General features: G+C 61.9%; 49 protein-coding genes and 3 pseudogenes (2 of these 52 only partly in view). 35 read left to right on the top strand and 17 right to left on the bottom strand.

The annotated features are described in order from the left end of the window. The 4 genes from C8K66_RS19675 to C8K66_RS19660 form a co-directional block, all read left to right on the top strand. Positions 1-860, top strand: partial view of a methyl-accepting chemotaxis protein gene (locus C8K66_RS19675; RefSeq protein WP_108525713.1) — the 3' portion only. Its footprint begins 814 nt before the window's first position; the window shows 860 of its 1,674 coding nt (coding positions 815-1,674); its start codon lies beyond the left edge, outside the window; its stop codon occupies positions 858-860. Positions 861-1,255: 395 nt separating this feature from the next. Continuing rightward, positions 1,256-6,106 (top strand): hemagglutinin repeat-containing protein, encoded by a 4,851-nt coding sequence (locus C8K66_RS19670; RefSeq protein WP_256590981.1) that lies wholly within the window; start codon positions 1,256-1,258, stop codon positions 6,104-6,106. Continuing rightward, positions 6,107-6,421, top strand: a complete 315-nt coding sequence (locus C8K66_RS19665) for a DUF3630 family protein (protein WP_256590976.1) — start codon at positions 6,107-6,109, stop codon at positions 6,419-6,421. It begins immediately after the preceding gene. A gap of 394 nt (positions 6,422-6,815) precedes the next feature. Beyond that, entirely contained in the window at positions 6,816-7,067 is a 252-nt protein-coding gene (locus C8K66_RS19660) for a hypothetical protein (RefSeq protein WP_096480655.1), read from the top strand. 56 nt (positions 7,068-7,123) lie between these two features. On the opposite strand, the gene C8K66_RS19655 is transcribed toward C8K66_RS19660, so the two are convergent. Continuing rightward, positions 7,124-7,522 (bottom strand): helix-turn-helix domain-containing protein, encoded by a 399-nt coding sequence (locus C8K66_RS19655; RefSeq protein ID WP_046384107.1) that lies wholly within the window; start codon positions 7,520-7,522, stop codon positions 7,124-7,126. 63 nt (positions 7,523-7,585) lie between these two features. On the opposite strand from C8K66_RS19655, the pseudogene C8K66_RS19650 reads away from it, so the two are divergent. Together C8K66_RS19650 and C8K66_RS19645 are read left to right on the top strand one after the other, a co-directional pair. Next, positions 7,586-8,187, top strand: a pseudogene (locus C8K66_RS19650) (transposase); the annotation flags it as partial. Between the two features lie 48 nt (positions 8,188-8,235). Beyond that, positions 8,236-8,436, top strand: a pseudogene (locus C8K66_RS19645) (chemotaxis protein); the annotation flags it as partial. A gap of 27 nt (positions 8,437-8,463) precedes the next feature. Here C8K66_RS19645 and C8K66_RS19640 read toward each other — a convergent pair. The 6 genes from C8K66_RS19640 to C8K66_RS19615 form a co-directional block, all read right to left on the bottom strand. Beyond that, positions 8,464-9,759, bottom strand: a complete 1,296-nt coding sequence (locus C8K66_RS19640; protein WP_108525711.1) for an MFS transporter — start codon at positions 9,757-9,759, stop codon at positions 8,464-8,466. A gap of 50 nt (positions 9,760-9,809) precedes the next feature. Next, positions 9,810-10,967 (bottom strand): tricarballylate utilization 4Fe-4S protein TcuB, encoded by a 1,158-nt coding sequence (tcuB, locus tag C8K66_RS19635; protein WP_017846941.1) that lies wholly within the window; start codon positions 10,965-10,967, stop codon positions 9,810-9,812. Continuing rightward, complete coding sequence (gene tcuA, locus C8K66_RS19630; RefSeq protein ID WP_017846942.1) at positions 10,954-12,405, bottom strand: FAD-dependent tricarballylate dehydrogenase TcuA; 1,452 nt, start codon at positions 12,403-12,405, stop codon at positions 10,954-10,956. The genes tcuB and tcuA overlap by 14 nt, the downstream gene beginning before the upstream one ends. Before the next feature lie 171 nt (positions 12,406-12,576). Next, a complete protein-coding gene (locus tag C8K66_RS19625) occupies positions 12,577-13,512 on the bottom strand; it encodes a LysR family transcriptional regulator (protein WP_017846943.1) in 936 nt (311 codons plus the stop codon). Between the two features lie 175 nt (positions 13,513-13,687). Then, positions 13,688-14,251: a cytochrome b gene (locus tag C8K66_RS19620; protein ID WP_046384104.1), complete on the bottom strand. Its 564-nt coding sequence runs from the start codon at positions 14,249-14,251 to the stop codon at positions 13,688-13,690. A 62-nt stretch (positions 14,252-14,313) separates the two neighbouring features. Then, the gene (locus C8K66_RS19615) at positions 14,314-15,768 is read right to left on the bottom strand and encodes an aldehyde dehydrogenase (RefSeq protein ID WP_108525709.1); all 1,455 of its coding nucleotides are present in this window, start codon (positions 15,766-15,768) and stop codon (positions 14,314-14,316) included. A 283-nt stretch (positions 15,769-16,051) separates the two neighbouring features. On the opposite strand from C8K66_RS19615, the gene C8K66_RS19610 reads away from it, so the two are divergent. The 6 genes from C8K66_RS19610 (at position 16,052) to C8K66_RS19585 (ending at position 21,998) form a co-directional block, all read left to right on the top strand. Next, complete coding sequence (locus C8K66_RS19610) at positions 16,052-17,026, top strand: helix-turn-helix domain-containing protein (protein ID WP_046384102.1); 975 nt, start codon at positions 16,052-16,054, stop codon at positions 17,024-17,026. 218 nt (positions 17,027-17,244) lie between these two features. Continuing rightward, complete coding sequence (locus C8K66_RS19605) at positions 17,245-17,913, top strand: GntR family transcriptional regulator (protein ID WP_046384101.1); 669 nt, start codon at positions 17,245-17,247, stop codon at positions 17,911-17,913. A gap of 74 nt (positions 17,914-17,987) precedes the next feature. After that, complete coding sequence (locus C8K66_RS19600; protein ID WP_108525707.1) at positions 17,988-18,794, top strand: ABC transporter substrate-binding protein; 807 nt, start codon at positions 17,988-17,990, stop codon at positions 18,792-18,794. A 12-nt stretch (positions 18,795-18,806) separates the two neighbouring features. Continuing rightward, a complete protein-coding gene (locus tag C8K66_RS19595; protein ID WP_046384099.1) occupies positions 18,807-19,583 on the top strand; it encodes an amino acid ABC transporter permease in 777 nt (258 codons plus the stop codon). Positions 19,584-19,585: 2 nt separating this feature from the next. Then, positions 19,586-20,365: an amino acid ABC transporter ATP-binding protein gene (locus C8K66_RS19590; RefSeq protein ID WP_046384098.1), complete on the top strand. Its 780-nt coding sequence runs from the start codon at positions 19,586-19,588 to the stop codon at positions 20,363-20,365. Between the two features lie 22 nt (positions 20,366-20,387). Then, on the top strand, positions 20,388-21,998 hold the full coding sequence (locus tag C8K66_RS19585) for a gamma-glutamyltransferase family protein (RefSeq protein ID WP_108525705.1): 1,611 nt from the start codon (positions 20,388-20,390) through the stop codon (positions 21,996-21,998). Positions 21,999-22,026: 28 nt separating this feature from the next. On the opposite strand, the gene C8K66_RS19580 is transcribed toward C8K66_RS19585, so the two are convergent. The 3 genes and pseudogenes from C8K66_RS19580 to C8K66_RS31700 form a co-directional block, all read right to left on the bottom strand. Further along, positions 22,027-23,508 (bottom strand): MFS transporter, encoded by a 1,482-nt coding sequence (locus C8K66_RS19580; protein WP_108525703.1) that lies wholly within the window; start codon positions 23,506-23,508, stop codon positions 22,027-22,029. A 66-nt stretch (positions 23,509-23,574) separates the two neighbouring features. Continuing rightward, positions 23,575-24,330 (bottom strand): methyl-accepting chemotaxis protein, encoded by a 756-nt coding sequence (locus tag C8K66_RS31705; protein WP_371928148.1) that lies wholly within the window; start codon positions 24,328-24,330, stop codon positions 23,575-23,577. 102 nt (positions 24,331-24,432) lie between these two features. Beyond that, positions 24,433-25,626, bottom strand: a pseudogene (locus C8K66_RS31700) (HAMP domain-containing protein); the annotation flags it as partial. 344 nt (positions 25,627-25,970) lie between these two features. On the opposite strand from C8K66_RS31700, the gene C8K66_RS19570 reads away from it, so the two are divergent. The 4 genes from C8K66_RS19570 to C8K66_RS19555 all read left to right on the top strand — a co-directional run bounded on the left by C8K66_RS19570 (position 25,971) and on the right by C8K66_RS19555 (position 31,698). Next, positions 25,971-27,419 (top strand): APC family permease, encoded by a 1,449-nt coding sequence (locus tag C8K66_RS19570; protein WP_046384094.1) that lies wholly within the window; start codon positions 25,971-25,973, stop codon positions 27,417-27,419. A gap of 84 nt (positions 27,420-27,503) precedes the next feature. Further along, positions 27,504-28,925: an aldehyde dehydrogenase family protein gene (locus C8K66_RS19565; RefSeq protein ID WP_046384093.1), complete on the top strand. Its 1,422-nt coding sequence runs from the start codon at positions 27,504-27,506 to the stop codon at positions 28,923-28,925. A gap of 11 nt (positions 28,926-28,936) precedes the next feature. Continuing rightward, positions 28,937-30,286, top strand: a complete 1,350-nt coding sequence (locus tag C8K66_RS19560) for an aminotransferase class III-fold pyridoxal phosphate-dependent enzyme (RefSeq protein WP_046384092.1) — start codon at positions 28,937-28,939, stop codon at positions 30,284-30,286. An 89-nt stretch (positions 30,287-30,375) separates the two neighbouring features. Then, positions 30,376-31,698, top strand: coding sequence for a hypothetical protein (locus C8K66_RS19555; protein ID WP_169864809.1), 1,323 nt, complete (start codon positions 30,376-30,378; stop codon positions 31,696-31,698). 27 nt (positions 31,699-31,725) lie between these two features. On the opposite strand, the gene C8K66_RS19550 is transcribed toward C8K66_RS19555, so the two are convergent. Continuing rightward, on the bottom strand, positions 31,726-32,484 hold the full coding sequence (locus C8K66_RS19550; protein WP_046384091.1) for an IclR family transcriptional regulator: 759 nt from the start codon (positions 32,482-32,484) through the stop codon (positions 31,726-31,728). A 262-nt stretch (positions 32,485-32,746) separates the two neighbouring features. Here C8K66_RS19550 and C8K66_RS19545 point away from each other — a divergent pair, with 262 nt between their 5' ends. The 9 genes from C8K66_RS19545 to C8K66_RS19505 all read left to right on the top strand — a co-directional run bounded on the left by C8K66_RS19545 (position 32,747) and on the right by C8K66_RS19505 (position 42,208). Then, positions 32,747-34,288: an acetolactate synthase large subunit gene (locus tag C8K66_RS19545; protein ID WP_057004878.1), complete on the top strand. Its 1,542-nt coding sequence runs from the start codon at positions 32,747-32,749 to the stop codon at positions 34,286-34,288. Between the two features lie 11 nt (positions 34,289-34,299). Further along, positions 34,300-35,790: an aldehyde dehydrogenase family protein gene (locus C8K66_RS19540; protein ID WP_108525701.1), complete on the top strand. Its 1,491-nt coding sequence runs from the start codon at positions 34,300-34,302 to the stop codon at positions 35,788-35,790. Positions 35,791-35,816: 26 nt separating this feature from the next. After that, a complete protein-coding gene (locus C8K66_RS19535) occupies positions 35,817-36,611 on the top strand; it encodes an SDR family NAD(P)-dependent oxidoreductase (protein WP_017846967.1) in 795 nt (264 codons plus the stop codon). Between the two features lie 12 nt (positions 36,612-36,623). Next, positions 36,624-37,664: a YCF48-related protein gene (locus tag C8K66_RS19530; protein ID WP_046384088.1), complete on the top strand. Its 1,041-nt coding sequence runs from the start codon at positions 36,624-36,626 to the stop codon at positions 37,662-37,664. A gap of 11 nt (positions 37,665-37,675) precedes the next feature. Continuing rightward, positions 37,676-38,125: a VOC family protein gene (locus C8K66_RS19525; protein WP_046384087.1), complete on the top strand. Its 450-nt coding sequence runs from the start codon at positions 37,676-37,678 to the stop codon at positions 38,123-38,125. Between the two features lie 15 nt (positions 38,126-38,140). Beyond that, complete coding sequence (locus C8K66_RS19520; RefSeq protein ID WP_108525699.1) at positions 38,141-38,743, top strand: amino acid synthesis family protein; 603 nt, start codon at positions 38,141-38,143, stop codon at positions 38,741-38,743. A gap of 63 nt (positions 38,744-38,806) precedes the next feature. Further along, on the top strand, positions 38,807-40,414 hold the full coding sequence (locus C8K66_RS19515) for a bifunctional 3-(3-hydroxy-phenyl)propionate/3-hydroxycinnamic acid hydroxylase (RefSeq protein WP_046384085.1): 1,608 nt from the start codon (positions 38,807-38,809) through the stop codon (positions 40,412-40,414). Next, on the top strand, positions 40,411-41,190 hold the full coding sequence (locus C8K66_RS19510; RefSeq protein ID WP_108525697.1) for a 2-keto-4-pentenoate hydratase: 780 nt from the start codon (positions 40,411-40,413) through the stop codon (positions 41,188-41,190). Before C8K66_RS19515 ends, C8K66_RS19510 begins: the two co-directional genes overlap by 4 nt. A gap of 76 nt (positions 41,191-41,266) precedes the next feature. Further along, positions 41,267-42,208 carry a helix-turn-helix domain-containing protein gene (locus tag C8K66_RS19505; RefSeq protein ID WP_046384083.1) on the top strand — a complete coding sequence of 314 codons (942 nt, stop codon included), beginning with the start codon at positions 41,267-41,269 and terminating at the stop codon, positions 42,206-42,208. A gap of 7 nt (positions 42,209-42,215) precedes the next feature. Here C8K66_RS19505 and C8K66_RS19500 read toward each other — a convergent pair whose 3' ends face one another. The 5 genes from C8K66_RS19500 to C8K66_RS19475 all read right to left on the bottom strand — a co-directional run bounded on the left by C8K66_RS19500 (position 42,216) and on the right by C8K66_RS19475 (position 46,625). Beyond that, on the bottom strand, positions 42,216-43,136 hold the full coding sequence (locus tag C8K66_RS19500) for an ABC transporter six-transmembrane domain-containing protein (protein ID WP_046384082.1): 921 nt from the start codon (positions 43,134-43,136) through the stop codon (positions 42,216-42,218). Further along, complete coding sequence (locus C8K66_RS19495; protein ID WP_046384081.1) at positions 43,124-43,486, bottom strand: hypothetical protein; 363 nt, start codon at positions 43,484-43,486, stop codon at positions 43,124-43,126. Before C8K66_RS19495 ends, C8K66_RS19500 begins: the two co-directional genes overlap by 13 nt. Before the next feature lie 293 nt (positions 43,487-43,779). Beyond that, positions 43,780-44,883, bottom strand: a complete 1,104-nt coding sequence (locus C8K66_RS19485; protein WP_046384080.1) for an ATP-binding protein — start codon at positions 44,881-44,883, stop codon at positions 43,780-43,782. Then, on the bottom strand, positions 44,880-45,608 hold the full coding sequence (locus C8K66_RS19480) for a response regulator (RefSeq protein ID WP_046384079.1): 729 nt from the start codon (positions 45,606-45,608) through the stop codon (positions 44,880-44,882). The genes C8K66_RS19485 and C8K66_RS19480 overlap by 4 nt, the downstream gene beginning before the upstream one ends. Before the next feature lie 189 nt (positions 45,609-45,797). Further along, positions 45,798-46,625 carry a helix-turn-helix domain-containing protein gene (locus C8K66_RS19475; RefSeq protein WP_026140022.1) on the bottom strand — a complete coding sequence of 276 codons (828 nt, stop codon included), beginning with the start codon at positions 46,623-46,625 and terminating at the stop codon, positions 45,798-45,800. A gap of 185 nt (positions 46,626-46,810) precedes the next feature. Here C8K66_RS19475 and C8K66_RS19470 point away from each other — a divergent pair, with 185 nt between their 5' ends. The 4 genes from C8K66_RS19470 to C8K66_RS19455 are packed head-to-tail and all read left to right on the top strand — an operon-like array spanning position 46,811 to position 50,637. Continuing rightward, entirely contained in the window at positions 46,811-47,950 is a 1,140-nt protein-coding gene (locus C8K66_RS19470) for a tyramine oxidase subunit B (RefSeq protein WP_108525695.1), read from the top strand. Between the two features lie 31 nt (positions 47,951-47,981). Further along, positions 47,982-48,404 carry a RidA family protein gene (locus C8K66_RS19465; RefSeq protein ID WP_017846980.1) on the top strand — a complete coding sequence of 141 codons (423 nt, stop codon included), beginning with the start codon at positions 47,982-47,984 and terminating at the stop codon, positions 48,402-48,404. A gap of 57 nt (positions 48,405-48,461) precedes the next feature. Continuing rightward, positions 48,462-49,754: an FAD-binding oxidoreductase gene (locus tag C8K66_RS19460; protein ID WP_079443277.1), complete on the top strand. Its 1,293-nt coding sequence runs from the start codon at positions 48,462-48,464 to the stop codon at positions 49,752-49,754. Between the two features lie 34 nt (positions 49,755-49,788). Next, on the top strand, positions 49,789-50,637 hold the full coding sequence (locus C8K66_RS19455) for an alpha/beta fold hydrolase (protein ID WP_046384077.1): 849 nt from the start codon (positions 49,789-49,791) through the stop codon (positions 50,635-50,637). Positions 50,638-50,663: 26 nt separating this feature from the next. Here the strand turns inward: C8K66_RS19455 and C8K66_RS19450 are convergent, their stop codons facing one another. After that, on the bottom strand, positions 50,664-51,455 hold the full coding sequence (locus C8K66_RS19450) for an IclR family transcriptional regulator (RefSeq protein WP_046384076.1): 792 nt from the start codon (positions 51,453-51,455) through the stop codon (positions 50,664-50,666). Between the two features lie 119 nt (positions 51,456-51,574). Between C8K66_RS19450 and C8K66_RS19445 the strand changes: the two genes are divergently transcribed. The 6 genes from C8K66_RS19445 to C8K66_RS19420 form a co-directional block, all read left to right on the top strand. Further along, positions 51,575-52,384, top strand: coding sequence for an enoyl-CoA hydratase/isomerase family protein (locus tag C8K66_RS19445; protein WP_108525693.1), 810 nt, complete (start codon positions 51,575-51,577; stop codon positions 52,382-52,384). Between the two features lie 2 nt (positions 52,385-52,386). Then, positions 52,387-54,474, top strand: coding sequence for an acetate--CoA ligase family protein (locus C8K66_RS19440; protein ID WP_108525691.1), 2,088 nt, complete (start codon positions 52,387-52,389; stop codon positions 54,472-54,474). A gap of 179 nt (positions 54,475-54,653) precedes the next feature. Beyond that, entirely contained in the window at positions 54,654-55,502 is an 849-nt protein-coding gene (locus C8K66_RS19435; RefSeq protein WP_108525689.1) for an ABC transporter ATP-binding protein, read from the top strand. Next, positions 55,499-56,266 (top strand): ABC transporter permease, encoded by a 768-nt coding sequence (locus C8K66_RS19430; protein WP_046384073.1) that lies wholly within the window; start codon positions 55,499-55,501, stop codon positions 56,264-56,266. Before C8K66_RS19435 ends, C8K66_RS19430 begins: the two co-directional genes overlap by 4 nt. A 36-nt stretch (positions 56,267-56,302) precedes the next feature. Continuing rightward, a complete protein-coding gene (locus C8K66_RS19425; RefSeq protein ID WP_046384072.1) occupies positions 56,303-57,298 on the top strand; it encodes an ABC transporter substrate-binding protein in 996 nt (331 codons plus the stop codon). 81 nt (positions 57,299-57,379) lie between these two features. After that, on the top strand, positions 57,380-57,671 hold the 5' portion of the coding sequence (locus tag C8K66_RS19420; RefSeq protein ID WP_165933333.1) for an OprD family porin. 956 nt of this gene lie beyond the right edge of the window; 292 of the gene's 1,248 nt are visible here — the first part of the coding sequence; its start codon is at positions 57,380-57,382; its stop codon lies off the right edge, out of view.

Below are 57,671 nucleotides of genomic sequence, written 5' to 3'. Positions count from 1 at the left end.
TCGAAAAGATTCACAGCCTGGTCAGCCAGATCGTCGCGATGAGCGAACAGTTGACCGGGTCTGTCAGTCATGTGGCCGAGCAGAGCCGGCAGATTGACCGGGCCATGGATCGGCAGCGCCTGGAAACCGACCAAGTGGCCGCGGCGATAAACCAGATGTCATCGGCGGCGCAGGAAGTCTCGGCCAGCGCGCACAATGCGGCAAACGCAGCGGTCGAGACCGACAGGCAGTCCCGTCACGCCAGGCAGATCGTCAACGGCAGTATTGCGCGCATTCAGGCACTGACGGTCGAGCTGGATGAGAGTGGCCTGTCGATGCAGAATCTGCAAAACGACGTGACGTCTATCGTCACCGTGCTGGACGTCATTCGCTCGATTGCCGAACAGACCAACCTTTTAGCCCTCAATGCAGCCATCGAAGCCGCGCGTGCCGGTGCGGCCGGGCGCGGGTTTGCCGTGGTTGCCGATGAAGTGAGGGCGTTAGCCAGTCGCACTCAGCGCAGTACCCAGGAAATCCAAGCGATGGTCGAGCGTCTGGAGAGCGCTACCGGCGGGGTGGTCACGGCCATGCACCAATCCACCGAAGCCGCCCAGGGCGCTAACGCCGAAGCCGACCAGGCGGGTGAGTTTCTGGGCAACACGGTCGAGCTGATCGCCACGATCAATGCAATGAACGCGCAAATCGCAAGTGCCGCGGAGGAGCAAACCGCGGTGGCTGAAGAGATCAACCGCGGAGTGCATCAGATCGCACGCGCCATCGACGCGGTTGCCAACCAGACGCAGCAGGGCGTCCAGACCGTCGATGAGTTGTATGCGATCGGCAGCCGCCTGCAAGGCTTGCTGGGGCAATTCAAAATCTGAGGCTGCCCGGCAGGGGGCGATAGGGTGGCCTGCATCGACATCATGCAGGTTGAGGGGCAGCGCGAGACTCACCCGCTCTTTCCACATCACAAGTAGTCGCAATCGGCACACAGAACGCCGGCGGTGGCGCGGCATCGTCTGCGGTCGTTGCATCCCACCCGAACCTGGACCTGCCGGCGCAAGCCACTGACCACGGCAGCACCGTGGTCGTGAACGCTCCGTCGATTCCCGGTGTGACCCCAGTGGCCCCGGCCGCAACCACCGGCGACAAACCGTCCCCGGTGGCCAGCCAGAGCATTGCTCGTGTGCAGGGCCTGCCGGGCACGCAGCCCGTGTCGCAGCCGCAGAAATACCTGATCGAAACCAACCCGGTGCTCACCGACCTCAAGCAGTTCATGAGCTCGGACTATCTACTCTCCGGCCTCGGCTACAACCCTGACGACAGCGCCAAGCGCCTCGGCGACGGCCTCTATGAGCAACGTCTGGTCGAACAAGCCGTGGTGGCCCGCACCGGCCAACGCTTCATCGACGGCCAGAACACCGACTCGGGCATGCTCAAGTACCTGATGGACAACGCCATCAGGAGCAAACAGCAACTCGGCCTGAGCGTGGGTGTGAGCCTCACCTCAGCCCAAGTCGCGGCGCTGACCCACGACATCGTCTGGCTTGAAGAAGAGCAAGTAAACGGCGAAAACGTCCTGGTACCCGTGGTGTACCTGGCCCAGGCGAATAACCGCCTGGCCCCGGACGGCGCGTTGATCGCCGGTAACGACGTCAACCTGATCGCCGGCCAGAACCTGGACAACGTCGGCACCTTGCGGGCTAGCAATAACCTGTCGGCCCAGGCCGGCAACGACCTGACCAACAGCGGCCTGATCCAGGCCGGTAACCGCCTCAATCTGCTGGCCGGTAACACCATCGTCAACACCGCCGGCGGCATCATCGCCGGTCGCGACGTGAACCTGACCGTCACCCAAGGCGACATCCTCAACGAGCGCAGCGTCACCAGCCACGACAGCAGCAGCGGCTACCGCACCGAGCACACCGACTCCGTGGACAGTGCAGCGCGCATCGAAGCTGCGAACAACCTGAGCCTGCAAGCCGGCCGCGACGTAAACAGCGTGGGCGGCGTGATGAGCAGCGGCGCCGACACCACGCTCAAGGCCGGGCGCGACGTCAACCTGATCTCTGCCGAAGGGACCAACAGCAATACGGTGAGCGGGCTGTTCAAGAACAGCAGCGTGACCCAGTACGGCAGCCGCGTGGATGCCGGCGGTGATTTAAAGGTACAGGCGGGCCGGGACATCAGCGCGGTGGCGAGTGAGATCGATGCCAAGCGTGATGTGACGATGTCGGCGGTGGGCGATTTGTCACTGTCGTCGGCAGCAGACGAGTCCCATGCCTCGTTTACGTCGAAGAAGGTCAAGAGCAAAGAGGACCATGTGAGCCAGGTCTCCACCACGGTTAAAGCCGGTGGTGACGTGGCGCTGAGCGCCGGACAGGACCTGGCGTTGACGGCGAGCCGGGTGACGGCGGGGGATGAGGCGTATTTGTATGCCGGTAAAGACCTGAACCTGGCGGCGGCTGAAGACAGCGATTACTCGTATTACTCGAAAACGAAGAAGGGGTCGTGGGGTAAGAAAAGCTCGAAGATGAGCGAGAGCGAAAATGATGTGGCTGTTGGCTCTTCAATTCAGGCGCAGGGTAAAACAACGGTTGTCGCCGCCAACGACATCAACCTCACTGGATCAACCATCAACAGCGACAAAGGCGCATTGGCGGTTTTGGCGGGTCACGACGTCAATCTGACTGGCGCAGAGAACCGTGAATCCAGTGCTTCCGCCAAATCAAAATCCGGCGGGTTTGGACTTTCCAGTACCAGCAAGATGAGCAGTGATTCACAAAGCAGCACGTCGTTGACCGGTTCGACACTGAGTGGGGATACGACGTTGGTACAGGCCGGTCATGATATTGCGGTTTCCGCCAGCAACGTAGTCTCGACTGAAGAAACGAACATTCAGGCTCGCAACAGCGTTCGCATAGAGAGTGATGCGGAGTCGTTCAGTGCACAACACAGCCAGTCGACTAAAAAGTCTGGCTTGTTAAGCACAGGGGGGATCGGCGTCACCTTGGGCTCCTCCCAGAATACCTACAAGCAGGGCACGGAGAGCGCCAGCCAGAAAGGCAGCACCGTCGGCAGCGTCATGGGCGATGTGAATATCACCGCCGGTAAAGACCTGACCGTCAAGGCGTCGGACGTGGTTGCAGGGAAGGACATCAAGCTGGTTGGACAAAACGTCAATATTCTCGACGCGGCCAACGACAGTACGACGCGTACCTCTCAGGAGAGCAAGAAGAGCGGTCTGACGTTGGCGTTGTCCGGTGTGGTGGGGGAAGCGGTCAACACGGCAGTGCAAACCGCTCAAGATGCCATTCATGAAAACGACACGCGTTTGTCGGCATTACAGGGGGTCAAAGCCGGGCTTTCCGGCTATCAGGCTTATCAGGGCGCCCAGGCACTTGAGTCCGGTGCGCAGGCAGGCGAGTTCGTCGGTATCTCGATTTCGCTGGGAGGACAGAAGTCCAGCTCCAAGCAAATACAGGAACAAAGCGTCAGCCAAGGCAGCAATCTGACGGCAGGCGGTAACCTTAGCCTGGTTGCTACCGGGAATGGACAGCCGGGTGCTACGGGTGGCGACATCACGGTACAGGGCAGCAAACTTCAGGCCGGCACCGACTTGCTGTTGTCTGCCGCACAGGACATCAATCTGCGCTCCGGCACCAATACGCAAAGCCTCGACGGCTCTAACAAGAGTGCAGGCGGTGCAATCGGCGTAAGCCTGGGAGTCAGTGACAGCGGTGCGGGTCTTAGTATCTTCGCCAACGGCAACGCCGGGGCGGGCAAGGAAAAGGGTAATGGCACCACATGGACTGAAACCACCGTCAATGCCGGTAACAAGCTCACGCTCGACAGTGGTCGGGATGCAACCTTGGTGGGAGCGCAGGCGAATGCCCAGCAGATCGTCGCGGACATAGGGCGCAACCTGACGCTGAGCAGTCAGCAAGACACTGATCGTTACGACTCCAAGCAAACCAACGTCAGCGGAGGCGCCAGCTTCACATTTGGCTCTATGAGCGGGAGTGCGTCGCTTAGCGTCAGCCAAGACAAGCTCAAGTCTAACTTTGACAGCGTGAAAGAGCAGACCGGGTTGTTCGCTGGGAAGGACGGCTACCAAATAAGCGTTGGCGAACATACCCAACTGGATGCCAGCGTAATCGGCAGCACCGCGAGCGCCGACAAAAACAAACTCACGACCGGGAGCCTGGGCTGGACCGGACTGGACAACAAAGCCGATTTCAGCAGCCAGCACCAGAGCGTGAGTGGAGGGACGGGCGGGGATGCCAGTACTCAGTTCCTCGGCAATATGGGCAGTATGTTGCTGGTGGGTGCGAACCACGACGGGCATGAAAGCAGTACGACTTACGCAGCCATATCTGATGGCCAGCTGACTATTCGCGACAAGGATAAGCAGCAACAAGACGTCAACACGCTGAGTCATGACGTTGAGCATGCCAATAACGCACTGAGCCCTATCTTCGACAAGGAGAAGGAGCAGCAACGGCTTCGCCAGGCGCAGTTGATTGGTGATATCGCTAACCAGTCCATGGACATTATTCGTACCCAGGGAACGATTGAAGCTGCGAAGGCCGCGCAAGCACACCTGACAGATGAACAGAAGAACATGCCGGGGGCTAATCCAGACGCCTCTTACAAAGATCGCAAGGCCTATGTGGACATGTTGCAGGGCACCGATGCCTATAAAAGCACCATGGCTGCCTACGGTACGGGAAGTGACCTTCAGCGTGCTGCGCAAGCCGTAACGGCAGCGGTTCAAGGGCTGGCTGGAGGCAACCTTGCCCAGGCGGTCGTGGGGGCTTCGGCGCCGTATCTGGCGGGTATCATCAAGGACAACACAGGCGATAACCTTGAAGCCAGAATAATGGCTCATGCTGTATTGGGCGCGGTGCTTGCAAAATCCCAGCAAAACTCTGCGCTTGCTGGAGCCACGGGGGCGAGTATCGGTGAACTGGTCGCTTACGAGCTGTACCCGAACAAGCCCATCGATCAACTGAGCGAAGCTGAAAAACAAAAGGTCTCCGCACTATCGACACTTGCTGGAGGCCTCGCTGCAGGCATTGTGGCAGGGAACTCGTCAGATGCAGTGGCGGGAGGCATCGCAGCGAAAAATGCGGTCGAAAATAACCAGCTCAGGGGCAGTGAGGGCATAACACTTGCGCAAGAGCAGGCCGAGTATAAGAAAAGGAACTGCGGGGGAACGTCCTCATCCCGTTGTGACGAACTATCGAAAAATATAAAGGAACTGTTGGCAAGAGACAGCTCCGTACTCAAAGATATGCCAGCCGTAGAAGGGGACATAGGAACCGATCCGGGCTCCAGACCTCAGCCAGGGCAACTGGTCAGCTGTGCGCTCTCGGGTAACGGTGTATGTGTCGTATCTGACAGAACGGTCAAAACCGATTTGGGAGATGAGTGGGCCCTGGAACCAGCCAGCGACGCACAGTCGATTACTCATAAAGCAGAGGTTGCAACAACGGTAGCTGCACAGAAAGCGTATCTGGACGAGTTTTCGAAGGAAACGTTTGCTGCCGGATGCGGTGGTATGGGGCTCGCGGGGATTGCGTGCCAGACCTACATGGCTTCAGGTGGGAAAAATCCCATCACCGGTGAAGTAGCGACGACAACCGAAAGGTTCGGGTTCGGGCTCCAAGCTGTCCTGAACAGTGCGGGATTGTTTGGGGCAGTTTATGATGGTGCAGCTGCTAGTATTGATTTAGCGCCAGTTAAGGGTGCAAAAGGGACATCTACGGCACCAGCTTGGGATAATGCTGTGTCCAAAGCCGATGGAGATTTTGGCTATCTGCCACCCCTCCGGCAAAATTACGTTCGAGAAGTTTACGATCTACAAACGTCCGTAGATAATTTGCGCGCTGGAGGCGCTAGCGCTGAAGACATAGCAAAATATGCATACAGTGCTAGGAATGATCTGAAGTTGAAATATAGAGAGTATACGCCGCCAGATATGCTAGAGACTATTGATGCGAGAAACATGGAGCGATACGGAAATAAGATTGGTCCTGCGTTTGACGATCTCGTTAAGAAAGGGAAGACTTTTGAGCAAATTATAGAAAGCTCTACGCGAGCTGGTGGTGGGGATATTTTCTAAATGCCAATGCTTATTGATGAAAAAACATTCTCTATTGGGAGTATGCGTTCTGGAAGATTGTATGCGGACTTAACGTCGGAGGTGGGCTGGGAAGGGTTTCCTAGTTATGCTGAAGCATTTGTAAATATGTTTTTTGGAGAGATTGTTAGTAGAAGCGACTCCGTTGATACTAGGGTTTGGGGCGTGTCTTTAAATAACGAGAGCCTAAGGCTTGTGTATGAAGATTTTCCTGTAATGATTACCTTGGAGTCGCAAAGTGATGGTGGTGATAAGTTTATTGAGGAGCTGAAGGCTCGTCTAAAAGCAAATAGTTGATTCTTTGGTGCAAAAGGAGTAGGAGCCTCAGGCCAAAAGCTGCCATCTGCTTTACCAGATAACTTGACTGGTTATGCGAACCCGAAAGATATCCGGTTCACGCAAGATAGTGTTTCGAATACCTTCAAAGATGGCCAAACTCTCCAGTCAACAATTGACGGGCTGAAGTCAGGGGAAATTTCTCCAGATGACCTGCCTCCTATCCGGGTATTTGAGAAGGATGGAGCGGTTTACAGCTCGGATAATAGACGATTGCTTGCTGCGTCTGAGGCGGGCATTCCAATCAAAGTTGTTCCGGCTACGCCAGCAGAGGTTGCCAAGGAAGGATAGAAAATGACTACGCCCAATAATGGTTCGATTATCTGTGTTCGAGGCGTTTGTAAGTGAGGGCCGTATGAGTTTTGAACGAGTTAGAGATATACAGACAAAAGAAGATCTTGCGGATTTTGTTGGAGAGTTCAGAGAGGGATTGGTGCTTAATCCCGATGACTGGGAAAACCCGGACTTAGAGAGGTTTTTAGCTGCAATGGAAGCCTGGATTAGGTCAATAGATATGTATGCAAAAAACTCTGGCGATAGTGATGTTACTAGTCCTAGCTGGAGTACTTTTGCAAAGATATTGTGTGCATCGAAAGTTTATGAATAGTTGTTCTGCATAGACTTCACTCAACACCGGCCTCGTGCCGGTGTTGTTTTATCTGCTTACTGCAAAACCTCCCTTCCTTCGCTGCTCGCTTTAGTCGTGGCCTGAGCGATCAGGGCATCGAGCATCTGCGCCACAAATTTCTGCTGGCTCTTAGGTAGCTGGTCGATGGCTTCCAGTTGCTGTTGCCATTTCGGAGCAGGGCCACGCTTACGCACAGTGGTTTCCTGCTGCTGACCAAACAGTTCTTCGAGTGTGGTCGAAAGCAGCCGGGCCAGCTCTGGCAACGCCGCTACCTGGATACGCCGCTTGCCGGACTCATAGGCTTGGATAGTCTGCGGAGACACGCCCAGCCGTTCAGCCAGTTGGGTTTGGGTGATGCCGTGTTCTTTGCGCAGGCGGGCAATGCGTTCGCCCAGGGTAATGAAAAAATCACGTTCTTCGCTGGTGATGCTCATAGCTGTCGTCGACGAGATCTGTAATAGGACAGCTATTAAGGTACTCCCGTGGAAAAGGGGACAGATTTATTTATAGAATTGAAAAAGTCCAAGCAGCGGCCTTCCTGGATGAGTCAGCGCTGTTACGACGATGCGCCAGAGACACTGACAGTACCTGAACTGAAAACCGGCGGAAAAAACCTGGTGACGCCCTTGAGCTGTCCGCAGCAAGTACCGAAAGCAGCTCTCGAATCGCTGTATAAGGGCCGATGGCATGTTGAGCTGGATCTACGCAATCTCAAGACAACGTTGAGACTTGAAATGCTGAGCTGCAAGACACCTGGCATGGCCGTCAAAGAGCTATGGATTTATCTGCTGGCGCACAATCTGATTCGGATGATCATGGCCCAATCCGCTCTGTTAGCGGATTGTTTACCGCGAGAACTGAGCTTCAAGCATGTCTTCAGCTGTGCCTTGCGTTGAGGCGGTATGGGGCTGGCGAATACGGCGATGAGTTGTTGAGTCTGCTCGAGTTGATTGCTTGCAAACGTGTTGGAAACCGGCCTGGCAGGATGGAGCCTCGTGCTTTAAAACGAAGATCCAAGCCTTACCCCATGCTGATGCAAGCACGTCGATCGGCAAGGGCTGAGGTGCGGAGAAATGGGCACCCGAAGACGGTTAAGTAAGTGCCATTCGAAGCTGAGCCCTATTTTACGGTCGAACTGACCGCCACGATCAATGCAATGAACGCGCAAATCGCAAGTGCCGCGGAGGAGCAAACCGCGGTGGCTGAAGAGATCAACCGCGGAGTGCATCAGATCGCACGCGCCATCGACGCGGTTACCAACCAGACGCAGCAGGGCGTCCAGACCGTCGACGAGTTGTATGCGATCGGCAGTCGCCCGCAAGGCTTGCTGGGGCAATTCAAAATCTGAGGCTGCCCTGCAGGGATACCGCGCTTATCAGGCGTTGACCGTCACCGCGTTTTGCTTGCGATACAAGATCGTCGTCGCCGTGAACCCGCACAACGCCGCAAACATCAGCCAGTAGGCCGGTGATGCCTTATCGCCGGTTACTTGCACCAAAAGGGTGGATACGGCGGGTGTAAAGCCGCCAAACACTGCAGTCGCCAAGCTGAACGCCAGGGAGAACCCGACGACCCTGACGTTCTGTGGCATCACCTCAGTCAGCGCGGCAACCATTGCGCCGTTGTAAATGCCAAAGAAGAACGAGAAGTACAGCAGCACGCTGAGGAGTCGTTCGAAGCTGGCCGCGGCGGCCAGCCAATGCATGGCGGGGTAAGCGGTGCATAGGCACAACAAAGAGATCGCCAGCAATAACGGGCGCCGGCCGATACGGTCGGAGAGTGTGCCGCCGATGGGCAACCAAATGAAGTTGCTCAGGCCGACGAAGAGCGTGACCACCAGGCTGTCGGTGGTGCTCAGGTTCAGTACCGAACGGCCGAAAGTCGGGGTGTAGACGGTGATCAGGTAGAACGTGGTGGTGGTCATCGACGCCAACAGACCGCCAGCCAGTACCGTGCGCCAGTTGTCGCGCATTGAGCGGAACACTTCATTGGCCGTTGGGTGATGCTTGCGTGCTTTGAACGCCTCGGTTTCCTGCAACGAACGGCGAATGATGAAGATGAACGGGATGATCACGCAGCCGATAAAGAACGGGATGCGCCAGCCCCAGGCGGCTACCTCGGCGGCTGCCATGGACGCGTTGATCGTGTAACCCAGCGCTGCCGCAAGAATGATCGCCACTTGTTGGCTGGCCGATTGCCAACTGGTGTAGAACCCGCAGCGGCCCGGCGTGGCGATTTCAGCCAGGTACACCGAAACGCCCCCCATCTCCGCCCCGGCGGAGAAGCCCTGCAACAGTCGTCCCATCAACACCAATACCGGTGCTGCCACCCCGATGCTGGCGTAGCCGGGCACGAGTGCAATCAATACCGTCCCGGCCGCCATGATCGACAGCGTTACGATCAGGCCCTTGCGCCGTCCCACCTTGTCGATGTACGCCCCCAGCACGATAGCGCCCAGCGGACGCATCAGGAACCCGGAGCCGAATACGGCGAAGGTCATCATCAGCGAAGCGAAGTCGCTGGTGGCAGGAAAGAACGTCTGGGAGATGTAGGTCGCGTAGAACCCGAACAGAAAGAAGTCGAACTGTTCGAGAAAGTTGCCGCTGGTGACCCGCAGGATGGCGCCCAGTTTTGAACCCTTGGACGGGGTGTTTTGTGTTGTTGTTTTCATTATGGCTACCGTGGTGATCAATCTTGTTTTTGGAATGACGGTCTTGACGATCAGTCGCTTGCGGCGTTGATGGGGTTGGGTTGACGTTTTTCGATGGAGTATTTGAGCAGCGCGGCGCTGCGGAAGATGCCGTGGGCGAATTTGCTGTAGGGCATGGTCAGGAAAAAAGCCATGACCAGGCCGAGATGGATCGCCAGCAACAGGCCCAGGGCCATGCTTTCGCGAAACGCCAGGAGTGCCAGGCCGCTGGCGCTGACGAGAAACAGCAGCGCGATGAAGCCGCGATCCATGGGTTTCTGCTGTTCATCGCCGTGTTCGGCGTTGCGCCGCAGGTTCAACCACAAGAGCCCCGCCGGGCCGACCAGCAACCCGAACCCGCCGACGATGCCGAGCATCACCGGCACGCTCAAGACGGGGTAGGGCGCCGACCAGCCCAGCAGGAAATGGTAGAGCGTGGCCACGCCGGTGGCGGCGAAGCACAGCATGAAGCCGTAGAAGGTGAAGTGATGGAAGCGCCGCCGCCACAAGGTGAATCGATCATCGGCGTTATTGCAGCCCTCGCCGTGGCCACCATCCAGGTACTTGAGCGTGGCCACATTGGCGCTCGCTTCCAGGGCCGCCGATGTTGTTTGCTCGCGGGAGGCCTCGACCGGCGAGACATTGCGCCAAAAGCGCCGCACGCCGATCGCCAATGCAAGCACCGCGAAACCAAACACTGCGCCGAACATCAGCGCCAGGGTGTTATGCGGGAAGATCCCGTAGAAATTCCCCCCGGGCATTGCCGTGAACAGATTGCCCATCATCATCAACGTCAGGCAGAGGAACAGCGCCAGCCCCGCGCCGGATGCCAGCGCCAGGGTCAGCCCGTTGCGCCGGTATAACGTGCCCATCGCCTGCGGCCAGGCGTACTCGGCATATGTGTCGAGGCGGACTTTGGCCATGGCCTTGGGCACATTGATCGCAAATTCATGCGGTGCGGCGTACTGGCAGGCGTGCAGGCACGCACCGCAGTTATGGCAAAGGTTCGCCAGGTAATGGATGTCCGCCTGAGAAAATTCCAGGCGTCGGGTCATGGCCGGGAATACCGCGCAGAAGCCCTCGCAATAACGGCAGGCATTGCAGACCGTCATTTGTCGCTGGACTTCGCTTTCATCAAGGTTGAGGACGGGAATCAGCGTGCCCGGCGCCTTGGGATCAAACAGCTGCATGTTGCGGTTCCTGGGATGAACGGGTGATGAAGCCGGCCGCGGCGGCGGCTTGCACGCCGGCAATGCGACCGAATGCGGTGCCGATGGCCATGCCGATGCCGGCGGTGTAGCCCTTGCCCAATACGTTGCCAGCCATCATTTCTCCGGCGACGAACAGGTTCGGGCTCGCCTGGCCATTGAAGCGAACGGCGGCGGTAGCGTCGGTGGCGAGGCCTAAATAGGTGAAGGTCACGCCCGGCTTGAGCGGGTAGGCGCAGAAGGGGGGCTTGACCAATGGGCGGGCCCAATGGGTTTTGGCGGGCGTCAAACCTTCGGTGCGGCAATCGTCCAGGGCGGTGTGGTCGAACGTACCGACGCGGCAGGCCGCGTTGTAGGCCTGGATGGTGCTGACAAATGGCGCCACCGGGAGCTTCAGCTGGCGCGCCAGGTCTTCCAGCGAGTTGGCTTTGGTGCCCGGAAACACCGGCGGCATGAACCGACCGATGGCTTGTTGGTCGATGATCGAATAAGCCTGTTGACCGGGCTGCCCCGCGACCAGGCGCCCCCAGATCGCATAGCGCTTGGGCCAGAAATCCTCGCCCTCGTCATAGAAGCGCTCGCCGTCGCGATTGACCACCACGCCCAGCGATACACAATCGATACGCGTGCAGATGCCGCCGTCATACAACGGTGCGCGGGCGTCGATGGCCACCATGTGCGCCTGGGTCGGGTCGCCGATAAAATCGGCGCCCAGTTGCTGCATGCGCCGCAGCAGTACGCCGGTATTGAAGCGCGTGCCGCGAATCAGAAAGTTGTCCGAAGGCCACTCGCCGCGCTCGTTTTGCCCCCACGCTTCACGCAGCCATTCGCGGTTGGATTCGAACCCGCCCGCCGCCAGCACGCACGTCCTGGCCTGGATACGTTCGGCGGGCAGACGTTGCCCTTCGGCATCGCGCGCGCTCAGGTGGGCCGCGACAAATGTTCCCCCGTTCAATTCGATGTCGGTCACTTGCGCGTTGTAGCGGATGTTCACGCCCAACCGCTCGGCGCTGCGGTAATACGCATTCACCAACGCCTTGCCGCCGCCCATGAAAAACGCGTTGGTGCGCGCGACATGCAGCGCGCCGGATAACGACGGCTGAAAATGCACGCCATGGGCGCGCATCCAGTCACGGCAGTTCGATGAGGCGCGGATGACCAGACGAGCGAGCTTCTCGTTGGTCATCCCGCCGGTGACTTTCAGCAGATCCTGCCAATACTCCTCTTCGGGGTAGGCCTCGACCAATACATCCTGGGGCGCGTCGTGCATGCAGCGCAGGTTGCGGGTGTGTTGCGAGTTGCCGCCGCGCCAGGCTTTGGGCGCGCCTTCAAGCAACATCACGCTGGCGCCGGCCTCTCGGGCCATTAACGCCGCGCACAAGGCGGCATTGCCGCCGCCAATGACTAATACGTCGATCATCATCACTCCTCGATCGCGAGGAGGCGTGAACGAAGGGCTCCTCGCGAGTGGCGAGACCTTAGGGCAGCGAGCGTTGGGTCGAAAGGCGCGTTAGTGGTTGGGGTGTTTAGTTTTCGTAAAGGCTTTGCGGGTTGCCGCTGGCCCTGAAGCGCGGGCGAGGGCGGCTGGAGATCAGGGCGTGATGTCTTCGATCCACGAGGCGCCCGGCCATTGATGATCGATCACCAGCTGCCGCGCCACATCGGTGATGACCAGCCGCGCCGCGAGTGCCGCGGGCGCCAGCTCATCATCCGGCAGTGTCGCCAACAGGTTTCGCCGGCCGACATGAGCATCGGCGATTTCCACCACCGAAAGCCCCGACTCGCCTTTAAGCGCCACCGCCGCGCCGGGCTGGATGGTGGCCGCGTGGCCGGCGCGTACAGCGTTCATCAACACGGCCAGGCCATCCACCTCCATGATGATGTTGGGCGTCAACCCCGACCGCTCGAACGCCGCCATCAGCGTTGAGCGCAAACCGTGTTGCGCACTCGGCATCACCAGCGGCAGTTGCCCCAGGTCCGCCATTTGCACAGAGCTTCCTTGCGGGGCATCCGGCAAGTGCGGCGAGCAGATGACAAACAGTTTCTCGTCAAGCAGCGGCGTCACGCTCCAGCGCTTGCCCCCTTCAAGTTGAAACAAAATGGCCAGATCGATCTGGCGGGCATTGAGTTGCGTGGCCAGATGCCCGGACAGCATCTCGATCAGGTGCAACTGAATATCCGGATACCGCGCGCGCATCGCATTGATCAAGGGCAGGGCAAGCACCGTGGCCGTGGTGGGCGGCAAGCCCACGGTGACATACCCGCTCATCCGCCCACGGTGTGCCGCCAGGATCGCATTCTCGGCTTGCCTCAAGCACAACTGCGCATGGTGCAGGAACGCCATGCCGGCCGGGGTCGGTGTGACGCCGGTGGTCGTGCGGTTCAGCAGGCGGGTCGAGAGTTCGCTTTCGAGTTTGGCGATCTGCTGGCTCAGCGCCGACACGCCCACGTCCAGCTCAAGGGCTGCGCGGCCCAGGCTGCCGTGTTCGACAATGTTGACGAAATAGCGCAGTTGTCTTAATTCCAAGCGTTACTGCTCCACTTCAAATGAGTACCTGCCTGTGTAACGGTGGGTCGGGGAACGTCAGCCACCACGCACCGAGCGGGCGAGGCGGCGCGTGGTCAGCCTGAGAGGTAACGCGTCGGCCGTCAACTTCCAGCGTTGGGTTCGCTGCTGGCCGGCGTTGTTGGCGTGCGCCAATTCATAACATGCGGCGCAGCACGTCGCTACGAGGGTCTTTGTCGTAGAAGCGGTGCTTGAGCGCACCGGCGATGTGCAACAGGATCAGCCCGAGCAAGGTATACGCAAGTACCTTGTGCAGCCACTGGAAGACGACGAACCAGTCGTCATTTTTCGCCAGCAGCTCCGGCAGGTTGATCCCGAAAAAGAACACCCCGTCGCTCATCGTGTAGGTGCTCGACATCGAGTAACCCATCAGCGGCACGATCACGAGCAGCGCATACATCACGCGTTGCGCCAGTCTCGACACAAACCGCTCATGCTTCGCCAGCGTTCCCGGCGGCTGTGGCAGCCTGGGGCTGTGCAACCGCAGGGCGATCTGAACCAGCACCACCAGGAACGTCAGCACCCCGAAGGACTTGTGCCAGGGGTAATAGAGCTCGAACTTGCTTGCCACTTCGTCAGGCATGCCGGTCATATGCCAGCCGGCCCAGAGCAGGCCGGCGACGAGTGCGGCGCGCAGCCAATGCAACATGCGCAGGGACGTCGGATACCGATCGGTGCTCTGTTCGTCAGTCGGGTTCATCGTGGTCTCTCCATGGGTATCAAAGGCCTCAACGGCGGCGGGGCGGTCAGGCCCGGTTTTTTTCAGGTGGGCAGCAGCACGGTGATGACCTTCTCCTCGGTGTAGGCCATCGCGCCGCCGAAACCGCCCTCGCGTCCGATGCCACTGGTCTTGACACCGCCCCAGGGCAGGTTGGCATCCAGCGGGCTCCAGCAGTTGACACCCACGGCGCCGACCTTCACCGCCGCGGCCACGCGATGCGCGCGCGCCAGGTCGGTGGTCCACACCGTGGCCGCCAGGCCGTAGGTGGAATCGTTGGCCAGTGCGACAGCCTCTTCTTCGCTGTCGAACGTGATCACGGTGCCGACGGGGCCGAAGATTTCGTCGCGGGCGATCGCCATCTCGTTGTTGGCGTTGGCGAAGATCGTCGGCCGCACAAACCAGCCGCGCTCAGGCGTCGATACACCGCCGGCGAGCAGAGTAGCGCCTTGGTCGATGCCCAGTTGGATGTAACGGTTAACGCGATCGAATTGCGCTTTCTTGGCCACCGGGCCCATCTGTATGCCGGGTTCGCGCGGATCGCCGACCTTGACCGCTCGCGCCGCCTCGGCCAGCGCTGCGGCGAAACGCTCGGCAATGCCGCGCTGCACCAAAATGCGCGAGCCGGCGGCACAGACCTGGCCCTGGTTGGCGAACAACCCGAGGGCACAACCGCGCAGCGCGTCGTCAAAGGGTGCGTCGTCGAAGACGATCTGCGGGCTCTTGCCGCCCAGCTCCAATGCCACGTGCTTGAACAACACGCCCGCGGTACGCTGGATCTCGCGTCCCGCCTCGGGGCTGCCGGTGAAACTGATCTTGGCGACGTGCGGGTGTTCGCACAGCGCACGGCCCACCTCGGCGCCGTAGCCGGTGACCACGTTGATCACGCCATCGGGGAAACCCGCTTCCTGAGCCAGCGCGGCCAGGTGCAGGGCGGACTGCGGCGTTTCTTCCGAAGGCTTGATGACCACGGTGCAGCCGGCGGCGAGCAACGCCGCGAGTTTCCAGACGGTGATCATCAGCGGCGAGTTCCAGGGCACGATCGCACCGACTACGCCCACCGGCTCGCGGACTGTGTACGAGAGCGTCTTGGTGCCGAAGTAGCCGCCAGTGGGAATGGTGCGCCCCTCCAACTGGTTGGCCCAGCCGGCGGCGGCACGCAGGTTGGCGACCGCGTTGGGGACGTCCAGCCGGCGCGGTTCGAGCGGCGAACGGCCGATGGCGTCGGCGTCCAGGTCGGCCAGCACGTCGGTGTCGCGCTCTACCAGGTCTGCCAGTTTCACCAGCAGCCGCCCACGCTGGGCGCCATCGAGCTGGCGCCAGGCGCCATGTTCGAGTTGGCGCTGCGCGGCGGCTACGGCGCGATCCACGTCTTCGGCCGTGCCGCGTGCGCAACTGCCGTACACCTGTTCTGTCACGGGGTTGACCAGGGCAATGCGCCGGCCGTCGGAGGCTTCGACGCCAGTGCCGGCGATGAAGTGATTCAAATGTTCAGTCATGTTTGAGGCCTAAGTGATGGAGGACCGGTGTGAACCGCTCAAGCCTTGAAGGAGGCCAGTGCCTCGCGGGGCATCCGCGCAGTGCAAGGATTCAGGTATGCCGATCATCCCTATGGCGCGCCGCTTGCCGTTAGCCCGAATTGGCACTTGAGACGGCTGCCGTGAGCGCGCCGCCCCGCGAATTGAGGCGTGCACAAAGGAATGTGCAGGTTTTGCGCTATGTGCGAATATCGCCGGGAAGAATGCTCAAAAAAAAAGAATATTGGCAGAGGCTTTCGGCACCATGAAAAACCCGCTCATCAGCCACTTTCAAGATATCCATGTGCATGCGGCCACCATCGAGGAATGGAGCCAGGACTACAGTCAATTAACCGCGGGTTCGGCTGAGAGTTCGCTCATGCAACTGTCGACTGCCGGTTGCCATGTGTTTCGCGAGCAGATCAACCAGCGCGTCGTGCAACACGGCGCGGCGCCGCGAGGCAAGATGTGTTTTGCGGTGCCGATCACCGTGCCGGGTTCGGTTCGGATGCAGGGGCGGGAGGTGGACGACAGCAGCCTGTTCTTCCTTCACGGTGGCGAGGAGTTCATGTTCCATATGCCGATGGGCATGGAGTTGTTGTCCATCACGTTCGAGCGTGAATTGTTCGAGCAGGCACTGGCGCAAACGGCGTCGGCGAAGGAGGTCGGCCAGTTGCTGCGTCAGCCGGTGATCAGGGTGTCCACGCAGCGCGTTGCCGGCGCTCGTCGGCGCTTGCTGGCGATGTTCTCCCAGGCCCTGATGCACGAAGCGCTCGACAGCACGCGAGACCGCGAGCGGGAGCAGGCGTTGGAACAGGCCATGCTTGGCGAGCTGCTGCAACTCTTGACCGACCCGGCCTGTGACAAGCAGCAACGCAGCCCAAGTTCCACGGGCAGTTTCATCGTCGAGAAATGCCACCGTCTGGCGACGGCGCAGTTGAACAGCGTGCCCAGCGTGAACGACTTGTGCCAGCGCCTGCAAGTCAGTCGGCGCACCGTGCAGAACAGCTTTCGCGCGGTCGCCGAGACCACGCCCCTGAACTACCTGCGCTCCGTGAGGCTCAACGGTGTGCGCCGGACCTTGATGTCCACCCGCGCGTCGGAGCTCTCGATCGGCGATATCGCTGCCCAATGGGGCTTCTATCACCTCAGCCATTTCGCCGCGGAGTACCACGCGCTGTTCGCCGAGTTACCGTCGCACACCGCACGTGCCGCCATCGCCGTCTGCGCGCGGGCCTGACGATCCAGTTGTTACGGTGCTGCCGATCTGCTCACGGATAGTGCATGGACTGTCCTCTTTAGTAGCACATCGTCTGGACAGAATCGGATGGGCGACTGCGAAGTATCCGACGACTACATCTAAATCAATCACTTAAGTCGACAGGCCAGAACCTGGCACGCCTCGTGCATTTTTGAATTTATGGATAATTGGATACAAAAATGCAAAGGTACCGCCGAATGCAATTTGCCCCCGCTTACGTTGACCGTCAGCCCCTGACTGCCGAGGAAGAGGCCTACAACTTCCTGCTCAATGCCATTTGCGGCGGCCGCTACCGCAAGGGCGACCGCCTGATTGCCGAAGACATCGCCAGTGAAATCGGTATGAGCCGCATGCCGGTGCGCGAAGCGTTCCGCCGCCTGGATGCCCAGGGCCTGGTGACCTTGCGCCCCAACCGCGGCGCCATCGTCGGCGGCCTGGATATCGATGAGCTGCACGAAGTCTTCGAGATGCGCAGCGCCCTCGAAGGCCTGGCGGTGCGTGTTGCGGTCGGTCGTATCGGCGAGCGCCAACTGGCGGCCCTGGAGCGCTTGCTGGACGAAATGGACGACTACCGCGACGAAAGCGCCGTGTGGGTCAGCCGGCACCGCGCGTTCCATGAATACCTGTGCAGCCTCAGCGGCCGGCCGCGGCTGATGAAGCAGATTTCGGCGTTGTACTCACTGGTCGAGGCGCCCATGCGCTTGTGGTTGCAACACGGTGAGAAACCCCTCAGCGCGCGCCAGGAACACGCGGTGATCCTCGACGCCATCCGTGCCGGTGACGCGGCGCGCGCCGAAGCCGTGGTGCGCGAGCACATCGAAGGCACCGTGCCGGCGCTGATTCAATTCCTGCAATCGGAACAATAGAAGCGGGCCCAAGCCCGCCTGTGTGTTGACGTTGAGTCCTGCCCCCGTTATTCAACGAACTGGAGTGTCTGGTCATGCATAAACGCCGCGCCTTGCTGGTGGCTCTCTCTCTCGGCCTCTGTACCCCATGGGCCTTCGCTGCGCCCCAGGTGCCGGAGCGTCTGCAGAAAGTCGATAAGCTCATCTACTGCTCGGGGATGGATTCACCGCCCCTGGTGTCCTTCGACGAAATCCAGAAACCGCGCGGGCTCACCGTCGACCTCGGCGTGGAAATCGCCAAGCGCCTGGGCGACAAACAGGTGCAATGGCGGGTGATTCCGTTCTCCGGGCTGGTGCCGGCGTTGCTCGCCCAGCAGTGCGACATGATTGTCGATCAACTGTTCGACAAGCCCGAACGGCGACAGGTGATCGACATCGTCAACTACATGTATTCCAGCCAGTCGGTGGTGGTGCCCAAGGGCAACCCCAAGGGCATCAAGACCCTGGATGACCTGTCCGCGCACAAAGTGGCAGTGCTCAACGGTTCCACCATCAAGACCCTGTTGGACACCCAGAACGACAGCCTGACCAAGGCCGGCAAGCCACCGATGAAGCTGGTGGTCTACAACACCGACACCGACGCGTTCCAGGCCCTGCGCATCAGCCAGGTCGACGCCTACGGCACCACCGTGGAAACCGCCGGTTACTACGCGGCCATGGCCCCGGACCTGTTCCAGGAAGGCGTGCCGGCGTTCAGTCGCATCCTCACCGGCCTGGGCATGCGCAAGGACGACCCGCAACTGACCGCCGCCGTGCAGCAGATCATCAGCGACATGCGCAGCGATGGCAGCTACGTGCGGTTGCTGGACAAATGGCATGTCAGCAGCGACACACTCGACTGAGGCAAACCTGCGATGAATTTCAATTGGGATGTGTTCTGGCAGTACCTGCTACAGCCCAGCGGGGTGTACCTCACCGGGCTCTGGTTGACCTGCCTGATCAGCGTGCTGGCGATGCTGCTCGGCTGCGTGTTGGGGCTGGCGGCGGCGCTGCTGCGCTTGTCGAAGAACCCGCTGTTGCACCTGCCGGTACGCTTTTATGTGTGGTTGATGCGCGGTACGCCGTTGCTGGTGCAGATCGTGTTTCTGTACACCGCATTGGCGGCGGGCGGGATTTTCCGCTTCGAGGACATCGAGCTGTTCGGCCTGATCGTGCCCGGCAATATCCAGGCGGCCATCATCGCCCTGGGCCTCAACGAAGGCGCGTATATGGCCGAGATCATCCGTGCCGGTATCGGCGCGGTGGACAAGGGCCAATACGAAGCCGGGCGTTCCCTGGGCATGGGCTTCGCCAAGCTGATGCGGCGCATCGTGCTGCCCCAGGCCTTCCGGGTGATCGTGCCGCCGCTGGGCAACGAGTTCAACGTGATGCTCAAGAACACCACCCTGGTCAGCGTGATCGGTGTGCAGGAGCTGCTGCTCAGTACGCAGATGATCACCTCGGCGACCTTCCGCGTATTTGAGCTGTACCTGGTGGTCGCCCTCTACTTCTTGACGCTGACGACACTGTGGGGCTTTTTCCAACGCTGGCTGGAGACGCGCTTCAGCCAGTCCGACCGGCCCACCGCGCCGCCGACGGCGTCCAGCCGCCTGTTCGGGCGCAGCACCCTGAAACTGCTGAGGGGACGTTAACCATGGCGCACCAAAGTGAAGAACTGATCATCGAAGCGCTGGATATCCACAAGTCGTTCGGTACATTGCCGATTCTCAAGGGCATCTCGCTGCAAGTACGCCGTGGTGAGGTAGTGGTGCTGATCGGCGCCTCCGGCTCCGGCAAGACCACCTTTATCCGCTGCATCAACCTGCTGGAAGACATCCAGGGCGGACGCATCCGCGTCAACGGTCGCGCCATGGGTTATCGCGAGCGCAGCGACGGCAGCCTGGTGCGCGATTCAGAGCGCAACATCGCCCGTCAGCGCCGCGACATCGGCATGGTGTTCCAGCGTTTCAACCTGTTCCCGCACATGACCGCGCTGGAAAACATCATCGAAGCGCCGATCCAGGTGCTCGGCACGCCGCGTGCGCAAGCGCTGGAACAGGCCCGTGGCCTGCTGGCGCGGGTCGGCCTGGCGGACAAGGCCAGCCATTACCCGTCGATGCTCTCCGGCGGCCAGCAGCAACGGGTGGCGATCGCCCGCGCGCTGGCGATGAAGCCCCAGGCGATGCTGTTCGACGAACCCACCAGCGCCCTCGACCCGGAAACCGTCGGCGAAGTGCTGCAGGTGATGAAGGAACTGGCCGAGGAGGGCATGACCATGGTGGTGGTCACCCATGAGATGGGCTTCGCCCGTGAAGTGGCCGACCGCGTGGTGGTGCTCGACCAGGGCGAACTGATCGAGCAGGGCCCGCCGGAACAGATCTTCAGCCACCCCAGCCATCCGCGTACCCGAGCCTTTCTCAGCCGCGTGTTATGACTTTTTTTGAAGAGCCTTTGCCATGTTGAAATTTTCTGCTCACGAGTACCCTTATCCGTCGCAACGCCAAAGCGTCTTCGCCCGTCGCGGCATGGTCGCGGCGTCCCAACCGCTGGCCGCCCAGGCCGGGATCGAGATCATGCAAAAGGGCGGTAATGCCATCGATGCCGCCATCGCCACGGCGGCGGCGCTCACCGTGGTGGAACCCACCGGCTGCGGCCTGGGCGGCGATGCCTTTGCCCTGGTGTGGTGCAAGGGCCAGTTGCACGGCCTGAACGGCAACGGCCACGCGCCGGCCGCCTTGAACATCGAGGCGGTCAAGGCGGCGGGCCATGAGCGGATGCCGCTGTACGGCTGGACACCGGTCACCGTGCCCGGTTGTCCATCGGCCTGGGCGGAGCTGTCGCAACGCTTCGGCAAGTTGCCCTTTGCCGAACTGCTGCAACCGGCGATCAGCCTGGCGCGCGACGGTTTCCCCGTGTCGCCGGTGGTCGCCCATCAATGGCAGATCGCCCTGAATGAATTCAGCCCCCATCGCGACGCGGTGCTGGACGCCTGGTTCGACACGTTCCTGATCGACGGGCGCGCACCACAGGCCGGGCAGATCTTCCGCAACCCGGCCCAGGCCCGCACACTGGAAGAACTCGCCGCGACCCGCTGCGAAAGCCTCTATCGCGGCGCCTTGGCCGAGCGCCTTGACGCGCACTCCCGCGCCAGCGGCGGTTACCTGCGCGCCAGCGACCTCAAGGATTACCGCGCGCAGTGGGTGGCGCCGATCCATATCAATTATCGCGGCGTGGACGTCTGGGAAATTCCGCCGAGCGGGCAGGGGCTGGTGGCGTTGATGACGCTGAAAATCCTTGAAGGCTTCAGCTTCGATCACCGCGACAGCCAACAGACCTGGCACCGTCAGTTGGAAGCGATGAAGCTCGCCTACAGCGACGGCCTGCACTACATCACCGACCCCCAACATATGCGTGTGGCGGTGGCCGATCTGCTGAGCGACGCCTACAGCACGCGCCGCCGCAGCCAGATCGGTGAACAGGCGCAGCCGCCCGCGCCCGGCGACCCCCACGCCAGCGGCACGGTATACCTGGCCACGGCGGACGCCGAAGGCAATATGGTTTCGTTCATCCAGAGTAACTACCACGGCTTCGGCTCCGGCGTGGTGCTGCCCGACAGCGGCATCGCCCTGCAGAATCGCGGGCAGGAATTCAGCCTCGATCCGGCCCACGCCAACTGCCTGGCCGCGGGCAAGAAAACCTTCCACACCATCATCCCGGGCTTTCTCACCAAGGACGGCCAGGCTCTCGGACCGTTCGGCGTGATGGGCGGCTACATGCAGCCCCAGGGCCATGTGCAGATGGTGATGAACCTGGTGGACTTCGGCCTCAACCCCCAGGCGGCCCTGGACGCACCGCGCTGGCAATGGCTGGGCGACATGAAGGTCGGCATCGAACACGGCGCTTCGCGGGACTTGGTCAATGCATTGGCGCGGCGCGGGCATAAGGTGCAGACCGACAGCGACCTGACCGACTACGGGCGTGGGCAGATCATTCTGCGCGACCCGGTCAGCGGCGTGCTGTGCGGGGGGACCGAGCCGCGGACGGATTCGCATATCGCCGTGTGGTGAGCCGCTGATCGAGCCCAAGGGCGCGGTTTCACTGCGCCTGCCGGCTCAGCTTGACCAGCAGTGCGGCCATCAACAGCAGTACCGCCATCGTCACCAGCACGACCACGAAGCCTGCATCAAACGCCGAACGGGCGAACGCCGTCAGCATGGCGGCGCCCTCGGGTGACAAGGTCTCTGCGACTTTCAGCGCGTCGTCGAGGCTCTCGAATGTCATGGGGTTTCGGCTCAGCCATGACGGGATCATCAAGCCTGTCGAGTACGCGTAGATCGCTGACAAGAGGCTGCCTGCCAGTGTCACGCCCACCGCACCGCCCAGTTCGAACGAGACTTCCTCAAGGGAGGCGGCCATGCCGGCCTTGTCGGCGGGTACGCTGAGCATGATAGTGCTCGACGCCGCAGTCAGTGCCGCCCCCATGGTCAGGCCCAGCAGCGCCAGGCTGACGATTTGCAGCGGCACTGCGGCGTTGTACAGCGACACATAGGCCAGCATCGCGGCGGCTGACAGCAGCAATGTCCAGAACAGCATGCGTTGGTTGCCCAGGCGCGGCAGGTAGTAGCCGGCAAGCGGGCCGGCGACGAAGGAGCCCAGTGGCAACGGCAGGATGAACAGCGCCGCGTCCAGTGGCGACAGGCCCAGCACCAGCTGCAGGCGCTGGCTGAACACCAGTTCCATGCCAATCAAGGCGGCGGCGGACACGAGCGCTGCAATCACGGCATTTCTGAATCCGGGCGTGCTGAACAACGACAGATCGAGCATCGGTTGCGTCGCTCGGCGTTGGCGCCGAATGAACAGCGTGAGGCAGAGCGCACCGAGCACGACCGCCACCAGCATGGCGTCGAAGGAGGGCACCCGTTTGCCGAGCTCCTTGACGGCATACGCCATGCTGATCAAGCCGATCATCACCTGCAGCGAACCCAGCCAATCCCAACGTCGTTCGGGGTTTCCCGGGTGGTCGGGGATCAACAGCACGCCGACGAGCAACGCCAGCAGCACAATCGGCACGTTGATCAGAAACACCGAGCCCCACCAGAAATGCTCCAGCAACAGGCCACCCACCACCGGCCCGAACGCCGCGCCCCCCGAGGCCACCGAGGCCCAGATCCCGAACGCCATGGCCTGTTCGCGCTCGTCGGTGAACGTCAACCGGACCAGGGCCAATGTGGCGGGCATCATCATCGCTGCGCCGACCGCCAGGAACCCCCGCGCGCCGATCAATACGCCGGCCGAAGGCGAGAAGGCTGCGATCAGCGAGCACAGCCCAAATACACTCAAGCCCCCGATAAATAGCCGTTTATGCCCCAGGCGGTCGCCGAGCGTGCCCATGCCCAGCAACAGCCCGGCGGCGATCAGCGCATAGATATTGATGATCCACAGTTTCTGCGACGCCGTCGCACCAAGCTCGCGCGTCAGTGTCGGCAACGCGGTGTACAGCACGGTCATGTCAATCACGATGAGCAGCAATGCGCTGGAAATAATGGCCAGGATCAACCAGCGTCGCGAAGCGGTCATGGGCAGGGCTCGATGGGTAAGGTGTCGAAGGCCGGCCACTGTAGCTCAGTTGCGCTGCATTGCCCCTCACACACGGAAATGGCCCACCAGGTTCTGCTGATGGTTGGCCATTTCATGCAGTGAGTCACTGGCCCTGGAGGCCTCGTTCATGCGCGTGCTGAGTGTTTCGCTGATGCCACGGATGTCACTGACACGCTGGCTGATATCGTCCACGACGGTGCTTTGTTCCAGGGCGGCGCTGGCGATCTGCTGGTTCATCTGCTCGATCACGTCCACGGCCTGGGAGATGTTCTGCAGCGCCGCACGCGTCTGTTGCACTTGAATCACGCTGCTGCCGGCTTGTTCGCGACTCAGTTGAGTGCTGTGTACCACCTCCTGGCTCAGCTGTTGCAACCTCTCGATCACGTTGCGCACCTGTTCGACCGAACTCTGGGTGTTGCTGGCCAGGTGCCTGACTTCATCGGCCACCACCGCAAAACCGCGCCCTTGTTCGCCCGCTCTGGCCGCTTCGATGGCCGCATTCAAGGCCAGCAGGTTGGTCTGTTGAGCGAGGGTGCAGATCACGTCCAGCACCTGGCTGATCTGGCTGCTGCTGTCGGCGAGGGCGTGTACCTGCTTGAGTGTGGCGTCCAGGCGCTGGTCGAGGTGTTCGATGTTGTGTACGGCGCTGGCGAAGACGGCCTGACCGGAGCGGCTCGCGCTTTCCGCGGCGCTCGCGGCGTCGGCGGCAGAGTGCGAGTGGCGCGCCACTTCCTGGGCACTGGCGCTCATTTCATGCAGCGCGGTCGCCGCCAGTTCCACTTCACGGTACTGGCGCTGCATGCCTGCGCTGACCTCCCGGGCAATGCCCGAGGACGTGTCGGCACTGGTGCGCGTGTCCCGCGAGGCGGATTGGATGTCGCGGATGATCGGCTGCAATTTGTCCAGGAAACGGTTGAAACCGTTGCTCAGTGCGCCCAGCTCATCGTGGCGAGCCACCGGCAGGCGCTGGGTGAGATCACCGTCGCCGTCGACAATCGCATCGAGCAGGCTGGCCACCTTCAGCAGCGGGCGCGTCACGCCGTAGGCCGCCAGCCAGATCAGCAGCATGCCCAGGCAACTGGCGAGCAAACCGAGGCCCAGGTTGAGCCAATTGGCCTGGCGGCGTTGGGCATCCAGTTCGCTCTGCATCTGCCGAACGGGGGCCTGCGCCACGGCTTGCGGCACCTTCAGCTGCAACGTCCACGGTGGGCTGCCCGCCACGGTCTGGACGGCCTGACTGATGTCGATGCTGGCGCCCGAGACCTCGCCACTGCGCCCGGCCACCTGGCCCGAGTTTGCGACTATGCTGACCGCGCTGGCGCCCTGGTACAGATCCTGGCGCAGGTTGGCCGCGAGTTTCTGCAGGGTGTCGAGGCCGATGTCCATGCCGACCACGCCGATCGTCGTGCCGTTGGCGATCAGTGGAATCGAAATGCTGCTCATCAGGACTTTGCGGCCCTCCACCTCGCTTTCATAGGGCGCCACCACACAGGTGCGGCCCTGGGCCTGCGGGCAGACGTACCAGGCGTTTTCCGGCTCACTGCCCGTCGGCGCATGGTTGGCGGTGATTTGCGGCTCGGTGAGTACTTCCTGGACCAACTGCCCCGGTTGGCTCTGCGACCAATACAGCGCGAACCGGCCTGTTTCGTTGCCTGCCAACGCACGTTGCGCGGTGAACTGCGCGTCGGCACCCGCCAGCGCATCGGGCAGCAACACCACGTACAGGCCGAGCACTTTGTCGCGCTTGAGCAGTGTCTGGCGAGTAATGTTCACCAGTGTTTCGCGCAGTTGTGTCGCCGAGAGGTGGCCATTGAGGGTTTGTTCGCGCAGTTGCAGGACCTGTTGCGCGAAGCCTTCGCCATACAGCGCCGTCTCATTGAAAAACCGCGCGACCTGCTGACCGTGGGCAACCGCCTGGGCCTGCAAGTGCTCCGTGGCCGCTTGCGCCAGCAACTGAGTGCTGCGTGCCTTGAGCAGTTCTGCACTTTGTTGATTCTGGTACAGCGAGGCGCCGGTCAATGCGGCGACAACGGCCAGCAGGCACAGCCCGCTCAGGAGTGTGATGCGCCATTGAATAGTCAGGTGAGCAAAAGGCATGGCTGGGGGTTCCTGCGCGTGAGGGCTCTATGGGCTGTAATAGCCTGGTGGGCGCCGTCGTTTCTTATTGTTGCTAGCCGACATCCGGGCATAGCACGGCGACCCTAGAGTGCAGGGATGAACATCCGGGGGGTTATCCCAAATCGGCGGGGAACGGTGCTGGACGCTGAACTGTTTTGGGGCGGTGCAGGCGATGCTACCGATTTGGGATAGCGAGGGGTTTGTAGGGGGGCATAGGATCGAATACAGCGTGCAAGCCAAAAAATAAAAGCGCTACCCGGTGCCGATAGAGCCTTGATCGGAGCCACCCCACAGCGACTGCCTCATACAATAAGGTCAATAACATGAGTGTATCTATTCAGGTCAACAGCTCCACGGAGTTGAAGCGAGGCGCCCTGGGTGTCGGCTTCATCATCTTTTTCGTGGTTTCGGCGGCGAGTCCGCTCAGTGTCATCGCCGGCGGTTTTCCGATTGGCATCATGCTGGGTAACGGTGCCGGCACCCCGGCGTTGCTGCTTCTCGCCTTGCTGGTGCTATTGGCGTTCTCGGTGGGTTACACCACCATGTCCCGGCACCTCACCAACGCTGGCGGTTTCTATGCCTTCACCTCGCGTGGCCTGGGCGGTTTGGCCGGGGGCTCGGCGGCGGTGTTGGCGATGTTTGCCTATAACATTCTCCAGATCGCCCTGTATGGCATGTTCGGCGGCGTGGTCAGCGGCACCATGGAGAGCGTGGTTGGCCTGGTGTTGCCGTGGTGGTCGTATTCGCTGATGGCGATGGCCAGTATTGCGGTCCTCGGTTATCGCAAGATTGATCTGTCGGCCCGGGTATTGTCGGTCGTGGTGATCGCCGAGTACCTGGCGATCCTCACCCTCGACTTCGCCATTCTCAAGAGCGGCGGTGACAGCGGGGTCAATCTCGACGCATTCAGCAGCCAGCATGTGTTCAGCGGTACGCCGTCGATCGGCCTGCTGTTCTGCTTCGCCGCCTTCATCGGCTTCGAGGCCACGACGATCTACGGCGAGGAAGCGAAAAACCCGCAGCGCACCATTCCGATTGCCACCTACTGTTCGGTGCTGTTGATCGGTGGGTTCTATGCGCTGTCGGTCTGGGCGATGGTGGTGGGCGTGGGCGCGGACAAGATCGTGCCGATGCTGCAGGCATTGCAGGACCCCACGACCTTTATCTACGGCATGTCCGATCACTTCGTCGGGCCTTACCTGACCCAGATCATCCGCGTGCTGTTCATGGTCAGTATCTACGCCGGGCTGTTGGCATTCCATAACGCCGCCGCGCGCTACTTCTACGCGATCGGCCGCGACGGCCTGCTGCACAGTCTGCTGGGCACCACGCACCGCGTGCATCAGAGCCCGCATATGGGCTCGGCCTTGCAGAGCCTGATCGCGGCAGTGGTAGTGCTGATCTTCGCCGCCTTGGATGCGGACCCGATCCTGCAACTGTTCGCCTGGTTCTCCAACCTCGCCACCCTGTGCGTGATTTTGTTGATGGCGATGACCTCGGTCGCGGTGTGTGTGTATTTTCACCGGCATCCCGAGCTCAACGTCAGCGTTTTGCGCGGGCGCATTCTGCCGGGGATCTCCTGCCTGGCATTACTGATGGTGCTGGTACTGGCGGTGGCGCATTTCGATGTGCTCACGGGCGCCAGCAAGCTGTTGTCGTACAGCCTGTGCGCCGTCATCCCCCTGGCCCTGCTCGGCGGCATCTTTCTCGCCGCGCGCTTGCGCAAGGTATCGCCCCAGCGGTTCCTGGCGTTGGGCAGCCACAAGCTCTAAGGCATCAACCCGGTACAACTCTACTGCGAACTGTGCGCTTGTCGGTGTCCGACAAGGCGTGCCTGCGTTAAAGGAAAATTGCACATGCACCATTACACGATGCTGATCAACGGGGTTCAGGTTGCCGGTGAAAACGGGCAGTTTGACGTGATCAACCCAGCCACCGGCACCGCATTCGCACAGTGCCCGGCCGGTTCCCTGGCGCAACTGGACCAGGCGGTGGCGGCTGCCCAGGCGGCCTTCAAGACGTGGCGGCACAGCACTCACGCGCTGCGTTGCGAGCGCCTGCTGGCGATTGCCGAGGCGATCGAACAGGATGCCGACGCCCTGGCCCGGTTGATCGTTCTCGAACAGGGCAAACCGCTGGAGCTGGCGTTGTCCGAAGTCATGGGCGCCGCCGCGTGGACCCGCTATGCCGCCGCGCAACAGATCCCCGTGGAACTGGTGGAAGAAACCCCCACCCAGCGTGTCGAGTTGCACCGCAAGCCGCTGGGCGTGGTGGCTTCCATCACACCGTGGAACTGGCCGGTGATGATTGCCGTGTGGCACATCATGCCTGCGTTGCGTGCCGGCAATTGCGTGATCAGCAAACCCTCGAGCCTGACGCCATTGAGCACCTTGCGCCTGGTGGACATCATCGCTCGGCATCTGCCCCACGGGGTGATCAATTGCGTGACCGGTGAGCAAGGTTTCGGCAGCGCGATCACCTCCCACCCCGGTATCCAGAAGATCGTCTTCACCGGCTCGACCGCCACCGGGCAAAGCGTGATGCGCGGCGCTGCCGGCAACCTCAAGCGATTGACCCTCGAACTGGGCGGTAACGATGCCGCCATCGTACTGCCGGGCACGCCGGTGGAAGAGGTCGCCGAAGCGATTTTCCAGGCAGCGTTCCTCAACATGGGCCAGACCTGTGCGGCCCTCAAGCGTTTGTACGTTCATGAGTCCCAGTACTCGGCGTTTGCCGATGCATTGACGCGCATCGCCGCACGCCAGGTCGTCGGTGACGGCCTGGCGCCGGGGGTCACGTTTGGTCCGGTGCAGAACCTGGAGCAACTGCAACTGGTCGAGGCACTGGTCGCCGATGCGCGCGAACACGGCGCGCGGGTTTTGTGCGGCGGCGCGCGCCTGGAGCGTCCGGGGTTCTTTTATCCACCCACGCTGGTCGCCGATGTCACGGACGGCCAGCGGCTGGTCGACGAGGAGCAGTTTGGCCCGGTGTTGCCGTTGATCGCCTATCAGGATGTGGAAGATGTGCTGCGTCGCGCGAATGCGGGCGACATGGGCTTGGGCGGCTCGGTCTGGGGGCCGGACGTCGAACAGGCGACGGCGTTGGCCAGTCGTCTGGAAAGCGGCGTGGCATGGGTCAACTGCCATGCCCGCATCCAGCCGAACACGCCGTTCGGCGGCAGCAAGATGTCCGGGTTCGGTGTCGAGTTCGGCCTTGAAGGGCTGCTGGAATTCACCGGGCAACAGCTGTTGTTTGTCCACAACCGTGACGCTGAGTAAGGGCCTGAGCCATGTACGAAAAATACAAAACTGCGCAGAAGAAATTCTGGCATCCGATGAGTTCCAGCGCCCCGGCGCAGCGTGCCAAGACCTTGATCATTGCCCGTGGCGACGGCAACTACATCACCGACATCGACGGCCAGCGCATGCTCGACGGCGTGGGCGGCCTGTGGAACGTCAACATCGGGCACAACCGTGCGTCGGTCAAGGCCGCGATTGCCGCGCAACTCGACGAACTGGCGTATTACCAGACCTTCGACGGCATTGCCCATCCGCGGGTGTTCGACCTGGCCGAGCGGCTGACGTCGATGTTCGCCCAGGAGCAGATGACGCGTGTGCTGTTCAGTTCCGGTGGCTCCGATGCGGTGGAGACCGCACTGAAAATGGCCCGCCAGTACTGGATCGCCAGCGGCGAGCCGGGGCGCACGCGCTTTTTGTCCCTGCGCAACGGTTATCACGGCGTACACATGGGTGGCACGTCAGTGGGCGGCAATGGGGTTTATCACTACAACCACGGGCCGTTGTTGGCCGGATGCCATTTGCTCGACACCCCATGGTTGTATCGCAACCCTTGGGACTGCCGGGACCCGCAAGCGCTGACCGCACACTGCATTCGCCAGCTTGAAGATCAGATCGCCTTGCTGGGCGCGCAGACCATCGCCGCGTTGATCGCGGAACCGGTGCAAGGCGCCGGCGGCGTGATCGTGCCGCCGGACGACTACTGGAAGCGCCTGCGTGAGGTGTGCGACCGCCACGGCATTCTGTTGATCGCCGACGAAGTGGTCACCGGTTTCGGTCGCTCGGGCTGCATGCTCGGCAGCCGCGGCTGGGGTGTCGCGCCGGACATGCTGTGCCTGGCCAAAGGCATCACCGCCGGTTATATCCCGCTGGGCGCAACGATGTTCAATCAGCGCATCGTCGACGCGATTGAGCACGGCGAAGGCTTCAGCAACGTGATCATGCACGGCTACACCTACAGCGGGCATCCGACCGCCTGCGCGGCCGCCCTGGCGGTGCTGGATATCGTCGAAGCCGAGGACCTGCCGGGCAACGCCGCCAAGGTCGGCGGGCAATTGCTCGAACAGCTGCAAGCACTGACCGAGCGTTACGCCGTGGTCGGTGAAGTGCGCGGCAAGGGCCTGATGATTGCCCTCGACCTGGTGGCGGACAAAACCACCCGCGAACCGCTGAACCCGGCGGCCGGGCAGCCTTTGCGGATCGCTGACGCGGCACGCCGCGCCGGGGTGCTGGTGCGGCCGATCGGCAACAAAATCGTTCTTTCGCCACCGCTGACCCTCACGGGCGGGGAGGCCGAATTGATCGTCGCGGCGCTGGACACCGCGCTCGCCGCTTGCGGCTAGCCCTTGCGAGCCTGGCGCAGCGCGGCTGCGCCAGTGTTATGCGAATACCTAAGACAGCCTTTGAAGGTGCACCTCAAGGAGTTTCAACCATGCGGTATCCATCCCCTCCCTTTCGCCGCGGCACCCTGGCTGCCACATTGGCGCTTTGCGCCGTCGGCCAGGCCCATGCCTATGAGGTTTACAGCGACGAGAGCCGGCATCTCAACGCCGATATGACCGCCGTATTCGGTCAGTTCAACAGTCGCAAAAACTATGACGGCGCCCCGGGCGGTTCGACCTGGCGCGAAGGCTTCATCAAATACGGCTTGAGCGGCGACCAGGCCCTGGCAGGCAAAGGCACGGCCTATGGCGCGTTCGCGCTGGTCAGTTCCGCGACCTGGGGCGACGGTGATCCGGCCGGCAATACCCTCGGCACCGAACACACCACGAAAATTGAAGACGCTTACCTCGGTTGGCGTTCCGGCGACCTGTTTCCGGCACTGGGCAAGGACGGTGTGGATATTTCCGGTGGGCGCCAGGTGGTCAAGATCGGTCGTGGTTTCCTGATCAACGACGACGGGCCGAACCTGGGCAAGGGCCCGGCGGATGGCGCGCTGAACCGTGGCGGGGCCTTTTACCTGGCGGCGCGGCATGCCTTCGATCAAACCGCGGTCCTGCGCCTGGGCGGGCAGGAGGGCGTGCATGGCAGCGTGTTGTGGCTCAAGTCCGACAACCGCGCCCAGGCTGAAACCGAACTGGCCGCCGGCACCCTGGACTACACCGCCAAGCCCGGCACCCTGGGGTTGACCTGGGTGCATGGCATCGATGTGAACGAGCGCTGGGCCAGCGATTTTCAGCGCCAGCGCAAAGGCATGAATGTCTACAGCGTGCGCGGCGAAGGCGATGCCGGGCTGCCGAACGTCAGCCTGGCATTCGAGTATGCCTGGCAGGACAAAGACGCTGGGCCTGAAAAAGCCTGGTACGGCGAAGCCGGCTACACCTTTGCCGACATCGCCTGGGCGCCGAAGCTGACCTACCGCTACACGCGCTATTCGCAAAAATGGGACCCGCTGTTCACCGGGCTCAGCACGGGTTACGGCACCTGGTTCCAGGGCGAGGTGGCCTCCAACTATGCCGGCCCGTTCAACAGCAACACCGGTATCCATCACGTCGGTCTCAAGGCAACGCCATTGGAGAACCTGACGGTCGGCGCGCTGTACTTCGACTTCGACACGTTGCGCAAAAGCAATGCGCTGAACCTCGATGCGCGGGAGCTGGACGTCTACGTCGAGTGGGCCGTCAACCCGCACCTGATCGTCACGCCGCTGATCGGCCTCTACAAGCCGAAGCAGGACTCCACCAGCGGCGGCAACCAGACGGTCGGCAATGGCACCAACCTGTACAGCCAATTCACGGTCGCGGTGCCGTTCTGAGGTTGACGGCCGTCGCGTTCCTGACCCTCAGGACGCGGGGGCGCTCGGTGGGTTGCGCATGTTTTCGGCAATTCGCCGTGTGGTGTCCATCACCATTTCGATCACGGTTTCCTGACGCAGCAGCTTGAAGCTCTGGCTGCTGCCGACGGCGGACAGACTGCCAACCACCTCGTCCATATCCGGCCGGATGATGGGCGCGGCGATGCCGGTCAGGCCCAGGTTGAGTTCGTCGTGGGTCAGGCAGTAGCCGTCCTTGCGGATCTTTTTCGCGGCCTTGGAGAAGCTGGCCCAGTCGTATGGGCTGTCCGGGTCGTTGGCCATGTGTTCTTCGAACAGGCGTTGCAAGCGTCGACCTTTCTGAAAGGCGATCAGCACCTTGGATTGCGCGCCGCGAAAAAACGGCAGCGGGTGTCCGCGGCCAAAGGAGAAGTGGTAGGTGTCGCTGGGTTCGGCGATGTAGGTGTTGATGATGCGCCCGTCATAAAAAACGCTGGCGAACACGGCCAGGCCGGTCTGGGCGGACAGTTCGTGCATCAGCTCGCGCCCGGCGAGGAGGATGGGGTCGTACTGGCGCATCATCCAGTCCAGTTCGATCACGCGCGGCCCCAGGCCGTAGCTGCCGGCATCCACGCGGGTCAGCAGGCCGGCGTCACACAGGTCCTTGACGTAGCGATACACGGTGGCGCGCGACAGGCCCATGCGCTCGGCGATGGTGTCCGGATCGATCTTCAACGTCTGCGGACCGAACAGGTCCAGGACACTCAACAACTTGCTCAGACTGCTCATTTCGTTCCTAGAAAAGGGGATGGCACGCGGGTGAGCACTATAGGCACGCCCGCCCGCGCTGAAAAGACGGCCGGCCCGATGGGGGGCCGTCACGCCACACTATCGCAGTTAAGCGAAAAAGCAATCGTCGAAGCACTTTTCATAACCGATTAATTGGCATTTATCTCATAAATAGAGACAAATGGTAAAAAACAGCTTGTTTGATGTGGTTTTATGTGTGATAAATCTCATCAAAGAAGATGCTCAAGCGAGAGGGCTGATAATGAATGGTGCGCAACTGATAGTGAATGCGGCAGCGGCAAGCGGTATCGAGTACTGCTTCGCCAACCCGGGAACCACGGAGATCCCGCTGGTGGCGGCCATGGCCAGCGCGCCCGCCCTCAAGCCGGTGTTGTCGTTGTTCGAAGGCGTCTGTACCGGAGCGGCGGACGGTTACGGCCGCGTCGCCGGCAAGCCCGCGATGACGCTGACTCACCTGGGCCCGGGGTTTGCCAATGGCATCGCCAACCTGCACAACGCGCGGCGCGCCAACACGCCTATCGTCAATGTGATCGGTGACCACGCCTCATGGCACGTCAACTACGACCCGCCCCTGGCCAGCGATATCCAGGCCCTGGCCGGCACCGTGTCCGGCTGGGTTCGCACGTCGCGCACCGCCTCGGCGATCGGTGAGGACCTGCAGGAAGCTGTGCGTGCCGCCTGGCAAGCCAAGGGCCAGATCGCCAGCCTGATCCTGCCGATGGACCTGCAAGCCGCCGCGGTGACGCACAACGGTGTGTTCACGCGGATGCAGGCGCCGATCCGCCGCTTTGCCGGCGACCGTATCGAAGCGGTCGCGCAGGCCTTGCGTGATGGTCAGCGGCTGGTCTTCATCGTCGGCGATCAAGGCTTGTCGGTTGCCGGCCTGGAAGCGGCAGGGCGTCTGGCGCAATTGCCCGGCGTGCGGCTGTTCGCCGAAACCTTTCCCCGGCTCAGCTACCGGGGCGGCGGTCTGCCGGACCTGGACCGCCTGCCGTACTTCCCGGAAGTGGCCATCGAGATCCTCGAGCAGTACGACAAGGTGGTCTGTGCCGGTGTCCCGGAACCCATCAGTTACTTCGGCTACGAAGGTATTCCGTCGCGGCTGGCCGAACGTGAGCGCTTGCTGTCGCTGGCCGAAGTCGGCGACGACGTGGCCGGGGCGTTGACCGCGCTGGCCGACGCGCTGAATGCACCGGCTTATGTGCCGACCCCGCGGGGGATCGAGCTGCCGCCAGGCGAGGCCGCGTTGACGCCGCAGTCGGTCGGCCAAGTGTTGGCCGCAGCGCTGCCGGACGACTGCATTGTCTCGGTCGAAGGGGGCACTTGCGGCTATCCGTTTTTCACCGCCTCCGCCAGTGCGGCGCGGCACCGTGTGTTGACCAACACCGGCGGCGCGATTGGCCAGGGCATTCCGGTCGGGTTCGGCGCCGCGCTGGCGGAGCCCGGTACCCGGGTGTTTTGCCTGCAATCGGACGGCAGCGCGCAGTACACCATTCAAACCCTGTGGAGCATCGCCCGCGAGCAATTGCCGGTGGTGATCCTGATCGCCGCCAACCACCGCTACGCGATCCTGCAGAACGAACTGCGCCGTTTCGGCATGACCGAACTCGACCCGCAAGCCCTCAGCCTGACCGTGCTGGACCGTCCACGGATCGACTGGAAAGCCCTGGCCACCGGCTACGGCGTGCCGGCCCGTACCGTACACACCAATGCCGAACTGCAACGGGCGCTGGCCAATGCCGCCGCCGATGCGGGCCCTTGCCTGATCGAAATGGCACTGTGAAGGAGTCGATGATGAATCAGCTTGACGTGTTACCCGCCGTCCAGGCGTTCCTGTCTCAACCCGGCCGTCTGTTCATCGGCGGTACCTGGCAGGACGCGGCCAGCGGTCGCCGGTTCGTGGTGGAAAACCCTGCCACCGAAGAAACACTCACGGAAGTCGCGCGCAGCGACGAGCGCGATGTGGATGCCGCCGTAGCCGCCGCCCGCGCCGCATTCACGGGGGCTTGGGCGCAGCAGTCACCGGCCCAGCGCGGCGTGTTGCTGTTTCGCCTGGCGGACTTGCTCGACCAGCACCGCGAAGAGCTGGCGCAACTGATCACCCTGGAAAACGGCAAGCCGATTACCAACGCACGCGCCGAGGCGGCCAGCGCGGCCAGCATCCTTCGTTACTTCGCCGGTTGGCCGACCAAGATCGAAGGCAGCACGCTGCCGGTATCGCCGGCCAGCGGCGCACCGATGCTCAACTACACGTTGCGCGAGCCGGTGGGCGTCTGCGCCTTGATCGTGCCGTGGAACTTCCCGTTGAACATGTGCGTGTGGAAGCTCGGCCCGGCGCTGGCCACCGGCTGTGTGGCGGTGCTCAAGCCCGCCGAGCAGACGCCGCTGGTGGCGATCCGGCTGGTGCAGTTGATCGAGGCGGCGGGCTTCCCGCCGGGTGTGGTCAACCTGATCACCGGCTTGGGCGCCGAGACCGGCGCACCGCTGGCGCAGCATCCTGACGTGGACAAGATCGCCTTCACCGGCTCGACCCAGGTCGGGCGGCTGATCGCCCAGGCGGCCACCGGCAACATGAAGAAGGTCTCGCTGGAGCTGGGCGGCAAATCACCGAACATCATCTTGCCCGACGCCGACATCGTGCGCGCCGCCAAGGGCGCCGCCGATGGGATTTTCTACAACCAGGGCCAGGTGTGTACGGCGGCATCGCGTCTGTACGTACACGCCAGCGTGCTGGATCAGGTGCTCGAAGAATTGCAGCGCCACGCTGCCGCCCATGTCCTCGGCAACGGCCTGGACCCGGCCAACAGCATGGGCCCGCTGGTGTCCGCGCGGCAGCTGGATACGGTCAAGGGCTACCTGCAGCGCGGCCAGGAGGAGGGCGCCGAACTGATTTGCGGCGGCGGCCGCCCCGAGCACCTGGAACGCGGGCACTTCATCCAGCCGAGTGTGTTCCTCGATCGTGCCGAGCGTGCCTGCGTGGCCCGCGAAGAGATCTTCGGCCCGGTGCTCACCGTCATGAGCTGGACCGACGTCGATGACCTGGTGTTGCGCGCCAACGACTCGCCCTATGGCCTGGCCGCCGGCCTGTGGACCCGCGACTTGCGCTCGGCGCACCGCCTGGCGGCGCAGCTCCAGGCCGGTTCGGTGTGGATCAACTGTTGGAACGTGGTCGATGCGGCTTCGCCGTTCGGCGGCTACAAGCAATCCGGCTGGGGCCGGGAAATGGGCAAGAACGTTATCGACGCCTACACCGAGACCAAAAGTGTGTTTGTCGATCTCGGCTGAACAGAATAATCACAAGAGGAACTGCTATGGATCTGGAATTGAAAGGCCGCGTGGCAATCGTCACCGGAGGTGGCATGGGCATCGGCAAGGAAGTTGCGCGCTTTCTGTCCGAAGAAGGTTGCAAGGTGGTGATCTGCGCGCGGCGCATGGCGTTTCTCCAGCTGGCCGCCGAAGAGATCAGCGCGCAGACCGGCAACGAAGTACTGCCGCTGTTCTGCGACACCAACGATATGTCGGCCGTGTCGGAAATGGTCGCCGCCGCGCACAAGCACTTCGGCCGCATCGACATCCTGGTCAACGGTGCCGCGGCGCCGTCGGGCGTGGTGCGCAATGACATCGAGCATGCCGGCGACGACGAGTTGCTGTCGGACCTCAACACCAAAGTGATCGGCTACTTCCGCTGTGCCAAGGCCGTGACCCCGCACATGAAGGCGGGCGGTTTCGGCCGCATCATCAACATCGGCGGCCTCACCGGGCGCAGCAGCAAAGTCCTCTCGGGGATGCGCAACCTGGCGATCGCGCACATGACCAAAACCCTGTCCGACCAGTTGGGCGCGTTCGGCATCACGGTCAACCTGATCCACCCGGGCGTGGTCGACACCCCGCACATCCGCGAGCTGTACGAGCGCGAAGGGATCAAGCAGGGCAAGACCCCGGAGCAGGTCGAGCAGGGCTACATCGACGCAACGCCGATTCGCCGCACGCTGGCGCCCATTGAAATGGGCTGGCTGATCGGCTTCCTGGCGTCCCCCAAGGCTGGCGCGGTGACCGGTGAATCCATCGGCATCGACGGCGGCCTGACCCGTGGCATCTTCATCTGAGGAGTAACTGCGATGAGTAACGGAACCCTATTAGTCGCCACCGTCGGCCAGGCCGTGATCCGTAGCGCCGACGATGGCCGCAGTTGGCATCGTCTCGGCCTCGGGCAGGATCTGGAGTTCGATGCGATCACCCGTTCGCTGAGCTTTCACCCCGGCACGCCGGACGTGATTTATGCCGGCACCGACATTGGTTTGTGCGTCAGCCACGACACGGGCGGCCATTGGCAGCAGGTCGACACGCCGTTCAACGGGCAGACCGTGTGGAAGGTGGCGGTCGACCCGCAGGATGCTCTGCGGATATTCGTCGGCACCGGTGCGCCTTCGCGCGCCGAGCTGTGGCGCACCCTGGACGGCGGCCTGAGCTGGGATCGCGCGCCGGTGGAAATCCCGGAGTTCTGTGATGGCGTCAGTCGTCCACGGTTGCTGGCCTTCGCCTACGACCCCACCGACCGCAACCAGGTGTGGTTCGGCCTCGAGGAGGGCGGGTTGTTCCATTCGCGTAACGGCGGCGAAAGCTGGATGCGCGTCGATGATCGGCTGCTGTGGGACTTCAACTCGGACATCCACAACATCCTGGTCCTGCCCAATCACGGTGAGAAAGTCATCGTGGTGGTTTGCGTCAATGCGGTTTACCGCAGCCTCGATGAAGGGCTGACCTGGACCGGCATCGTCGCCCGCGAAGCGTTTGGCCTGTACTACGCGCGCGCCATGAGTGCGCCATTGGGCACGCAGGATACGCTGTACCTGAGCATCTCCGACGGCACGCCGGGCACCACCAGCAAGATCCTGGTCTCCCATGATGCCGCGCTCAGTTGGCAGGTGTTGCCGCTGCCGCAACAGCCCAATTCCTGTGTGTGGGCTATCGCCTTCAACCCGGCGAACCCTCGGCAAATCGTGGCGGGCACCAAGTACGGCCATTTGTTCACCTCCGAGAACGGCGGTGACGGCTGGCAGAAGCAGTGGCGCGAATTCAGTGAGATCGCTGACGTGCTGTGGACCCCCGCCGTGGCGCAGATCAAGGCGGGGCATCAATCCATCGTCAAGAAAAACTGAGGTAGTGCGTGATGAAAGTCGAAGTCCTTCGTACTCACTTATCGCTATGGGTGAGTGATCCAGATGTGTCAGCACTTTGGTACGCCGACATCCTGGGTATGCACGAAAGTGCCCGTGGCGAGAGCTGGGTGATGATGGCGTTTGGCACCAAGCACCACGACATTGCGTTGATTCGTGCCGAACCCGGCGCCCATCAGGGCGGGTTGGGGTTGCAGCACTACGGATTGGAAATCGCCGGCGACATGACCACCCTGCGCCAGCTCTACGGCATGTTGCTGAGCAAAGGCGTCGAGGTGGTGAAAATCACCGATCACGAAATCGGCCATGGCGTGTATTTCCACGATCCGGATTGTAATCGCATGGAATTCTTTCTCGAGACCGAGCACGACGACGCACTTGGCAAGGCCCGCTTCAAGGCCGCCGGCGCGCCGAGCCGGAACTTTAAACTCGACCCACTTTGAATAGAGGCAGCTCTGATGAAAACCGCGAATTTCGCCAGCTATCACATCCGTAAATGGTACAGCTTCATTGAAGAAACCCTGGCCAACGAAACCGGCCAGTTGGCCGATGGCGAACCTGTGTACAAGTACGCCATCGCCGCAGTGATTGCCAACCCCTATGCCGGCCGCTTCAGCCAGACGCTGGATGCATTGGTGGACGACTCGCCGTTGCTGGGCGAAGAGTTCGGCCGGCGCATCAACGCACTGGCCGGCGAGCACGAGATTGTCAGCTACGGCAAGGCTATCCTGGTGGGCACCGAGGGCGAGTACGAGCACGGCAACGCGTTCCTGACCAACCCTGCCGCCGATCCGATCCGTGTCGCGCTGGGCGGTGGCAAGTCGTGGGTGCCGTCCACTGGCAAACGTGGCGGTCCGGGTTCGACCGTTGACGTGCCATTGGCTCACAAGGACGCGCTGTATGTGCGCTCCCATTACGACAGCATGTCGCTGATGTTCGGTGACGGTCCTTCGCCGGACGAGATCGTTGTGATCTGGGCCTTCGCCACGCGCGGACGCCTGCATGCACGGCTCGGCGGTTTGCAGGCGGCGGATGTGCAAGGTCTCGACGGGCTGCACTGAGCCCGGGCGCAAGGCCTTGCGTGGCATCCGATCAAAACCACAACAAGAAAGCGGTGACTAGCGATGAAGCAGGACAAAACCCAGGTGGTCATTGTCGGCGGCGGCCCGAACGGGATCACCGCCGCACACTATATGGGGATGTACGGTATCGACTGCGTCGTCCTTGAACTGGCCGACGGCATCCTGCCTTATCCCCGCGCAGTCGGCATGGACGATGAAGCGCTGCGCGTGTTGCAGGGGATCGGCATTGCCGAGCTGGCCGCACGTGACATGATCTGCGATGTGCCGCTGCGCTATTACAACGCGCGCGGCGTGTGTTTCGCCGAGGTCAAGCCGAGCGTCGCGCAGTACGGTTGGCCGATGCGGAACATCTTCATGCAGCAATTGCTCGAAGGCACCCTGCGCGAACATCTCGTGCAGCACGCCAGCGTCCAATTGCGCCAGGGCCATGAACTGCTCGAACTGGAGCAGGACGAGCAGGGCGTGACCTTGCAGGTGCGCGATGCCCACGGCGAGCTCTACCAATTGCAGGCCGACTATGTGATTGGCGCCGACGGCGGGCGTTCCACCGTGCGCAAACAGTTGGGCGTCGAACTGCTCGGGCTCACGCATCCGCGCAAATGGGTGGTGGTCGATACGGCCAACGACACCCTGGATGCGCCGTACACCGCCCTGCATGCCGATCCGCAACGGCCCTTCGTGTGCATCTACCTGCCTTATCAGCAGCGGCGCTGGGAGTTCATGCTGCTGGAGGGCGAAGACGAAGCGAAGATGTGCGACGAGGCGACGATTCGTGAACTGATCCGCGGCCATATCGGCGCGGCCGTGGATCAGTTGAACGTCATCCGGATCCGCGCTTACACCCACCACTCCCGTGTTGCGGCGCGGTTTGTCCAGGGGCGGGTCGCGCTGGTCGGCGATGCGGCGCATATTTCGCCGCCCTGGGCCGGGCAGGGGCTCAATTCCGGCCTGCGCGACGTGGCCAACGTGGCCTGGAAACTGGCGGCGATCATTCAGGGCCGCGCGGCGCCGTCGATCCTCGCCAGCTACGACCAGGAACGCCGCGGCCACGCCACCGAGCTGGTGGCGCTGGCCGACAACATGGGCGCCGTGCTGGGGTTGACCAACCCGCTGATGGCCGGCGTGCGCGACTGGCTGTTCCAGGCGGTCAACAGTGTCGACAACCTGCGCTCGCACCTCTTGGAATTCAAGTTCAAACCCAAGGCCACCATCACCCAAGGCCTGGTCTATCACGAGCGTGCCGAGCTGCGCGAAGACGATCTGGTCGGGCAACTGTTCGTGCAGCCTTATATCGAAGATGCCCAGGGCCAACGTCGGCGCCTCGACGACATGCTGGGCAACTCGTATGCCGTGCTGGGTTACCGCACCAATCCCCGGGCGCCACTGAGCGAGGACATGGCCGCGTATTGGGCGCGTTGGAACACGCGCTTTATCCAGGTCAACCGTTCGCGCAGCGGCGTGGGGCGCAACCAACCGCTGACGGCGATGGACGCGATCAGTGTGGAGGACGTGGATAACCGGCTGGGCGAGTGGTTCTCCAAGGTGCGCGACTGCATCGTCGTGGTGCGTCCGGACCGCTTTGTCGCGGCCATTACCACCCCAGAGCGGCTGGACGGTGTATTGCGCAAGCTGGCGGAGCAACTGTCATGAGCACGTCCGACGATGTACTCGGCCAACTGCGCCAAGCGAGGCTCAGCGCTCATGCCATAGCGCCTTTGGCACCGCAGGCGCTGGACCGGCAGCAAGGCTACGCGCTGTTGCGCCAGACCCTGGAGCGACGCGTGGCCGCCGGGGAGAAACCGAGCGGCTGGAAGGTCGCCTTCGCTGGCCGAGCCGCGCAAGCACGCTTTGCTCTCGACGAACCGGTGTACGGCGGCCTCACGGATGCGATGCAGGTTGAGCCGGGGAGCGCGGTGCCGTTGGCGCGGCTGATCCAGCCCAAGCTGGAGGTCGAACTGGCGTTCGTCTTCGGGCACGCGCTGGCGCCGGGGGACTACCGCGACCAGGACATTCTGACGGCCATCGCCGAGGTGGCGCCCGCGTTCGAAATCGCCGACTGCCGATGGCAAGGCTGGCGTTTCGGGCTTGGCGCCTTCCTCGCCGATAACGCGGCGGCGGGGCTTTACTGTGTGGGGCCGAGGTCGCCGTTCGAGCCGCAACAGCATGCCTGCGTGCCCTATCGTCTGGAGCACGAAGGGGTTCACCTGGGCAGCGGCGATACGCAGGCTCGGGAAGACAACCCCCTGTTCAATCTGTGCTGGTTGGTGCGCCGGCTCCTGGCGGACGGTCACCGTATCGAGGCTGGGCAGGTGGTGCTGTCGGGCGCGTTGCTGGCACCGATCGATATACAGCCGGGAACCTATCGTCTGCAGATGCTTGGCACGGAACTGGCTTTGGTTTTCCAGGCGGACACTGTGCCCGTGTGAATGCCAGCTGCCGTCAGGGATGACTGAGCCCCCTTCAGGCCAATGACCAGACACAGGCCGCCGAGGAACGACGAATATGCTCGCTGAAGTCCGAACCTTCAATGATCCTCAACAGCACGCCGGCTCGATCCAGGGCTGGCAGCAGATCTACGACCAACTGGGCCGTGGCTGTCTCACCAGTGAACTGCGCCAGTTGTCCTGCGATCGCTTCCAGATTTTCCAGGAGGTGCTGGACAAGCGAGTGGTGCAGCATGGTTCCTCGCCCAAAGGCCGGTTGTGCGCCGCCATGTCATTGGGCAGCTCGCCGGTGGTGCAAGGGCAGCAAGTGGACGCGCAGAGCGTGGTGCTGCTGCGCGATTCAGAGGAGTTCGTATTGCATGCCCCGGAAGGCACGCATTTTTTCGCGATCAACGTCGACGCAGTACGCTTTGCCAAACTGGCGGCTTTCGAATTATCCGGCGAGCAGCTTAAACGCCTGACCACTGTGTCTCAGCTGCGTGTGGATGAGGCGTTACTGCTGCGTATACACCAGCGTATTCACCCGTTGTTTCGTCACCTTTTGGAACATACCGACGCGATCAGCGCCGTTTCGGAAAAGATCCTGGAAGATGAGCTGCTCGGCACCTTCCTGGACCTGTTCACCCATGCCAGCGACGAGGTGCGTTGCCGGCGCGGCAATTTCGCCGTCAGTGCCTACCTAGTCCGGCGTTGCCAGGAGTTGATCGTTGCCAGTGGCGATACCCCGTTGAGCATCCTCGACCTGTGCGAGCAATTGCGCGTCAGCCGCAGGACCCTGCAGAACAGTTTTCAGGCGGTGACCGGCCTGCGCCCGGTCGAGTACCTGCGCAATCTGCGCCTCAACGCGGTCCGGCGGCGGTTGATCGCGACCGCGGCCAGCGAGAAAAACGTCGGTGAGGTCGCCGTGGCCATGGGCTTTTTTCACCTGAGTCACTTCGCGGCGCATTACCGCGAATTGTTTGGCGAGTCGCCCTCGGAAACGCGCAGGGCCGAGCGCTGATGCGCGATCAGTCTGCCGCTTCGCCAAGCCCGGGGTTCACGCGCTTGCCGATGTCCTTGAGCCGCGCCAGTTGGTCGATCATCGAGGGGGCTTCATCCAGGCAACTGACGAAAGTCCACAGGTAAGTCATCACCGCATAGATATGCCCGGCTTTTACGGCCGGCGACAATGCCAGTTGCGTGATGGCAACCACAAACAGCAGCGCCGCCAGGATGCCAATGAACAGGAAGGCGATGGCCTCACGGTCCGACAAGCGGATGCGCAGTCGCGACAGCAGGTGATAATGACGGTGCAGGGTATGCGCGCCGACGGCTTCCACCATGCCGATTTCCTTTTCCAGGCGATTGTTCAAGCGCTCATGCAAGCGCTGGTTACGCCGGGCGAAGCCGGGCATCACGGTGACGCATAGCAGCAGCGCGAGCAGGCATGCCACGCCAACCCAAGGCTCGATCACCAGCAACATGCCGGCCGCGCCAATGATCGAGACCAGCGCGGTGGCGATGATCGGCACGTGCTTCTCGAAAAAGTCGACAAAGTCCCGCGCCAGCACCACCCGCGCCGCCGCCTTGGACGTGCTCTGGCGTTCCAGGCGCTGATTGAGGATCACCGGCACCGCAAGATCTGCGTAGATGCGCGTAAAGGTGCGCGTATCCAGCGCGCGCCGCGCCGCCCCCACCACCCAGAACCCCAGCACCACGCCGGCATAGAGCAATGCGCTGGCGGCATCGCCACGGATGATTGAGTCCACGGCAAACCCGGCAAACAGCGGGTAGGCGAGCAGCAGTGCATTTTCCAGCGCCACCAGCGACAAGGTCGCGAACAGCTTGCCGGGGTAGGCCCTGGCAATGGCCTTGAGGGTCTGGCTGGCGGATTGCTGACCGAGCTTTTTACTTTCTTCGAGCACAATCCTAGGGGTTACGGACGGCATGGGCCACCTGTCGAGCGCATCATGGGAGGATAGATACCGCGGGCGACGCCGAGCAGATAGCGCGCCTCCTCGGTCATCAATAACAAGTTGATCTGCACTTCTTCGATAACGATTTCCAGGGCGATCAATATGCAAATGGCCGGCGCTGTAATCAGCCAGTGACAATAAGACTGTGTGATCAACGACGCGCACACACCAATCAACCACAACGCCAATACGCAATGCGGCGCGTACTTCTGCAGGGGAATCCAGAAGCGCTGCAACTTTCGCAGTTTGAGTGTGTAGAGCGTCAGTGACGCTTCCAGCTGTTTCGAGTCAACAAGGGGGCGAGCGGAATGCAGAGTCGGCATAACAATTGTCCGCGTAAAACATTGAACGTCATTTGCCAGGTGTTGCTTCATTATCCCGGCGCCCGTGGCCTGGAAGGGTTTGATTGAACCAGGCAAGATTGATTGCTGTGACTTCGACCCATTCGCCCTGAGTTGGCATCCTTTCGCAGCTCTTGAACGCGATACAACGTCCTTGTGAGTTCAATAAGGCAAAGTGGCGATATTTCGTGGCTCTATTAACTATAAAAATAGAGAGGCGCATGCCATCACCTTTGTCGGTTTGAATATTCAAGCGGGTTTGGCGTTATATGCAGTTACACCTCAGTAGACTCCGTGTAGGTATCCAGGCTTTGCGTTGTTGTTGGCCAACTGAGTTCAAACACGGTGCCGCCATTAATCGATGTCCGACAGCTCACCGTGCCGCCATGGGCGATGGCAATCGCGCGCACCACGGCCAGGCCCAGCCCACTGCCTCCCTGGGCACGGGAGCGAGAACTTTCGCCGCGCTGGAACGCATCGAAAATATGCGTCGCGAACGCATCGTCCACCCCCGGCCCTTCATCCGTGACTCTCAGGAAGTTGCGCGAGCGTTGGCTGCCGAGTTGCACCCAGACGTTGCCCGGCGTCGCATGCCGGCGGATGTTGTCCAGCAGCGCCAGCAACGCCTGGCGAATCCGCGCGCGGTCACAGCGTATCGGGCCTTTGAGCAGGTCCAGGTGCAGCACGAAGCCGGCGCTGCGCAGGCTCGATTCGAACAACCGTGCTTCGGCTTCCAGGTCGGCGGCCAGGTCGGCGTAGTCGGGTTCGAGCTTGAGGTAGCCGCTGTCTCCCAGGCCGACCACGCGCAGGTCTTCAACCAGGCGCGTCAACCCTTCCACTTGCGTCAGCAGGCTGTAGAACTGCGCGGTGTCCGGCTCGAACACACCTTCGGCCAGCCCCTGCAGGCGGCCGCGCAAGATGGTCAGCGGCGTGCGCAACTCATGGGCGATCGCTGCGTTCCAGAACGCCTGTTCTTCGGCCATGCGTTTCAATCGGTTGGCCATGCTGTTGAAGTCATCCACTAATAAGGCGGCTTCGCCCAAGGATTGATCCGGCGCCACTGCGCGGGCATCCAGGTCGCCATCGGCCAGCCTGCGCAGGCTGGCCGCCACCGAGTTCAAGGGCATCAGAATGCGCCGGGACAACTTGATCGCCGCTGCGACGCCGACGCCCAGGCTGACGCAGGTGATCAGGCTCATCCAGGCCCACTCCATGCCGCTGGGCAGCCACTCATCCATTTCCGCGTCGCTCAGCGGAGCAAACGACCACAGCAGCCCATAAAAGACATAGGTCCCGACAATCGCCAGGGTTATCACACACAGGACCACGGCCGACATCGACAGGATAATCTGCCGACTCAAGCTGTTGGCGCCTTTCATGGCAGGCTCCCGAACCGGTAGCCGACCCCGCGGATACTGGCCGGTACGCCTTGCAGTCCGAGGTCCTCGATTTTCCTGCGTAATTTGCTGATATGGCTGTCGACCGTGCGCTCCAGGCTGTCGCTCTCGGGCGAACAGAGGGCCAGCAACTCGGCGCGGCTGAACACGCGCCGGGGCGCCTTTGCCAATTGCGCGAGTAACTTGAATTCGGTCACGGTCAGGTTCAATGGGTGTTTCTGCCCATCGATGCTGACGCTCACGTCATGGTTGTCGATGTCGATTTCGAAGGCGTCCACGCGCAGCACGCTGCGCCCCGTCAAATAGCCATTGTCGATGCAGCGGCGCAGCACCGCCTGGGTTCTGGCGACGACCTCGGCCGGGTTGAACGGCTTGACGATGTAATCGTCGGCGCCAATACGCAGCCCCATGAGTTTGTCCACGTCCTGGTCCTGTGCGGTCAGCATGATGACCGGCGTGTTGCCGCGGTGACGAACCTCCGCCAGTACCATCCAGCCATCCAGTTTCGGCATCAGTACATCGAGCAGCACCAGGTCGGGCTTGAGCGTTTGATGCAGTTCGAGTGCGCGACGGCCATCCTGCGCATGCGCGGTTTGAAAGCCGGCGCGTTTGAGATAGGCCGTGAGGATGTCGGCGATTTCCGGTTCGTCTTCGGCGATCAGGATCAGTGCCTGATTAGCGGTTGATGCAACGAGTGATTCGGTCATGTTCTGCTCGGTCGATGTGCCCTGTGCTACCGGGCCATGCTGCAACGGCGCGCGGTTTTCTGGCAACGGGTTGGATGATGCACGGCAAGCATGCACTTTCAGCGTAGGTTTTATGGAGAAATGATGGAGACGCAGGTTTATTTTTCGTCGCGCGGGGGAGGGGGGTGAACGCTGCCTGATGCGGCGCGTTCAGGCGAAGCTGATGCGGTCGCTGTAGGCGTTCTGCACAATCTTGCGCTGGTAGTCACAGGGCGTCGTACTGACCAGCTTCTTGAAGTCGCGCAGGAAGTGTGACTGATCGGAGAAGCCCAGGTCCAGCGCCAGTTCCGAGAAGGATACATCGTGCTGGGTATTCAATGTTTCCAGGGCCGCCTGGCAGCGAATGATGCGGCAAAAGATCTTCGGCGACATGCCGGTGTCCTGGCTGAACTGGCGATGGATGGTGCGGCTGGTGTAGCCGCTGAGGTCTTCAAGCTGCTGAATGCGCAGGTCACCGCGATGCACCAGGGCCTGTTGAATCACCATCGCCGTCAGTTTCGAGGTCCTGCCCATCAGGCGCGGGGCCAGGTAGTCATTGAACAGCCTCATCTGCTCTTCCAGCCGTGGGGTTTGCACGATGTTCTCGAACATGCGCTGGGCAAACCCCGAGACCTTGAGCAGATCCAGCTCCTGTTCGGTCAGGTCCGCGGCCAGCACATTGATGAAGCCTGGAATGACCCCCGGTGAAAAGCGCACGCCAAAGTAGTGATGATGCTGGTGCAGTTCGACGCGCTGCGCCTCCAGCGGCGTGCCGCAGATCCGCACGGTGGGACGTGTGGCATCGCAGTCGAAAACGATGTCCACGCAGCCATCCGGCACCGCCAGCACATCGGTCGATTGGGCGACATCGAAGGCATAGAAATGCGAGATCGCCGGGTGTTCGGAAGGCATCACCGAATACCGCGATGAGTTGAGTACGAACCAGGGCTGTTCGTAGGCGGTTGGGTGCCGCGGCCTCGGCGCACACAGGTTGACCATGACGGAACCTTCGATTGGCAATATGCGCGAATATTCAGGCATTTATCGCGCCAACTCAGGTGCCCGCGGCAAGCGCCGATGTCCGAAATTTACAATACCGCCGATAAGCCCAGCCCGATACTCGGACTCGACAGCGTGGGAGCCGCGCCTACCGCAGCGATATCACCTTCAGCCCGAGAATAATTATGTCCACGACTACAAAAATAGACTTCATCTACCTGTCCGAGCAGGACATGATCCGCGCTGGCGTCACCGACATGCTTGCCTGTGTCGACACCATGGAAGAGATGTTCGGCCTGCTGTATATCGGCGACTACCGCATGGCGGGCCCGAACAACGATTCCCACGGCGCGATGGTGATTTTCCCCAAGGAATCACCATTCCCGAACATGCCCAAACCCACCGCTGACCGACGCATGATGGCGATGCCGGCCTACCTGGGCGGCAACTTCTGCACCGCCGGCGTGAAGTGGTACGGCTCCAATATCGCCAACCGCGACAAAGGCCTGCCGCGCTCGATCCTGATGTTCACGCTCAACGACCCCGACACGGGCGCACCGCTGGCGCACATGTCGGCCAACCTGCTGTCGGCGTATCGCACCGGCGCGATTCCCGGCGTGGGCGCGCGCCACCTGGCCCGCAAGGATGCCAAAGTCGTCGGCCTGCTGGGCCCGGGGGTGATGGGCAAGACCACGCTGGCCGCTTTCATCGCGGTGTGCCCGCAGATCGATACCTTGAAGATCAAGGGACGCGGCGAGAAAAGCCTCAACGATTTTATTGCCTGGGTAAAGCAAACCTACCCACAGGTGACCACGATAAAAGTCGTCGACACCCTCGAAGATGTGGTCCGCGACGCCGACCTTGTTACTTATTGTAGCTCCGGTGAGGTCGGCGACCCCTCGAACTACCCAATCATTAAGCGTGAGTGGGTCAAACCGGGCGCCTTCATGGCGATGCCGGCGTCCTGCTCCCTGGATGAAGGCATGGAGAGCTCCGAGGTGCGCAAGGTGCTGGATAACACCGGCCTCTATGAAGCCTGGTTCGAAGAGTTGCCCAAGCCCGCGCACCACTGCGTGCCGGTGATCGGTGTGCGGTTCATGGACATGATCGCCGAAGGCAAGATGCAGCGCGACGAGCTCGAAGACATCGGCAAGATCGTTGCCGGCGATGCCCAGGGCCGCCGGAACGACGAAGAGATCATCATCATGTCGGTGGGCGGCATGCCCGTGGAAGACGTGGCCTGGGGCACGGTGGTGTATCGCAATGCCATCGCAAAAGGCATCGGCGTGAAACTGAATCTGTGGGAAACCCCCGCGTTGCGCTAAGCCACCCTTATCCATCTGAAGAGGCAACGACATGACCAAAATCATCAAGCTCAAGACCGGTTCCCCGTTTGAAGACCAAGCCAGCTATTCACGCCTGGTGGTGGTGGACAACTGGATCTATGTCTCCAATACCGCAGGCCGCAACCCTCAAACCAAGTTGATCCCCGAGGACATCCTCGAACAGACGCATCAGGTATTCGCCAACATCGAAACGGCCCTCGCCGCCGTCGACGCCAGCCTGGCCGATGTGGTGTGCTCGCGGGTGTTCATCCAGGACCCCAAGGACGTTCCGGCGGTCATGGGCCTGATCGGCGAGAAGTTTCGCGGTGTCGATCCGGCCAGTACCGTGACCTGCCCGCCGTTGGGCTCGACGGTCTACAAGGTGGAACTGGAAGTGACGGCCTATCGCAACGCCTCCAAGGCGCAGGTCGAAGTCATCCGCCTGTCGCAATGACCGCTACGCGGCCGTGCGCTTGCGCGGCCGACCTCAATCGCTCACAGAGTCTTGATCATGGCCCCGACTATAGCGCCCGTGAACACGTCAACCACGTTCCCCTTCGCGACGTCCGTCGTCATCATTGGCGGCGGGATCATCGGCTTGACGGCTGCGCTGACATTGGCCGAACGCAATATCGCGGTGGTGGTGCTGGAAAAAGGCCGTATCGCCGGCGAACAGTCCTCACGCAACCTCGGCTGGGTGCGCAAGACCAGCCGGCACGCCGCCGATATCCCCTTGGCCCTCGCCGCAGATCGCTTGTGGGCGCAGATGCCTGAGCGGGTCGGCGCCGACGTCGGGTATCGGCAAGAGGGCATCATGTTCCTGGGCCGCAACGAGGCGCAGATGGCGATGCATGAAAGCTGGCTGAAATCGGTCGAACATCTGTCCCTCGACTCGCGGTTGCTGAGCCAGCGCGAGATCGCGCAACGGGTGCCGGGAGGCGTGGCTGACTGGGCCGGCGGTATCTTTACGCCATCCGATGCGCGGGCCGAGCCGACCCTGGCCAGCAGTGCGATCGCCAAGGCGGCCATGGCCAAGGGCGTGGTGATCATCGAGCAGTGTGCGGTGCGTACACTGCAGATGTCCGCCGGCAAGGTCAGTGGGGTGGTCACTGAAAAGGGTGAGATTCGCTGCGATCAGGTATTGCTGGCCGGGGGGATGTGGTCGCGGCGCTTTTTGGGCAACCTCGGCGTGGCGTTGCCGACCTTGGCCTTGACCTGTTCGGTGCTGCGCACGCATCCGATGGATGGGCCTACGGAAATCGCCGTAGGCGCGCCGGACTTTTCCTTTCGCAAGCATAAGGACGGCGGTTTCATCATTACCCAACGCGGCAAATTGGACGCCTACCTGACCCTCGATCACCTGTTGCTCGCCAAGCAATACATGCCGCAGTTTCGCGCGCAGCGCAGCGTGTTGAACGTGTCGCTGGGCAAGTATTTCTTTAACGACCTGGCGCTGGCCCGGCGTTGGTCGGCCGACAGTATCAGCCCGTTCGAACGGGTGCGGGTGCAGGACCCGGCCGCCAACCCGCGGCTCAACAACGATGCGATGAACAACCTCAAGGCCGCCTGGCCGGTATTCGAGCAGGCGCGGATCGCCCAGGCCTGGGCGGGCACCATCGACGTGACGCCGGACTCGAACCCGGTGATTGGGCCGGTCGCGCAAATTCCCGGGTTGACCGTCGCCACCGGTTTCTCGGGGCACGGTTTCGGTACCTCGCCGGCGGCCGGCCATCTGGCGGCGGATATCGTCAGCGGGGATACCCCGATCATCGATCCGAGCCCGTATCGTTTCGATCGTTTCTAAGCCGGCCCAAGCCCAGCCTTCATGGAGCACAACGATGTCGCCTGCCAGCTGTTTTTTTACTAATCGCACAGGCTTGCGCCTGCATTTTCTGCAATGGGGCGCGCCGAGCGGCGTGCCTCTGGTTCTGCTGCACGGCTTGCGGGCCTATGCGCAGACCTGGGAGTCGCTGGTGCAGGCGTTGGGCCCCGGTTACTGCGTTTACGCCCTGGACCAGCGCGGTCGCGGGTTGAGCGATTGGGCCACGCCGAGCAGCTACCACACGCAATCTTATGTGGAGGATGTGGAGGACTTCGTCGCCCACCTCGGTTTGCAACGCTTCGTGTTGCTGGGGCATTCGCTGGGTGGCGCCAATGCCCTTGAATATGCGCGGCAAAACCCAGGGCGTTTGCACGGGCTGATCATCGAAGACATCGGTCCCGGCTCTTCGAGCCAGGGCGACGGCGCGGCGCGTATTCGCCGTGAAATGAGCCAGACGCCGTTGCACTTCGACAGCTGGGCGAGCGCCCGCGCTTTCTGGCAGGCGTCGCGCCCGGGCTTGTCGGAGCAGGGCCTCGCTTCCAGGCTGGCGCATTCGATGAAAGAGCACGAAGGGCTGATCAGCTGGCGGCACGATCAGCAAGGCATCGCCGAGGCGCGCCTGAGCATCGAGCCGACCGACCTGTGGCCGGCGGTGCGGGCCTTGGACTGCCCGACCCTGTTCATTCGTGGCGGGCGTTCGGACTTCCTGCCCACCGCGACGCTGCAGGCGATGCGTGACAGCAATCGGCAGGTGCAGACGGTGGAAGTCGCGCACGCCAGTCACTATGTCCACGACGATCAGGGCGAGACGTTCAACCGGCTGGTCGCTGACTTTCTCGCCAGCCTCACGACTCCCAGCCCATGAAGGCAAGCGCGCACCGGCACTGACGTTTACGCCGCATCGAGACTGGCGCGGATCTTGTCCGCCAGCGCCAGCAACGGCGCGGCATACTGCGCGACCACCGCTTCGATCGGCTGCGGGGTCGACACGCTGATATTCAAAATGTGGTCCTGATAATTGCGTATGCCGAGTGGGGTCGAAATAGCCACCACCTCGGCCTGCCAGGACGCCGCGCAATACCCGCGAAGGCGGATGCTTTCATCGGCCTCGGCGATCTCGGCCGCCAACCCCTCCCATCTGGCGTCGCAGCGCCTGGCCTTGAACAGCGCCAGCAGCGCTTGCTGTTTCTGCGTTGGAATCGTCGCCAGGTAAGCGCGTCCCAGCGAGGTGAACTCCATGGGTACCCGTTGCCCGGTTTGTACGGTGCGTGGCGTGTTCTTGCGACTCAGGCGGATCGACTCCAGGTAAATCATTTCATCGCGGTCGGCGGCGGCCAACCCGACATTCACCCGGAGTGCATGAGCCGCCTCGCGCATCAGTGGCGCAGCGCGCTGAATCAGTGAACTGCTGTTGTACATGGCGTTGCCCAAGCAAAGCGTGGCGGGCGCGAGGCGATAGGCGCTGCGCTGGCCGTCGTACACCAGCATCCCGCTGTGAATCAGCGTCTGGGTCAAGCGACTGATGGTCGACTTGGACAAACCCGTGCGCTCGCTGATATCGCCATTCCCCAGGTACTCGGTGCCCGCGCGAAAGGCCCGCAGAATCTCGAGGCCCCGCTCAAGCGAGCGGTTGAGGGGCGCCTTGCCCGCACCGGGTCTGTCCAGGCCGTCATCCTCTCTCATCGTGTTCCACCCAGTGGAATTGGCGGATTGTTAATCATGGGGAGCTCCATAGACTCGGATCAGCGCAAGGCCTTTCAGTTTGGGCCGCTGCCATGCCAACAACAAGAGAGAGATTCCCCATGACGATGTTGCAAAGTGTTACTTCGCCGATCCACATGACCGTTGATGACGACGGTATCGCCGTGCTCACGCTCAACCGCCCCGAGGCGCGTAATGCGATCAGCGACGAGATGCGCAGCCAGATGATCGAGCTGCTGGAGGAGGTCGCCGCGAACCGCGCGATTCGCGCACTCATCATCACCGGCACCGGCAAGGGCTTCTGCGCCGGAGGCGACATCAAAGGCATGGAAAAGCGCATGAATGCGCCGGCGGGCGAGGTGGCCTACAACGGTTGGAAGCGCCAGCAGCGCGTGCATCATGCGGTGTCCCTGTTGCTCAACCTGCCCAAGCCGACGCTCGCCGCGGTCAACGGCGCCGCCACGGGCCTGGGGTGCGACCTGGCGTTGAGCTGCGATTTCGTGGTGTCCTCGCGGCAAGCCAGTTATGCGATGAGCTACATCGCACGGGGCCTGATTCCCGACGGCGGTGGCTTGTATCTGCTGCCGCGTCGCGTCGGGCTGCCCAAGGCCAAGGAGCTGATCTATACCGGGCGCACCGTGCAGCCTGAAGAAGGTTTGGCGATCGGCCTGGTGGACCGGCTGGTGGCGCATGACGACCTGCTTGTGGAGGCTCGGCGCTGGGCCCTTGAGTTATCCGCCGGCTCGGCCACTGCGCTGGCCTTGAGCAAATCCATCCTGAACAACAGCTTCGAACTCACCCAGGCCCAGGTATTGGCCATGGGCAGCCAGGCCCAGGGCATCTGCTACACCTCCGCCGAGCACCAGGCATCGGTCGCCGCTTTTCTGGCGGCCAAGGCGAAGAGGGGGTGAGCATGGACAGCATTTCCCGCCTGATGAACCCGCGCAGTGTCGCCGTGATCGGCGCCTCCGGGGACGCGCAAAAAACCTCCGGCAGGCCCATCGCGTTCTTGCGTAAACATGGCTTCGCCGGCCGCTTGTACCCGGTCAATCCACGCTACGCCGAGATCGATGGATTGACGTGCTATCCCAACATCGCCGCATTGCCGGAAGTGCCGGACGCCGCCATCATCCTGCTCGGCCCCGAACGCGCCAACCAGGCCGTGGCCGAATTGGCGGCCATGGGCACGCCGGCGGCCATCGTGCTTGCCGGTGGTTATGGCGAAGCCGGCGAGGAGGGCATCGCGCGCCAGCAAGCCTTGCAAGCCGCGCGAGGCAACATGCGCGTGCTGGGGCCGAACACCATCGGCCTGATCAACCTCACTCAAGGCATCACCCTGTCTGCCAGCGGCGCACTTGATCAGGAGGCGTTGCGGGCCGGCAATATCGCGGTGATTTCGCAAAGTGGCGGGATTCTCGGCTCTATCCTGTCCCGTGGCGCGGCTGCCGGCATTGGCTTTTCAAAGCTGGTGGCAACCAGCAACGAGGTCGATCTGGACGTCGCCGATTTCGTCGATTACCTGGTGGATGACGCGGCAACCGACGTTATCGCCCTGTATCTGGAAGGGCTTCGCGACACGGCCAAGTTCAGCCGTGCCGCGCTCAAGGCGCGCGCTGCCGGCAAACCGATCGTCGTCTTCAAGGTCGGACGTTCCGAGGCCGGTGCCCGCTCGGCGGCGTCCCATACCGGCGCCCTGGCCGGTGCCGACGCGCTCTACGATGTCTACTTCAAACAATTGGGCATTGTTCGGGCCCAGACCTTTGCCGACTTGCTCGACCTGCCTTTCGCACTGGCCAGCCGGCGCACGATGGCGGGCAATCGTGTGGCGATTCTGACCTCCACAGGCGGCGCCGGTACGCTGATCGCAGATGCCCTGGGCGCCAGCGGGTTCGACACCCCACCGCCGGGCGAGGCCACCGCCGCGCGTTTGCGCGATCTCGACATCGGCGACCAGGCCGTGCTGGATCGCAACCCCATCGACCTGACGCTGGCCGGCCTGCAGCCGCATATCATGCAGCAGGCCATGTGCATCCTGCTGGAAAGCACGGACTACGACGCGGTCATCAGCGTGGTGGGGTCGTCCGGCGTCGCCCGCCCGACATTGATGGCGGATGCAATCCGCGACAGTCAGCGCGACAGCTGCAAGCCGGTCCTCGCCTATGTCAGTCCTTATGCACCGCAAGCCTTGCTGCGCATCAACAGCAACCAAGGCATCGCCTTTACCGCGCCTGAGGCGTGTGCCAGTGCGTTGCTGGCCTTGAAAGGCCACAGCGCTGTCGAGCCGTGCGCGGCGCCGACGCAAGCGCGCAATCAAGCCATGACCGCGACGGAAGTTGAGCAATTGCCGAGCGGCACCCTGGATGAACGGCACAGCAAGGCGCTGTTCAGCCGCTTTGGCGTGCCGGTCACCCGCGAACGGGCGGTTGAGCATACGAGCCAGGCAATAGACGCCGCTCGTGCGCTCGGCCCCAAGGTTGTGCTGAAGGTGCTCTCCGAGCGCATTCCCCACAAAACCGAAGTGGGCGGCGTCGCGCTCGGTCTTACCGAACACACCATTGGCCAGGCGCTGGAACACATGCGCGGCGTGGTCGCGGACAAGGTGGGTTTTGTCCCCGAGCGCTTTCTGGTTCAGGAGATGGTCAGCGGCGGCCACGAGCTGATCCTGGGCTTCCATCGAGACCCGCAACTGGGGCCTGCGTTGCTACTGGGGATGGGCGGTGTCAGCGCCGAACTGCTGCGGGACACCAGCATGAGGCTGCTGCCGATCAGCCGCAACGACGCGCAGGCAATGCTCAGAGAACTGAAAACCTTTGCCCTGCTCGACGGCTATCGCGGCGCCCCCAAGGCGGATATCGGTGCGCTTGTCGACTGCATCATGGCCTTCGCCGATATGGCAACGACCTTGGGCACCAAGCTCCACGAAGCCGAAATCAACCCTTTGCGCGTGTTCGCGCAAGGGCAGGGTGTCAGGGCGGTGGATGGCCTGGCGCTGCTGGCGTGAGGCAGCACCTGTTCCACTCTGTGGAATAGGTGGATTGACCCTCACAGCCCCGGTTTCATAATCAAGACAGCTTCATCAACGACTCATAAAAACAAGTAGGTCGCTATGAACGTACTCAACTGCACATCGAACCAACGGCTCCCTCTGGGCAACCTGCATTTTCAGAGAAGGAGCCCATCATGCCTGTCGCATTAAAAGCCATCACCACGCCAGCTGGCGCGGAACGGGATGAGCGCGCGTCGGCGCTGATCCAATTTATCGGTGTTTCCAAATCCTTCACGGTCAAGGGCGTGGCCAAACAGGCATCCCACAGCATCAACCTGTCGATCGAGAAGGGTGAAGTGGTCACCGTGGTCGGGCCATCGGGGTGTGGTAAATCCACACTGCTGAACATGGTCGCGGGGCTGTTCGCGCCCACCGAAGGGCAGGTGGTCTACAACGGCAAAGCCGTATGCGGGGTCAATGGCCGTACCGGCTACATGACCCAGAGCGACCACTTGCTGCCCTGGCGCGATGTGGTCGGCAACATTGCCGTGCCCCTGGAAATCCAAGGCATGCCCAAGGTGCAACGGCGCGAGCGTATTCAGGAACTGATCAAACTGGTCGGTCTTGAAGGCTTCGAAAAATCCTACCCCAGCCAACTGTCCGGCGGCATGCGCAAACGTGCGGCGCTGGCCCGCCTGCTCGCCTATGACCCGGAAACGCTGCTGATGGACGAGCCTTTCGCGGCATTGGATGCGCAACTGCGCATGCGTATGCAGACCGAGCTGATTCGGCTCAGCCGGCGCTTGAACAAGACCGTGATCTTCGTGACTCACGACTTGGATGAAGCCGTCGCCCTGGGGGATCGCTGCCTGATCTTCGCCGGCCGGCCCGGCACCATTGTCAAGGACGTGCCGATCCCGCTGGGCGAGGAGCGCAACATTCTCCAACTGCGCAAGGACCCCAGGTACCACCAGCTTTGCGGCGATTTGTGGGACTTCATGACCCCGTCTTTGAACGATGCAGCGGAGGGTAACCGAGCATGAATATATTCCTTGGACGTCTGGCGATCTTCATCACACTGTTCGCCACGTGGGAGCTGTCATCGGGGCCGTTGATCGATCCCTTTTTCGTCAGTTCTCCCAGTGAAATCGCCGGCAAGTTCTACGAGCTGGTGATCAGCGGAAGGCTGTTTTCCCATGGTGGGATCACGGTGGTGGAAACCCTTGCCGGCTTCGTGCTCGGGGCGACGGTCGGGATCGGGGTGGGGTTGCTGTTGGGCCGTAACGAATTGCTGGCCAAGCTGCTCGATCCGATCCTGGTGTCGATCTATAGCTTGCCGAAAGTGGCCCTGGCCCCGCTGTTCATCATGTGGTTTGGCATCGGGATCGAGATGAAGATCATCCTGACCGCCACCATCGTGTTCTTCCTTGTCTTCCTCAACACCTACAGCGGCGTGCGAGCGGTCGACCGCGAGCAGCTGGAGATCCTGCGCTTGATGGGCGCACGCGAGCATCACTTGATCACCAAGGTGGTGTTCCCTTCGGCCATCCAATGGGTATTCACCGGGCTCAAGCTCTCGGTGCCTTACGCGCTGATCGGGGCCATCGTCGGCGAAATCATGGCGTCCAATCGTGGGCTCGGCTATCTGCTGCAAGATGCGGCGGGGCAGTTGGACACCGCTGGGGTGTTCGCCGCGTTGGTCGCCATCATCGCTCTGGCGCTGCTGCTGCAAGCGATCGTGCGTATGGTCGAGACACGCCTGATGCCATGGAAAAAAGATCTGGGTGATCGTGAAGCTTCGGTTTGACCTGTTCATAACTCACAAGAAAATACAGGTGTACGCATGTCTATTAAAAAACTGATCGCAAAGGCGGGCCTTGTCGCTTCGTTGCTGGCTGGCGCCACTGGCGCTTATGCGCAGGATATAAAAGTTGCCCTGGGCACCGATGGGTTCGTGCATATGCCGCTGTTCGTGGCGGTGGATGGCGGCTATTTCAAGAAGCAGGGGATGAATGTCGAACTCGTCAAGTTCAAGGGCGGCGGTGCCGCGACCTCGGGCCTGGCCAGTCGAACCGTCGAGTTCTGTTCCTGTGCGATCCAGAACTCGATCAACGCGAAATTGAAGGGCGCCGACTTGACCCTGCTGGGCCGGCTGGTGGGGCAGTACGCAAGCAACGTGGTGATCAGCCAGAAGAAAGCCGACCAACTGGGCCTGACCGCGCAAACGCCGATGGAGCAGCGGCTGAAAGCGATGAAGGGCTTGAAGATTGCGGTCAGCGGCGCGGGCGGCAGTGCTGATTTCCTGGTGCGGTTTCTCGGTGAAAAAGGCGGCCTTTCGGCAGAAAAGGACTTCACGTTGTTATACCTGAACAGTGCCAGCGCCATTCTGACGGCATTCGCCCAGGAACGTATCGACGGGTTCGCACTGTCCTCTCCGACCTCGGACAGCGCCATTATCGAACACAAAGGTTTCACCCTGTTGGATATGGCCGAAGGGCAGGTCAAGGAGCTTGATGGTTATCCCTCCATCGCCTTGAGTGCGCGCAAGCAATGGGCCGATGAAAACCCGCAGACGGTGAAGACATTCCTGGACGCGCTGGCGCAAGCGACGACGCTGATCAACGAGCACCCTGAGCAAGCCATGAAACTGGTGCGCGCGCGCTTTGAAGGCACGCCGGATAACGTGTACGCGGCGGCCTGGGCCTCCAACAAACACTCATTTCCTCAAACGCCTTATCTGAGCGAGGAAGACGTCGCCCGGGCGATTGCGTTTCTCGGCAAAGTCCAAGGTCAATCGATTCCCGGCAAGGCCGGCGACTACATGACCGCGATGCACTGACACCCCCTCTCACCTGATGGATGTAGCGGCCCACCGATCTCGAACGAGCGCGGTGTGGCTGCGTACCGCCCGGATTTTCTCATGAATAATAAAAAAACAAGCATATCGTGGGGCGTGATGGTTGCCGTCGGGCCCTGCCTGGCCACCGCCCAGGCAGCCGACTTCTTCGCCGACTCCAAGGTCGACCTGGAAATGCGCAACTTCTACATGAACCGCGATTTTCGCGACGGCAGCGGCCCATCAAAACGCGATGAATGGGCGCAGGGCTTCATTCTGCGCGCACAGTCGGGTTACACGCCCGGCGTCGTCGGGTTTGGCCTGGATGCGATCGCCATGGTGGGCCTGAAACTCGATTCGAGTCCGGATCGAACCG

The organism is Pseudomonas sp. GV105 (assembly GCF_003058185.1).
Classification (GTDB): domain Bacteria; phylum Pseudomonadota; class Gammaproteobacteria; order Pseudomonadales; family Pseudomonadaceae; genus Aquipseudomonas; species Aquipseudomonas veronii.
This window is presented reverse-complemented; position numbering and strand designations above follow the sequence as displayed.

Coding starts and splice junctions, on each gene's coding strand:
- C8K66_RS19665 (WP_256590976.1), top strand. CDS start 6,107: ATGCCAATGCTTATTGATGAAAAAACATTCTCTATTGGGAGTATGCGT.
- C8K66_RS19535 (WP_017846967.1), top strand. CDS start 35,817: ATGGATCTGGAATTGAAAGGCCGCGTGGCAATCGTCACCGGAGGTGGC.
- C8K66_RS19640 (WP_108525711.1), bottom strand. CDS start 9,759: ATGAAAACAACAACACAAAACACCCCGTCCAAGGGTTCAAAACTGGGC.
- C8K66_RS19435 (WP_108525689.1), top strand. CDS start 54,654: ATGCCTGTCGCATTAAAAGCCATCACCACGCCAGCTGGCGCGGAACGG.
- C8K66_RS19480 (WP_046384079.1), bottom strand. CDS start 45,608: ATGACCGAATCACTCGTTGCATCAACCGCTAATCAGGCACTGATCCTG.
- C8K66_RS19660 (WP_096480655.1), top strand. CDS start 6,816: ATGAGTTTTGAACGAGTTAGAGATATACAGACAAAAGAAGATCTTGCG.
- C8K66_RS19450 (WP_046384076.1), bottom strand. CDS start 51,455: ATGAGAGAGGATGACGGCCTGGACAGACCCGGTGCGGGCAAGGCGCCC.
- C8K66_RS19460 (WP_079443277.1), top strand. CDS start 48,462: ATGGCCCCGACTATAGCGCCCGTGAACACGTCAACCACGTTCCCCTTC.
- C8K66_RS19470 (WP_108525695.1), top strand. CDS start 46,811: ATGTCCACGACTACAAAAATAGACTTCATCTACCTGTCCGAGCAGGAC.
- C8K66_RS19440 (WP_108525691.1), top strand. CDS start 52,387: ATGGACAGCATTTCCCGCCTGATGAACCCGCGCAGTGTCGCCGTGATC.
- C8K66_RS19475 (WP_026140022.1), bottom strand. CDS start 46,625: ATGGTCAACCTGTGTGCGCCGAGGCCGCGGCACCCAACCGCCTACGAA.
- C8K66_RS19580 (WP_108525703.1), bottom strand. CDS start 23,508: ATGACCGCTTCGCGACGCTGGTTGATCCTGGCCATTATTTCCAGCGCA.
- C8K66_RS19615 (WP_108525709.1), bottom strand. CDS start 15,768: ATGACTGAACATTTGAATCACTTCATCGCCGGCACTGGCGTCGAAGCC.
- C8K66_RS19425 (WP_046384072.1), top strand. CDS start 56,303: ATGTCTATTAAAAAACTGATCGCAAAGGCGGGCCTTGTCGCTTCGTTG.
- C8K66_RS19585 (WP_108525705.1), top strand. CDS start 20,388: ATGTTGAAATTTTCTGCTCACGAGTACCCTTATCCGTCGCAACGCCAA.
- C8K66_RS19670 (WP_256590981.1), top strand. CDS start 1,256: ATGAGCTCGGACTATCTACTCTCCGGCCTCGGCTACAACCCTGACGAC.
- C8K66_RS19530 (WP_046384088.1), top strand. CDS start 36,624: ATGAGTAACGGAACCCTATTAGTCGCCACCGTCGGCCAGGCCGTGATC.
- C8K66_RS19655 (WP_046384107.1), bottom strand. CDS start 7,522: ATGAGCATCACCAGCGAAGAACGTGATTTTTTCATTACCCTGGGCGAA.
- C8K66_RS19570 (WP_046384094.1), top strand. CDS start 25,971: ATGAGTGTATCTATTCAGGTCAACAGCTCCACGGAGTTGAAGCGAGGC.
- C8K66_RS19505 (WP_046384083.1), top strand. CDS start 41,267: ATGCTCGCTGAAGTCCGAACCTTCAATGATCCTCAACAGCACGCCGGC.
- C8K66_RS19555 (WP_169864809.1), top strand. CDS start 30,376: ATGCGGTATCCATCCCCTCCCTTTCGCCGCGGCACCCTGGCTGCCACA.
- C8K66_RS19525 (WP_046384087.1), top strand. CDS start 37,676: ATGAAAGTCGAAGTCCTTCGTACTCACTTATCGCTATGGGTGAGTGAT.
- C8K66_RS19560 (WP_046384092.1), top strand. CDS start 28,937: ATGTACGAAAAATACAAAACTGCGCAGAAGAAATTCTGGCATCCGATG.
- C8K66_RS19495 (WP_046384081.1), bottom strand. CDS start 43,486: ATGCCGACTCTGCATTCCGCTCGCCCCCTTGTTGACTCGAAACAGCTG.
- C8K66_RS19510 (WP_108525697.1), top strand. CDS start 40,411: ATGAGCACGTCCGACGATGTACTCGGCCAACTGCGCCAAGCGAGGCTC.
- C8K66_RS19545 (WP_057004878.1), top strand. CDS start 32,747: ATGAATGGTGCGCAACTGATAGTGAATGCGGCAGCGGCAAGCGGTATC.
- C8K66_RS31705 (WP_371928148.1), bottom strand. CDS start 24,330: ATGCAGCGCCAGTACCGTGAAGTGGAACTGGCGGCGACCGCGCTGCAT.
- C8K66_RS19620 (WP_046384104.1), bottom strand. CDS start 14,251: ATGAACCCGACTGACGAACAGAGCACCGATCGGTATCCGACGTCCCTG.
- C8K66_RS19610 (WP_046384102.1), top strand. CDS start 16,052: ATGAAAAACCCGCTCATCAGCCACTTTCAAGATATCCATGTGCATGCG.
- C8K66_RS19500 (WP_046384082.1), bottom strand. CDS start 43,136: ATGCCGTCCGTAACCCCTAGGATTGTGCTCGAAGAAAGTAAAAAGCTC.
- C8K66_RS19520 (WP_108525699.1), top strand. CDS start 38,141: ATGAAAACCGCGAATTTCGCCAGCTATCACATCCGTAAATGGTACAGC.
- C8K66_RS19455 (WP_046384077.1), top strand. CDS start 49,789: ATGTCGCCTGCCAGCTGTTTTTTTACTAATCGCACAGGCTTGCGCCTG.
- C8K66_RS19445 (WP_108525693.1), top strand. CDS start 51,575: ATGACGATGTTGCAAAGTGTTACTTCGCCGATCCACATGACCGTTGAT.
- C8K66_RS19595 (WP_046384099.1), top strand. CDS start 18,807: ATGAATTTCAATTGGGATGTGTTCTGGCAGTACCTGCTACAGCCCAGC.
- tcuB (WP_017846941.1), bottom strand. CDS start 10,967: ATGCAGCTGTTTGATCCCAAGGCGCCGGGCACGCTGATTCCCGTCCTC.
- C8K66_RS19600 (WP_108525707.1), top strand. CDS start 17,988: ATGCATAAACGCCGCGCCTTGCTGGTGGCTCTCTCTCTCGGCCTCTGT.
- C8K66_RS19590 (WP_046384098.1), top strand. CDS start 19,586: ATGGCGCACCAAAGTGAAGAACTGATCATCGAAGCGCTGGATATCCAC.
- C8K66_RS19550 (WP_046384091.1), bottom strand. CDS start 32,484: ATGAGCAGTCTGAGCAAGTTGTTGAGTGTCCTGGACCTGTTCGGTCCG.
- C8K66_RS19465 (WP_017846980.1), top strand. CDS start 47,982: ATGACCAAAATCATCAAGCTCAAGACCGGTTCCCCGTTTGAAGACCAA.
- C8K66_RS19515 (WP_046384085.1), top strand. CDS start 38,807: ATGAAGCAGGACAAAACCCAGGTGGTCATTGTCGGCGGCGGCCCGAAC.
- C8K66_RS19565 (WP_046384093.1), top strand. CDS start 27,504: ATGCACCATTACACGATGCTGATCAACGGGGTTCAGGTTGCCGGTGAA.
- C8K66_RS19485 (WP_046384080.1), bottom strand. CDS start 44,883: ATGAAAGGCGCCAACAGCTTGAGTCGGCAGATTATCCTGTCGATGTCG.
- tcuA (WP_017846942.1), bottom strand. CDS start 12,405: ATGATCGACGTATTAGTCATTGGCGGCGGCAATGCCGCCTTGTGCGCG.
- C8K66_RS19540 (WP_108525701.1), top strand. CDS start 34,300: ATGAATCAGCTTGACGTGTTACCCGCCGTCCAGGCGTTCCTGTCTCAA.
- C8K66_RS19430 (WP_046384073.1), top strand. CDS start 55,499: ATGAATATATTCCTTGGACGTCTGGCGATCTTCATCACACTGTTCGCC.
- C8K66_RS19605 (WP_046384101.1), top strand. CDS start 17,245: ATGCAATTTGCCCCCGCTTACGTTGACCGTCAGCCCCTGACTGCCGAG.